At 48.6% G+C, this 57,671-nt stretch carries 28 protein-coding genes (1 of these 28 only partly in view); 3 read left to right on the top strand and 25 right to left on the bottom strand.

All coding sequences use genetic code 11. The features are described 5' to 3' along the window. From bamB to K3G25_RS17145, 13 genes are all read right to left on the bottom strand, one after another. Nucleotides 1-2,947: the start of a bacillomycin D non-ribosomal peptide synthetase BamB gene (bamB, locus tag K3G25_RS17205; protein ID WP_232489434.1), read on the bottom strand. It extends 13,145 nt beyond the left edge of the window; the window shows 2,947 of its 16,092 coding nt (coding positions 1-2,947); it begins with the start codon at nt 2,945-2,947; the stop codon falls past the left edge of the window. Between the two features lie 44 nt (nt 2,948-2,991). Then, complete coding sequence (bamA, locus tag K3G25_RS17200; RefSeq protein WP_232489433.1) at nt 2,992-14,940, bottom strand: bacillomycin D hybrid PKS/NRPS BamA; 11,949 nt, start codon at nt 14,938-14,940, stop codon at nt 2,992-2,994. A gap of 19 nt (nt 14,941-14,959) precedes the next feature. After that, the gene (bamD, locus tag K3G25_RS17195; RefSeq protein WP_100261820.1) at nt 14,960-16,162 is read right to left on the bottom strand and encodes a bacillomycin D biosynthesis malonyl-CoA transacylase BamD; all 1,203 of its coding nucleotides are present in this window, start codon (nt 16,160-16,162) and stop codon (nt 14,960-14,962) included. Nucleotides 16,163-16,721: 559 nt separating this feature from the next. Then, nucleotides 16,722-17,507 (bottom strand): 3-hydroxybutyrate dehydrogenase, encoded by a 786-nt coding sequence (locus tag K3G25_RS17190; RefSeq protein ID WP_014418050.1) that lies wholly within the window; start codon nt 17,505-17,507, stop codon nt 16,722-16,724. 12 nt (nt 17,508-17,519) lie between these two features. Further along, nucleotides 17,520-18,182 (bottom strand): CoA transferase subunit B, encoded by a 663-nt coding sequence (locus K3G25_RS17185; RefSeq protein ID WP_007410136.1) that lies wholly within the window; start codon nt 18,180-18,182, stop codon nt 17,520-17,522. Nucleotides 18,183-18,199: 17 nt separating this feature from the next. Continuing rightward, nucleotides 18,200-18,901 (bottom strand): CoA transferase subunit A, encoded by a 702-nt coding sequence (locus K3G25_RS17180; RefSeq protein WP_014418052.1) that lies wholly within the window; start codon nt 18,899-18,901, stop codon nt 18,200-18,202. A gap of 24 nt (nt 18,902-18,925) precedes the next feature. Further along, nucleotides 18,926-20,371 (bottom strand): GntP family permease, encoded by a 1,446-nt coding sequence (locus K3G25_RS17175; protein WP_021493389.1) that lies wholly within the window; start codon nt 20,369-20,371, stop codon nt 18,926-18,928. Between the two features lie 302 nt (nt 20,372-20,673). Next, the gene (locus tag K3G25_RS17170; RefSeq protein ID WP_022553266.1) at nt 20,674-21,870 is read right to left on the bottom strand and encodes a cytochrome P450; all 1,197 of its coding nucleotides are present in this window, start codon (nt 21,868-21,870) and stop codon (nt 20,674-20,676) included. Nucleotide 21,871: 1 nt separating this feature from the next. After that, a complete protein-coding gene (bioB, locus tag K3G25_RS17165; protein WP_007410132.1) occupies nt 21,872-22,891 on the bottom strand; it encodes a biotin synthase BioB in 1,020 nt (339 codons plus the stop codon). 2 nt (nt 22,892-22,893) lie between these two features. Beyond that, nucleotides 22,894-23,595, bottom strand: a complete 702-nt coding sequence (gene bioD, locus K3G25_RS17160) for a dethiobiotin synthase (RefSeq protein WP_022553264.1) — start codon at nt 23,593-23,595, stop codon at nt 22,894-22,896. Continuing rightward, nucleotides 23,592-24,752, bottom strand: a complete 1,161-nt coding sequence (bioF, locus tag K3G25_RS17155) for an 8-amino-7-oxononanoate synthase (protein ID WP_095060161.1) — start codon at nt 24,750-24,752, stop codon at nt 23,592-23,594. The genes bioD and bioF overlap by 4 nt, the downstream gene beginning before the upstream one ends. Next, nucleotides 24,742-26,088: an adenosylmethionine--8-amino-7-oxononanoate transaminase gene (gene bioA / locus K3G25_RS17150; protein ID WP_017417911.1), complete on the bottom strand. Its 1,347-nt coding sequence runs from the start codon at nt 26,086-26,088 to the stop codon at nt 24,742-24,744. Before bioA ends, bioF begins: the two co-directional genes overlap by 11 nt. Beyond that, a complete protein-coding gene (locus K3G25_RS17145) occupies nt 26,088-26,855 on the bottom strand; it encodes a 6-carboxyhexanoate--CoA ligase (protein WP_014418059.1) in 768 nt (255 codons plus the stop codon). Before K3G25_RS17145 ends, bioA begins: the two co-directional genes overlap by 1 nt. A gap of 277 nt (nt 26,856-27,132) precedes the next feature. On the opposite strand from K3G25_RS17145, the gene K3G25_RS17140 reads away from it, so the two are divergent. The 3 genes from K3G25_RS17140 (at nt 27,133) to K3G25_RS17130 (ending at nt 29,105) form a co-directional block, all read left to right on the top strand. Then, nucleotides 27,133-27,540: a GtrA family protein gene (locus tag K3G25_RS17140; protein ID WP_014418060.1), complete on the top strand. Its 408-nt coding sequence runs from the start codon at nt 27,133-27,135 to the stop codon at nt 27,538-27,540. 6 nt (nt 27,541-27,546) lie between these two features. Continuing rightward, the gene (gene galU / locus K3G25_RS17135; protein ID WP_014418061.1) at nt 27,547-28,440 is read left to right on the top strand and encodes a UTP--glucose-1-phosphate uridylyltransferase GalU; all 894 of its coding nucleotides are present in this window, start codon (nt 27,547-27,549) and stop codon (nt 28,438-28,440) included. Between the two features lie 74 nt (nt 28,441-28,514). Continuing rightward, entirely contained in the window at nt 28,515-29,105 is a 591-nt protein-coding gene (locus K3G25_RS17130; protein ID WP_007410125.1) for an undecaprenyl phosphate transporter UptA, read from the top strand. 54 nt (nt 29,106-29,159) lie between these two features. Here K3G25_RS17130 and K3G25_RS17125 read toward each other — a convergent pair whose 3' ends face one another. From K3G25_RS17125 to K3G25_RS17070, 12 genes are all read right to left on the bottom strand, one after another. Further along, nucleotides 29,160-30,689 carry an acyl-CoA carboxylase subunit beta gene (locus tag K3G25_RS17125; protein ID WP_014418062.1) on the bottom strand — a complete coding sequence of 510 codons (1,530 nt, stop codon included), beginning with the start codon at nt 30,687-30,689 and terminating at the stop codon, nt 29,160-29,162. 17 nt (nt 30,690-30,706) lie between these two features. Beyond that, a complete protein-coding gene (locus tag K3G25_RS17120; protein ID WP_021493383.1) occupies nt 30,707-31,486 on the bottom strand; it encodes an enoyl-CoA hydratase in 780 nt (259 codons plus the stop codon). A gap of 13 nt (nt 31,487-31,499) precedes the next feature. Beyond that, nucleotides 31,500-32,399 (bottom strand): hydroxymethylglutaryl-CoA lyase, encoded by a 900-nt coding sequence (locus K3G25_RS17115; protein WP_061862265.1) that lies wholly within the window; start codon nt 32,397-32,399, stop codon nt 31,500-31,502. Nucleotides 32,400-32,414: 15 nt separating this feature from the next. After that, nucleotides 32,415-32,627, bottom strand: a complete 213-nt coding sequence (locus tag K3G25_RS17110; protein WP_007410121.1) for an acetyl-CoA carboxylase biotin carboxyl carrier protein subunit — start codon at nt 32,625-32,627, stop codon at nt 32,415-32,417. Further along, entirely contained in the window at nt 32,624-33,973 is a 1,350-nt protein-coding gene (locus tag K3G25_RS17105) for an acetyl-CoA carboxylase biotin carboxylase subunit (protein ID WP_095060165.1), read from the bottom strand. The genes K3G25_RS17110 and K3G25_RS17105 overlap by 4 nt, the downstream gene beginning before the upstream one ends. A gap of 21 nt (nt 33,974-33,994) precedes the next feature. Further along, complete coding sequence (locus K3G25_RS17100; RefSeq protein ID WP_029973823.1) at nt 33,995-35,635, bottom strand: AMP-binding protein; 1,641 nt, start codon at nt 35,633-35,635, stop codon at nt 33,995-33,997. 44 nt (nt 35,636-35,679) lie between these two features. Beyond that, nucleotides 35,680-36,822 (bottom strand): acyl-CoA dehydrogenase family protein, encoded by a 1,143-nt coding sequence (locus K3G25_RS17095; protein WP_017417916.1) that lies wholly within the window; start codon nt 36,820-36,822, stop codon nt 35,680-35,682. A gap of 140 nt (nt 36,823-36,962) precedes the next feature. Beyond that, nucleotides 36,963-38,501: a glycoside hydrolase family 10-like protein gene (locus K3G25_RS17090; protein ID WP_017417917.1), complete on the bottom strand. Its 1,539-nt coding sequence runs from the start codon at nt 38,499-38,501 to the stop codon at nt 36,963-36,965. A 120-nt stretch (nt 38,502-38,621) separates the two neighbouring features. Next, nucleotides 38,622-39,002, bottom strand: a complete 381-nt coding sequence (locus tag K3G25_RS17085) for a DUF1360 domain-containing protein (protein ID WP_014418069.1) — start codon at nt 39,000-39,002, stop codon at nt 38,622-38,624. 73 nt (nt 39,003-39,075) lie between these two features. Further along, nucleotides 39,076-42,879 (bottom strand): non-ribosomal peptide synthetase, encoded by a 3,804-nt coding sequence (locus tag K3G25_RS17080; protein WP_232489432.1) that lies wholly within the window; start codon nt 42,877-42,879, stop codon nt 39,076-39,078. A gap of 18 nt (nt 42,880-42,897) precedes the next feature. Further along, nucleotides 42,898-53,673, bottom strand: a complete 10,776-nt coding sequence (locus K3G25_RS17075) for a non-ribosomal peptide synthetase (protein ID WP_232489431.1) — start codon at nt 53,671-53,673, stop codon at nt 42,898-42,900. A gap of 25 nt (nt 53,674-53,698) precedes the next feature. After that, a partial coding sequence (locus K3G25_RS17070; protein WP_232489430.1) for a non-ribosomal peptide synthetase occupies nt 53,699-57,671 on the bottom strand: 3,973 nt, incomplete at its 5' end.

Here is a 57,671-nt window from a genome sequence, read left to right as displayed (position 1 = left end):
TCAGCAAATGATGAATTGCAATCAGCAAATGATCTCCGTCCGGACATTGGAACAAACCGAGCTTCATCAATGGCCCTTTGTCTAATACCATGCTGCTTTGAATCTCATTCGCTTTATCGGCAATCGCTTGAGCCGGTTCGGTTTCCCCTTTATAATTCATCACTTCCAGATGGTATAGTTCACTTTCATCTGTTCCTGTAATTCGCGGAGCGTATCCATCCGGCGTTTTTTCAAAAATCATCCTCAAGGCATCGTGATGCGACGCGATCCGTTCCATCGTCCGGCGAAGCGGAGCCTCTTGAAAGCCTTCCGCCGAATATAACATGACGGCCTGATTGTAATGGTGTGCATGCGGCATTTTTTGCTCAAAAAACCAATGCTGTATCGGGGTCAGCTTGGTTCCGCCATTCACTTCTCCTTGATCAGCCACCCTGCTGACCGGCGCTACAAACTGACTAAGTTCAGCAATCGAGGGGTGTTTAAACAAATGCTTCATATCAACCTTGTATCCGGCTTGATACAATCTGGATGACACCTGAATTGATTTAATCGAATCTCCGCCAAAATCAAAGAAATTATCCAGAATTCCTATACGTTCTGCCCCTAATACTTCTTGCCAGATGGACGCCAGCAGTTCTTCTATTGTGTTCCGCGGGGGTATGTATTCGTTTTCCGTCCGCGTATTTTCGTCAGCAGCAGGCAAAGCTTTCAGATCAATCTTTCCATTGGAAGTGAGCGGAATGCGTTCCAAAGGGATAAAACGGGAGGGAATCATATAATTCGGCAGTTCCCGGGATAAGTCTTCTCTGAACTGCGCAGCGGTCAAAGAAGCCTCGCCGACATAATAGGCATACAATTGTTTGGCCCCGTCTGCGCCTTCCCGCGCGACGACTGCGGCTTCACGAACGTTTTCCAGATTGAACATGGCTGCCTCTACCTCGCCGATCTCAATCCGGTAGCCGCGAATTTTCACTTGATGATCAATCCGCCCTAAATATTCAATCCGTCCATCTGGCATCCATCTGGCGAGATCCCCCGTTTTATACATCTTTTGACCAGGGACATGCAGATGCTCCACAAATTTTTCCTCCGTCAATTCAGGCCGATTGAGGTAGCCGCGGGCCACTCCCGCTCCTCCGACATACAGCTCTCCCGGTACGCCGATCGGCTGGATTTGATGGTGCGCTCCTAAAATATAAGCTTGATGGTTGGCCACCGGGCTGCCGATTGTGATCTGTTCATCAGCGGACTGAACAGGGTGAAATGTAGATACCACGCTGTTTTCTGTCGGTCCGTATTCATTATTGATCCGAATGCGAGGCTGCAGAGAATGCAGCTTCTCAACTGTATCTGTTTCCAGCTGCTCACCGCCTACAACAACATGCTGAACATGGATGAAATCCTCTCTGTTCATCTGTTCGATCATCGTTTTCAGAAGACGGGGAGAAGTTGAGAAATGAGTAATTCTCTCTTGTTTTATGGCATTTTGAATGGCGAAAGTTTCTTTATTCTCTTCATTAGGCAAAAGGTGCAAAGTTGCTCCCGAGATGAGCGGGCCGAAGAAATTTAAAATGAACGCATCAAAAACATACGGGTACAAGACAAGCACGCGATCCGCCGGAGAATGCTTAAAAAACGCCTTCTTCCATTGGAGCGAGTTTACAATGCCGCCGTGTTCAACCATGACCCCTTTCGGCTTTCCTGTAGTACCCGACGTATAAATGACATAGGCTAAATGGCTGTGTTCCGCTACTGGTGATAACAATGAGCAATCGGCATGGTATGATGTTTCATCATTCAAATCGATCACCGGTCCGTCAAAGGCGAGACTGTTTTTTAAATGATGCTGAACAAGGAGAACGTCTGCATCCGCATCATGAAGCAAATATTGAAGCCGCTCTTTTGGATAGTCAGGATCCAGGGGCACATAAGCGCCCCCTGCCTTCCAAACGGCTATAATGGATACGATCATCTCTAATGAACGATCAGCGAGAATGGCGACTAACGTATCGGGTTGAACCCCGCAATTACGCAATGTTCTTGCCAAACGGTTCGCCTTCTCATTCAGTTCCCTGTACGTCAAATGGTCGTTTTTAAACTTGACGGCCGTATGCTCAGGCGTTCTTTCTGCCTGCTCTTCAAATAATTGATAGACTGTTCTGCTCCCGGAGAAATCTCTGACGGTGTCGTTAAAATCAAACAATAGCTTCTGTTTTTCCGCTTCCGGTAAGATCTCTGCCGTATGGATCGCGGCTTGAGGCTGAAACAGGATCACAGACAGCAGCTGATCCAAATGGGATACAATTTGATTGATATAGTGCTCATCGTACAGATTGCCGTTATAAAAAAGCTTCAAATGAATCCCGTTGTTCTCCAAATCAAAGTGAAACAGCGTATCGGCTGCAGTATCTTCTTTAAATTGCAAGGAATGAATTTCGTTAAGCGAAACGACGGTATGAATCAAAGGCAAATGCTCGTCATTGTATTGCACGCTCAGATGCCGGACCATTTTTCTAAACGGCAGGTTTTGATTTTTCAGAGAATCATTAACGGCTTCTTTCAGCTGCCCGAATACGGTTTTAAATGTGCTCTCGTTTGAAAGCGTATTTTTTAAGAGGACAATGTTGTTAACGGCTGACTGGCCGGCTTTTTGCTTCGATACCGTCGGAATGCCAAGAATCAGGCTCGTTTGATCCGTATATTTATACAACAAGCATTCAATACCCGCCAATAAAATCAGATAGGCGGCCATATCGGAATGATTCGCCATTGTCATGATTCTTTGAGATACTTCCGGAGATAAGGAACGGCAGATGCATTTTTCCTGGTAGCCGGTACGGGCCAACGACGCTTTATCCGCTGCTTTAAAGTAAGGGAATGCGCTTAGGCCGTCTTCTTCATCAAACAGGTTTTCCCAGTACGTTTCTTGAGTTTTAAATACCGACATTGGAGCACCTCATTTTATATATTTTAAAGAAATAATGCTTTTCCCTAAAAGTTCAATTGAATAGAATCAAGCGCGTTCTCTTCTTCCTCATTGCTGCCGCTCAATCCGATATGTTCGATTAGAATGCTTGGCTGTTCCAAAATCGCCGATAGGATGTGTAAGTAGTCGTTTGATAAAACCTCGATTCTGCTTTTCTTAAACAGTTTTTTCGAATATTCAAACAGTCCTTGATAGTTGTCGCGGTCTGCCTGAATCGACAAGGTCAAATCGAATTTGGCAACCGGATGATGAAATGGATACGGCTTGAGTTGAAGGGAATCGAAAGTCAATTCAGCATGATCAAGATTTTGCAGCACAAACATCGTATCGAATAAAGGATTACGGCTTGAATCTTTTGGAAGATGCAGATGCTGAATTAATTCTTCCAATGGATAGTCTTGATTTTTATAGGCGTTCAGCATGTTTTCTTTTACTTCGTTTAAGTAGGCATCAAATGTTTTACGGCCCGCCGGGTGATTGCGAATGACTAACGTATTGACGAACATTCCCACGACCGGCTCTACATCCAAATGAGTCCGCCCGGCAGATGGCGTTCCTACGATAATATCTTCTTGTCCGCTGTATTTGGATAAAAGAATCGTATAGGCTGCCAATAAAATCATATACAGTGTTGCTCCTGTGTCTTCTTCCATTTGGCTTAAACGCTGTTTCAAGTGTTCGGGTATAAGAAATTCAAATGATTCGCCTTCGTAATCGCGTATGGCAGGCCGCTCATAATCCGCAGGCATATCCAGTACAGGAATATCACCGTGAAACTGATCCAGCCAATACGCTTCCTGGCTCTTGATGTTCCGTTTCTGAATGTCCGATTGCTGCCAAACTGCAAAGTCTTTATATTGAATAGAGAGCGGGTCCGGTTCGTTCCCCTCGTAGATTCGGCTTAAATCTTTCATCAGAATATTGACGGACACGCCGTCAGAAATGATATGATGCATATCAACCACAAGCACGTGCCGCGCAGGTTCAATTTCAATCAGTCCGGCCCGCATCAGCGGCGGTTTGGCTAAGTCAAACGCTTTGATGAAATCAAGCACACGGTCTTCCGCTTCTTCTTCGCTTGCTTGAATTCGTTCTATCGTAAAGTCGACGTTCTGATGAATACGCTGTGCCGGCTCGCCTTCATATAAATCAAAGCTGGTCCGCAACGCTTCATGACGCGCGATTAATTTTCGGAAAGCGGCGTTTAACCGTTCGGGATCGATCGTCCCTTCCACATTCATGGCACCCGTCATATTGTAAGTCAGCTCGCCGCCTTCTGTGTGACTTAACAAATACATCCGCCTCTGAGCTGAAGAAACCGGATAATATGGCATTTCCTTTGCAGCCGGAATCGGTACATATCGATTTTTGTCCATGTGTAACGCCTTGTCAGCCAATTGTTCAATGGTAGGAAACTTGAATATGTCTTTGAGAGACAGATTCACATCCAGCTCTTTGTGAATTCTGGCGGCTAAGGCAGCCGCTCGGATGGAGTTGCCTCCGAGATCAAAGAAATTATGTTTGATCCCCGCATGGCTTATTCCGAGCACTTCCTTCCATAAATCTGTCAGTTTGGACTCCGTCTCATTACCCGGCGGAACATATTCAGCTGTCTGCTGCAGACTCGCTTCTGGTGCAGGCAGTGCCTTACGGTTTATTTTCCCGTTGGATGTTAACGGCATATGCTCCAGATGGACAAAATAGGACGGAACCATGTAGTCCGGAAGCTGCGATGACAATTGTTCCCTAAGCTGCGCAGCCGCTATAGGCTTGTCGCTTACGTAATACGCGCATAATTGTTTTAAGCCGTCTTCTTCTTCTTTCACTGTAACCGCGGCTTTTTGCACCGCTTCCGCGTTATGCATTGCTGCTTCAATTTCACCAAGCTCGATTCGGTGTCCCCTGATTTTGACTTGTTCATCAACGCGCCCAATATATACAAGATTTCCGTCCTTCAATCGCTTAGCCAAATCCCCTGATTTGTACATCTTCGCTCCCGGGACATACGGGTTTTCAACAAATTTCTCTGCCGTTAAATCCGGGCGGTTCCAATACCCTCTGGCAACACCCGGTCCGCTGATATATATTTCGCCGATTACCCCGAACGGAACCAGGTTTCTGCTTGCATCGGCCACATAAATATCCGTGTTGGCAGCCGGAGTGCCGATCGGTACAAATTCCCGCTTGTCCCGTTCTGCGTCGAAGTGATAAATCATACATCCGACGACAGCTTCCGTCGGTCCGTATTCATTGAAAATGTCCAGCCGGCCTTTAAACTGCTCGCTGACACTTTTGGCCAGACGGGTGCTTAAATTTTCTCCGCCGACAATCATTTTCCGTATTGCGGTGCCGCCAGCGATATTCATCTCTTTGATGACGTGCAGGTGTGCCGGGGTCAATTTGATCATGTCTATTCTTGAGTCCCGCATAATCTCAGAAAGCACAGCGCTTTTGTCTTCGCCGTCAAAGACAATGATGGTATTTCCCGTAACCAGCGGTGTAAATATCGAGGTCACAGTCAGATCGAAAGAGATGGAAGAGTATAATGGGAAGTTGGTTTTCTCACCTCTTACATAAACCTCTTTCGCCCACCAAATATAATCAGCCAGTCCCTGATGCTCAATGAGTACACCTTTTGGATTTCCCGTGGAACCTGACGTATAGATCATGTAGGCCAAATCATGCGCATCGCTGTCCGATTCAAGATTCGAGTGATCCTCATGGTATGAGTTTTCCTCATCCAAAAGCACAATGTCACCATCATACGGTAATTGATCCAGCAGGCTGCGCTGTGTCAACACAACCTCCGCCCTTGAATCTCTCAGCATATATTGAATCCGATCTTCCGGATATTCAGGATCAATGGGCACGTATGCGCCGCCTGCTTTCAGAACAGCCAAAATTCCGACAATCAGATCGATCCGATGCGGGCAGATGATGGCAACGAATTGATCCGCTTGTACGCCTTTTGTCCGTAACGTCCGCGCCAATCGGTTCGCCCGTTCATTGAGCTGTCTGTACGTATACCGCTCATTGCCAAAAATAACGGCTTCATGATCGGGACTCTGTTCCGCCTGCATTTCAAACCACCGATATACCGTTTCCTTATGCGGATACGGCGTCTTTGTGCCATTACACTCCGTCAGCAGTTGATGCCGTTCGGTTTCAGACAGCATAGGAACGGAAGACAATGTCATCTCCGGCTGCTCAGCAAGACTGTTTAAAATGGCGGTATAGTGTCTGGTGATCTGTTCAATGGTGTCTTTTGTGAATCGTCCCGGTTTATAATCAAAATGCATCTCTATCTGTTGACCGGCATCTTCGATCGTAAGCATCAAATCATATAAAGAGACCCCTGGATTTCGTTCTTTCACTTTAAATGTACATTCATTGTGCCGGATTTCATGAAATTCAATGTTTTGAAACACAAACATCGTGTTAAACAGAGACTTTCCGGTTGTTTCCCGCTGCACATTTAATTTCTCCACAAGCCGGTCGAATGGATAGTCTTGGTTTTCGAAAGCGTCAAGCGTCTGCTGCTTTACTTCTTCCAGATAATCCGTAAACGTTCTATTGGCGTGCGGCTTCGTCCGGATTCCGATGGTTTGTATGAAAATACCGATGATCTTTTCGATATCGGGATGATTTCTTCCTGAAGCAGGCGTGCCTACGACAATGTCTTCTTGTCCCGTATATTTATGAAGCAGCACATTATAGGCGGCCAGAAGCACCGTATAGAGAGTCGTTTCCGCCTTTTGTGCCAAGTCTTGAAGCGAACGGATGACATCCTGCTGTAAGGAGCATGTCACACGCTGTCCCTCAGAAGACCGTTCTGCCGCTTTTGAACCGTCTGTCGGCAGGTCAAGGATGGGAATTTCGTCTTGAAATTGTTCCAGCCAATATGTCTCCTGCCGCTTCATGGCATCGTCATTCAGCCGTTGGTTTTGCCATTCTGCGAAATCTTTATATTCAAATTCAATGTCCGGTAATGGTTTCTGATGATATAAAGCCAGCAATTCATTTGTCAGGATGTTGACGGAATAACCGTCCGAAATGATATGATGCATATCGATGAGCAGTTCGGCCTGCTCGTTTTCAATCTTGATCAGCTCCGCACGAACTAACGGAGCTTGGTCCAGGCGGAACGGTTTTACAAACCCTTCTGAATAGGCATCAAATTCGTCCCGGCTCATTGTCCGGACATGAACGTTAAAATCAACTTCGTTTTCAAGTTTCTGAACGATATCGCCATCTATAATGTCGAAATACGTGCGAAACGCTTCGTGCCGCTGCATCACTTGTTGAAGAGATGAGATCAGGGCTTGCTCATCGTACTTCCCTGTTATTGAGATGTGGCCGAACATATTTTGCGCCAGCTGATCCGGTTCCAGTTGGTGCAGGAAATATACTCTTTGCTGCGCCGGCGATGTCGGGTAATACGCTTTTTTCTCGGCAGCCTTCATCGGGAGGTGCACGACTTTCGTTTCGTTCTGAATGAAACGTGCTAATTCCTTAACAGTCTGGTGATTGAAAAATTGTCCGATGGAAACCTTTTGATGAAATGTCTTCTGAATTTTGGAAAGCATAAGCGTCGCCTGGAGTGAGTTTCCTCCCAGAGCCAGGAAGCGATCTGATCTACCAACCCGTTCAAGGCCGAAAAGTTCCTCCCAAATCCGCGTCAGCTGCTGCTCCGTTTCATTTACCGGCGCCTCATAGACTTCAGTAAAATTTGCCGTATTGCTTCCTATTGAAGAGACCCGCTTCTGGTGTTCGGCGTAAAGTGCTTGTAAATCATGCTGTTCTTCATCGGAAAACATCATCATGGCGTCAAGAGGGATTGAATCTCCCTCAACCATTTTTTGCAGCAATTTTGTAAAACCCGCTCCCCACTTTTTCATGATTTCCGGACTGATGACGTTCGTATTAAAGTCGAAATCAAGAACATATTCTTGATGCGCATCTGTTATGTTAAGAAATAAATCGTACAGGGTGCATTTTACCGGGTATGCAACGGGCTCCGCTTCCGCTTTTCCGAAATGCAGCTTTCGAAAAGGCCTGTCTAAATTAAAGATAATACGCATATCCGGCACTTGATCGTGCGGAAGCTCTCTGGCCACCAGTGTCATCGGGACGGCTTGGTGCTGCATTGCAAGGTTCACGCTTTCTTTCATACTGCCAAGATAACCGGATAAAGTGCCTTCTGAAGAAGACGTGTTCTTCACCGGAATCATATTGACGCAATTTCCAATCAGATCATGCTGTTTCATATGCGATTGACCTGCTGCGGGGACCCCGATCACAAGGCCTGACTGTTTGGTAAGCCGGTGCAGAAAAAGATGAAATGCGCCCAGCATCGTCACAAATACGCTATTTTTCATCTGAATGCTTAATGACCTTAAAGCCTCGCTCAATGGCCGTCCAAGCCTGACGGTACACCGGTCTCCCTCATACCCGTTCGGATAACGGACAGAAGCTGTGCTTGGCAGAATTGGCTGCTGTATCGGTTCAGAGAAATGACGCCGCCAATAACGGACCCCTTCTTCATAATGGCCGCTGTCAATCTGTTCCTGCTGCCAGTCTAAGTATTGGCGAAACGAAACATCTGCCTCTTTCGGCGAAATCGGTTTTCCTTGTACTATTGCCGCGTAGTTGCTCTCCAGTTCTTGAACAAAAACGGCGATTGACCATCCATCGGCAATGATATGATGGAACGTGAGCACAATCAGATGTTCATTGTGAGCCGATGTAAGCACATGGATTCTAAACAAAGGCTTTTGTTCATGGAAATGAAACGGCTGCTTGGCATCTTCTGTCAGCCATTTTTGGATTTCCGGCCCCCGATGTTCATGCGGGAGGCCGGTAAAATCAATGACAGGTATATCTATATTCATCCGTTCCTGCACTTGCTGTACCTCGTCATCGGGATGAATCACCGTACGTAAAGCTTCATGACGGTCAACGATATGCCGGACGGCTTGTTTTAATGATGTATACTGCAGTTCGCCCTTCACTTTCAGCATAATGGACTGGTTTAAAGCGGCGGAAGCTTCATTCCCGTAATGGGATGCCATAACCAACTGCTTTTGTTCAGGTGAAAGCTCGCGCGTCCCGGACTTTTTACGGCCTCCGCCATCAGGGGAATCCGGACCTTCCGGGATAAATCCGCCTCGGCGAAGATCCTCCACCGTGTCTTTCACCGCTTGAATAATATTTTCGATATCATCCGCGGTATGCGCGGCAGACAAGAAGCAGTTGCGTCCTTCCCACACATAGACCCCTTTATAGTTGAGGTGGTAAAAGAACAAGTCATTATCAAGCGATGAGACAAACCGGAATAAAGAACCGAATCGAACCATGCGGATAGGCACTTGCGCTTGTTCGAAGCAGCGATTCAGCTCATCGACCAGGTAGGCTGTTTTTTGATTAAGCTGCTCATACAGATGTTCTCCCTCGGTTTGCAAATGGCGAAGGACGGCTAATGACATCCTCATGGTAAGCGGGTGAGTATTGAAGGTGCCGGCCACAAACGTGCGCTTCGCCTCGTCTTGCGGGTAGGAATCGTCCCCATACTGCCAGGTACCCCCGTCGATCGCATTCATGAACTCAGCTTTTCCGGCAACTACCCCTAACGGCTGTCCGCCGCCGATGATTTTTCCGTAGGTCACTAAATCAGCCTGAATGCCGAACCATTCCTGTGCGCCGCCGAGACCGATCCGAAATCCGGTAATAATTTCATCCATAATCAGAGCTGTTCCGGATTGCTGCGTGATCGCCCGCAATTCTTTCAAAAATGCCCGCGGCTGCAAATCCGGTCTGCGGCTTTGTACCGGTTCCACCAGTACGGCTGCCAATTCATCACCAAGACTGCGGATCACATCCAGCGAATCGGGATTGTTGTAATGTAAAATAATCAAATCATCCATAAAGCTCTGCAGTATACCCGGAGCCAGCGGATTCGCAGACGCAGCCCCGCCTTTGGTGCCGGCAACCCCTAATACGCCGTCAAACGTGCCGTGATAAGATCCTGAGAACGCCACGACTTTCTTTCTTCCTGTCGCCGCCCGCGCCAAACGCAGGGCAACCATGACGGCCTCTGTTCCGGAATTATAGAAAGCGACCCTTTCCACTCCGGTACATGTGCGGATCCGGTCGGCAACTTCACCAGCGACATCTGACATCGGGCCGAGCGGGGGCAATGATGAACGGGTAGAATCATCGATAACCTGTGTAATAAAGGAAGGATGATGCCCGAAAAGGTTAACCCCGAATCCCATGGTGATATCGATATATTCATTTCCGTCAATATCCCACATTTTAGAACCGTCAGAACGTTCGGCGATAATCGGGTATACGATTTCCTTCCAATACGAACGGAAGCTGGACAAATTGCGGTTGTTTGCATGAGCAAATCGGGTATTGTCCGTATATTGTTTGGAACCTTTCGTTTTATCTGCGTATTTCTTGATGAAATCTTCTAAGTATTGTTTTTGCCGTGCGGTATAGTGTCCCTGATCATTCAGGTTCTGAGGCTGGAAAGGAACATAGGGTTTCGCTTCTTGAGCCGCTTTCTGTTCTGCAGTGACGGTCGGAGGCCCCTGCTTGACAGAAGGAATTGATTTCTCTTGCGCTTTAGCGTATTCTTTCTCACCGGAATGATGTCCGTTGTTTCTCAACAAATTAAAGCTATTTAATTGAGCTTGCAAGGTATCCTGAATTAATTGATTCTGAGAAGCGATTATTTTTTCGAGCGTATGCTCTTGATGACCATCTCTGCGATCCGATTCAGGCTGTGCTTCTGAAATGACCTGTATTTCCTGCGCCGGAACATTCTCTTGAGGCGGAGCGGATGCAAAGGACGATGGAACGGTATCAGCCAAGTAATCTATGACACTTTGAAGGTTGGTCAACGTATCAAAAAAACGATCCATCGGGATGTCTACCCCAAATTCGTCCGCGATGGCTTTTTTGACCTGTGACAGCATGATAGAATCCATTCCGAGCCCGATAAAATGAGCATTCAGATCGAGTTCCTCCGCTCTGATCCCCGAAGCATTGCTGATTACAGTTTTCAAGAAGGATTCAATGTGCGCTTTCGATTGATTGATATTCAATGCTGCTCCTCCTTTCTTTTCGCCCTCGTTTAAGCGCAATTGGTCAGCTTCAGCCCAGCATCGGCTCCGTTCAAACGGATACAGGGGCAATGGCGTCTTTTGTACAGTTTCACCGGAATAAAGCGCGCGCCAATCGATAACGGCTCCTTGCACAAATAATTCGGCTGCGCGATGCAGCCATGTGATCCGTTCATCTTGCGTACGTAAACGCTGCTTAATCAGAGCGGCTGCTTGTTGATTCAGCTCTTCTTTATGAGCAGGCAGCATTTCCTTCATATTCTTGTAACCGATGTATACACCGGGAAGGTTTCTGTCTCCCTGAATCAGGCGGGTCAGCTTATCCGATAGTTCTTGTTTACCGGATACAATCATGGCAATGCTATGATCCAAATGAGCCCTGCCCGTACTGGCTGTATAACAAATGGACTTTAATGAAGCTTGGCTGTCATCCGATACATATTGCCGGTACTGCTGTGCGAGTTCATAGAGTGATTTTTCAGTATGAGCGGATAAAACAAATAGGTGCGGCCCATGTTCATCCTCGGGCGCATACTCACTTTGAGAAATATATTCTTCCAGTACCACATGAGCGTTCGTTCCGCTAAAGCCAAATGAGCTGACTCCGCCTCGCAGCGGCTCATCACCCGATGTGAACTCCGAAACTTCCTGATTTACATAAAATGGTGATGAGTGAAAATGAATGAGCGGATTAGGTTCATTAAAGTGCGCTAACGGCGGATTTTTCTTGTGATTCAGCATGAGGACAGATTTGATCAGCCCGACGATGCCTGCCGCTTCAAACAAATGACCGATGTTCGATTTAACAGAACCAATCGCACAAAATTGTTTTTTTGCCGTATACTTTTCAAACGCTTTACAAAGCCCGTTAAATTCAACCGGATCGCCGAGCTTCGTTCCGGTGCCATGCGCTTCGATGAAAGATAGTGTTTCAGGAGCAATGCCCGCGTCTTTCCAAGCCGTCTCAATGACCTCAGTCTGAGCTGCCGGATTCGGTGCTGTAATCCCGGCGGTTGTTCCGTCTTGATTCATCGCGCTTCCCTTGATTACGCCGTAAATATGGTCTCCGTCGCGAACAGCCTCCTGCAAAGGTTTTAGCAGGACTGCGGCGGCGCCTTCACCTGTGCCCGTTCCGTCTGAATCTTTACTAAACGTTTTCGTGTACCCGTCCGAAGATTCCATATCAAGTCCGATACAGATCGGCAAGAGCGATGTCCGGATACCGCCGGCAAGAGCCATTTCACAATCGCCGGACATTAAAGATTTACATGCCATATGAACGGCGGCAAGCGATGAGGAGCATGCCGTATCCACTGTGACCGCCGGCCCTTTTAAATTTAAGAAATAAGCGATTCGGCTGGCTAGCACGGAAGGGAGATTGCCCACGATATATTGATGAAGTTCCTCCGGATAATTCGCAGAAAGGAGACGTTCATAATCGTAGCCCACCTTCGAGTACCCTGCATATACTCCGACACGGCTCCCGTTCATGCTGCCGCCGGCATAGCCCGCATCTTCAATCGCATGCCATGCAGACTGCAAAAAGAGTCTTTGGTTAGGGTCCATAAACTGAGCCGTTTTAGGAGCTAAACCGAAGAACGAATAATCAAAGCGGTCGATTTCATCTAAATAGCCGCCCTTCACAAACTGACTCTCATTGAACTCGCTTTGAATGGACTTTAAATAATCCGCCGCATCTTTCAGCCGGGATTCGGGATATTCTCGAATGCTGTGCTCACCTTTTTCAAGCAGATTCCAAAAATCACTTTTCGTTGACGCTCCCGGGACATTGAGCGACATCCCGATAATGGCGATATCTTTCGGTGTCACATGGCTTGGTTTCGCTGCCGCCTCCTGCTTGATTTCAGCACGGCTTTCAGACAGATATACCGCTAAATCAGTGATAGAAGGATACGTAAAGAGATCTGAAACGGAAAGCTCGCGTCCGAATTTCTGTTCTATGCGCTCGGCAATCTGCGATAACTGTAATGAATTTGCTCCCATATCAAAATAACTGTCAGCGAGGTGAACCTTTTTTCCATCGAGCACTTCGGAAAAGATAGACAGCAATTCCGTTTCTATCTCATGAATGGGTGTCTGTCCGGATGTTTCCGTGCTGCTCTCCAAACATTCATTGATGGCGGCGGACTCTGTTGAAAAATTCCCTGCCTCATACTGTCTGGCAAGTTCGTAGCGTTTAACCTTTCCGCTGGTTGTTTTAGGGAGTTTTCGGATCGGAAGGACTTCTTTTATGCTCCAGCCGCCCCGCTTGTACAAATGTTTTTTTATCTCTTTGACAAGCGGTGCAAATTTTTCAGGTGATTTTTTGTAAACAACAAAGAGCACGATTTCTCCGCTTTGTGTCTTTTGATCATATACACCGCAGGCGGCAACCCTTCCTAAGTCAACCTCTTCCATTTCAATCGCGACCCGTTCAATATCGTGCGGGTAGATATTTTTTCCGTTCACGAAAATAATGTCCTTTTCTCTTCCGGTTACGACTAAGTTACCACTTTCACTAATGAATCCGAGGTCTCCCGTTTTTACCCAGCCGTCAGAAGTCAGCGCTTTTTCCGTACTCTCGGGGTTGTTGTAATACCCTTGCGTCACATTGTCTCCTTTGATCTGGATATGGCCGATGATTCCGTCTTCTACTCTTTCATTTGTTTCATCGGAGATCCGAAGCTGACAATAGTCAATAGGTTGTCCCACCTCGACGAATGAAGCGCAATGTTGGTCCTCTTTGCTGACTTTTACAGCTCTTTCACCAAGATTTAAATAGTCACGATGCAAATAAACGGGAACGAATTCTTTACCTATTTTAGAGAACGCTGCGCCAACCGAAGCTTCCGCTAAACCGTAAACATTCAAAATGGCGGATCTTTTCAGATTGAATGCTGCGCATCTTTTCAAAAATTCGTCACACAGCTCCGGCAATATCGGTTCTGCACCGTTTGCGATGACCTTGATGTGGGATAAATCCCAGTCTGGTTCGTTTTTCAGAAATTTAAGGAAGTAGTTGTACCCGAAATTAGGAGATGATAGAATACTGGCTTTATGTTCATGAGCTTTTTTCATCCAAAGAATAGGTCTGCGAATAAATAACTCTGTAGGCATTAGATTTTGATTGATTCCGGTTATGAAGGGAACAAGGTGGCAGGCGATGAGCCCCATATCATGCGTTAAAGGCATCCATGATAAGAAAGAGTCTTTCGAATGAACGTGTAGGGCATTCCCAATGGCGCACGTGTTATGTATTAAGTTGTGATGCGTTAACATGACTCCTTTTGGATCTCCTGTCGATCCGGAAGAAAATTGGATAAAGGCGAGTTCATCCGCATCAGGTTCATAAAACGAAGCGGGGTAATCGTAGGTTTGATCTTGAATGACGTCAGATTTTTCGTTTAATTGATGATGGAAATCCTGTAAATCGTGTTCTGCAGCGTATTTCTTTATTTTGTCCAATACTTTTTCAGAGGCAATCAGAAACGGATGATTTAATATATTCCAAATGCGCCAGACCTTCAGCTTATGGTCATCATCTTCTCCGATACTGACCGGCACCGGGATCATTCCTCCTAATATACAGGCCCAAAAAGCAACGACAAATGATTTGTTTTCTTGGATTTGAAATACAATTTCCTGCTTCGGCTTAATGCCGAGATGCTGTAAATAGCCAAGATACCCTTGCGCCTCTTCAAACAATTGGCGATAAGAGACAACCGTCTCGTTTTTATCGGATTCGATAAAACGGATCCCGCGATCAGAGATATTGCTTCTTTCCCGAATGACATCTACTAAGGTTTGGAATTGACTGGTATACATAGGTCCCCTCCTGGGCGCTTTATTTTAAAATCCGCAATTCTTCCCAAGCCGGAAGCTGTTTAGCTTCACAAATTAATTTGCATAAATGGATCGAATGTTCGAGTTCTTGTTCTGAAAGCACGTCTTCATGCCTTTTCATTCTCTCTTTCAGCTCTTGGATTTGCGTAAATAATGGCGTCGTCATATTGGAATAAGCCGCTGAATCCTTGTTGTAATTTCGCGCAATGACGGATTGAATCATCAATTTATTCAGTTGTTTTTTGCGTAAATGGACAATATGTTTCTTTCTTTCCGCTGAATTGGAAAGCGGGGGAACATCGGATGTCTGTCCTAAGGGATAAGGTACAATGTGATTCGTTGTTTTTCTCAGCAGACCGGCTAGGACATTGTTCGGACCCATTTCGATGACTTCCGTCACTCCGTGTAAAAGCAAGTAATGCATCGATTCTGTCCATCTTACCGGCATCGTCATGTGTTGCTTGAGGTGTTCGCTGATCGAATTTCCGCTGCTGTAAGGGCGCGCGGTGACATTTGAAATGATCGGCCATGCGGCATCCCGGAAGGAATACCGGTGTAATACAGTCTGGAATTGTTCGGAGGCTGATCGTATCATCGAACTGTGAAAAGGCGCACTGACATTCAAATAAGTGTATGCCGCACCCTTTTCCTCCGCCATCTTGATGACACGTTCCACAGCTTGCCGGTGTCCGGAAATCACATGCTGCTGTTCTGAATTCATGCAGGCTACTCCTGCCGGAAAGTCTTCCGTCGACACTTTCGAACATATTTCTTGCAACGTTTGAAGAGAGAGGTGAGTCACGGCGGCCATCGCCCCCTGCTGCTTGGGATCCGCATTTTGCATAAGAATTCCCCGCTCCCTTACAAGTGTAACGGCATCCTGAAAAGAAAGGGCGCCGGCACAGACAAGCGCTGAATATTCGCCTAAGCTATGGCCTGCCAGGAAGCGGGGCTTCACCCCTATTTCCTGCATATACACTTGAAAAGCAATCACACTGACCGTTAAAATAGCGGGCTGCGCGTTCATTGTCTTTGTCAATTCATTCATATCTCCGTTAAAACACAGTTTTTTTACATCCAAGGAGATCGCATCGCTCGCTTCTTCAAACAATCTCTTTGCGAGCATAAAATCATTCCAAAATTGTTTGCCCATTCCTACAAATTGAGACCCTTGTCCAGGAAATAAAAAGGCAAGATTGTTCATGAGATTCCTCCGATCATATTGAACAGGGAATACAATATCCTACAAAATATCCCTTTATCTAACATCCTAGCATGATTATAACAAATGTGTATAGAATACTTTCGGAGGAGTTATTGTTCGATTTTACAAACGAATTAGATATATTTATTCATAAAATAAAACATGGAGGTTTCACCGAAAATCAGTCTTAAAGAGAGATGATGAAAGCCGGCGTGGAGCCTGTTACCGGCTCTTCTTCACTTAGAACGCGCTCTTTATGTTTCATATGTTTTAGGGCTATCGGCATAATTGTGTCAGAAATTACATATTTTCTGTTTATTGTAAAAAATCATTTGTATATCTGTGAAGGATTGTAAACTGATTGCGCTTGATTATAAATGTGGCGCAAGAGATGGATCTGAATGAGGAAAATCTGCAAGGGCGAAATACGCCGGAGAACATGTGAATGACCCAGCCCGGATAGCGATTGACGCAGTAAATCGGCCTATTGAGTGAACAAGGTTTTCAGGCATAAAAAAACAGCCGTTCAGAGCGGCTGTTTTTTTAAAAAGTATAAGAACTATTGAGCGGTATACCCGCCGTCCATGACTACGGCCTGACCTGTGACCCCTTTTGCTTTGTCGCTGGCCAAAAATACGGCGTAATCAGCGATTTCCTTCACTGACAGCAGCCGTTTTTGGGGAACGAGCGGAAAGATGACGTCCTCAAGCACCCGTTCGTACGGTACATTCCTTGTTGCGGAAATGTCCTTTAACTGATTGCGGACAAGCTGAGTGTCCACATATCCCGGACAAAGCGCATTGACGGTAATGCCGTCAGCCGCGCCTTCAAGTGCGCCGACTTTCGTTAAACCGATGACGCCGTGCTTGGCGCTGTTATATGCCGCTTTCCCGTGAAAACCGATCAATCCGTTGACAGACGCCATATTAATGATTCGACCGAATTGCTGTTTTTTCATAATGGGGAATGCATGCTTCATTGCGATAAATGGCGCAGTCAGCATGAGACGAATGAGCCGTTCAAACTGTTCGGTGGGAAATTCCTCGATGGGCGCGACATGCTGAATGCCCGCATTATTCACAAGGATATCGAGACGTCCGAATTGTTTCTCGACCGTCTGCAGCATGTCAGCCACTTGTTTTTCATTTGTTACATCGCATGTGATGCTGACTGCTTCACAGCCTTCATCTTTCAGTCTTGCCGCCGCTTCTTTCCCCGCTTGTTCGTTTACATCAGAGATGATGACGGCTGCTCCTTCACGGGCGAATTCTTTTGCGATTTCAAGCCCGATTCCTCCGGCTGCTCCTGTTACAACGGCTGTTTTTTCAATAAGCAATGAATGCATGACGGCACCTCCTCATTTTGGTCTGACCCCGTTTTTTAACGACTGGCTGACAGTAAAATGACCTTCTGTTTTCTCAAAGACCTCCTCCATTGTTACACCTTCCTGCAGTTCGGTGAGCGTCATACGGCCATCATGAAAATCGAAAACAGCCAAATCTGTGATCAGCCGATCGACCACCTGCCTGCCGGTTAAAGGAAGCGTACATTCCGTTCTCACTTTAGATTCCCCATATTTATTAACGTGCTCCATGATGACAATAATCCGTTTTGCTCCGTGGACCAAGTCCATGGCGCCGCCCATTCCTTTGATCATTTTTCCGGGGATCATCCAGTTCGCCAAATCTCCCCGTTCGGAAACTTCCATCCCGCCGAGGATCGCTACATCAATGTGGCCGCCGCGAATCATGGCAAAGGATTCGGCACTGTCAAAATACGAGGCTCCCTTTACCTCGGTAATGGTTTCTTTTCCCGCATTGATCAGATCGGGGTCCTCCGTTCCTTCCGCCGGATAAGGCCCGATCCCGAGCAAGCCGTTTTCAGACTGAAGCAGGACGTTATAATCATTCGGTATCTCATTGGCTACAAGCGTCGGCATACCTATCCCCAAGTTCACATTCATTCCGTCCTTTATTTCCTTTACAGCCCGTTTGATCATTCGTTTTCTGCTATCTCTCATTCTGTCAGCCTCCTTTATCATGCTTGCCGGACGGTGCGGCGTTCAATCCGTTTTTCATGAATCCCGCCGGGCAGCACGTGCTGCACAAAAATACCCGGCGTATGAATTTGATCCGGATCAAGCTCTCCGGCATCGACGATTTCTTCAGCCTCTGCAATCGTCACTTTGCCTGCCATTGCAGCGAGCGGATTGAAATTTCTTGCCGTCTTTCTGAACATCAGGTTGCCCAGAGGATCGGCTTTCCAGGCCTTTACGATGGCGGCGTTCCCTGTAATCCCTTTCTCCAGAAGATAGGTGCGCCCGTCAAATGTCTTATGTTCTTTTCCCTCGGCTACTGATGTTCCGACGCCTGCAGGTGTATAAAACGCCGGAATGCCCGCCCCTCCCGCGCGAATTCTTTCTGCGAGCGTTCCTTGGGGCACCAATTCGACTTCCAGCTCTCCGCTTAAAAACTGCCGTTCAAAGGTTTTGTTTTCTCCCACATAGGATGCGACCATTTTTTTGATCTGCCGGTTTGCAAGCAAGAGGCCTAACCCCCAATCATCAACACCGCAGTTATTACTGACAACGGTCAAGTTTTTTACGCCGCTGTCCCTGATCGCGAGAATTAATTGTTCCGGAATGCCGCACAGGCCGAAGCCTCCTGCGATGAGGGTGTCTCCGTCCTTGATCAGTGCAGCAGCATCTTGATAAGAGTCCATCACTTTTCCTTTTCCCATATTCGTTTCCCCTTTCTGTTTTGGCTACACAAGGCCCGTCAGACTGTAAATGGCGATGATGACAAACACAGCGGCTGTTTTAATGACGGTAATGGCAAAGATATCCCTGTAAGATTGGCGGTGGGTCAACCCGGTGACCGCGAGCAGCGTAATGACGGCGCCATTATGCGGAAGAGTGTCCATCCCGCCGGAGGCCATCGAAATTACCCGGTGCATGACCTCCGGCGGGATGTGGAATGTATTGATTGCTTCTGTATACGCTGCTGACATCGTGCTTAAAGCGATGCCCATTCCTCCTGATGCCGATCCTGTAATCCCGGCAAGCGCAGTGGTCGTCACCGCTCCGTTGACGAGCGGATCAGTAAACGTCTGCGATATGCCGCTGCTGACCATTTTAAAGCCGGGAAGCGCCGCAATGATGCCGCCAAATCCGTATTCGGCTCCTGTATTCATCGACGCCAGCAAGGCGCCCCCGATGCCCTCATTCAGTCCTTCTTTCAAATTGAAGAGGACTTTTTTCCAATCGAACAAAATCGTTGTCATGATTCCGATGAACAGTGCGAGTTCTACTGACCAGATCGCAGTGACAGAGGAAAGGTCAATCTTCCCGAACGCTTCTAAACCGAGCGGCGCAAAATCAAATCCGTCAGGGTACCAATGCGGGAGCCACATCGTGAAGCATTTGTTCATGACTCCCACAAGGATAAGCGGAACAAAGGCGAGCACTTGCCGCGCGGGGCTGGATTCTGCCTCCCGAGGTAAAACAGGCGTATGTTTTTCATTAGCCAGACCTGAGGATTCCTCTGCAGCGGAAACTTCAGATTGAAATCCAGCATAGCCTTCTCCGGCATTGGCCGCTTTTTTGCGCCGGGATTCTAAATAAATCATTCCGGCCGTAAGCACAAATGCTGCACCAATCAGTCCGAGCCAGGGAGCGGCATAAATGTTTGTTTTAAAAAATGCTGTCGGAATGACATTTTGAATTTGCGGTGTGCCGGGAAGCGCATCCATTGTAAATGTAAAGGCGCCCAATGCAATCGTACCGGGTATCAGACGCTTGGGAATATCAGCTTTCATAAATAGGTTTTTAGCAAACGGATAAATGGCAAACACCGCTACGAAGAGACTGACGCCGCTGTACGTTAAAATCGCACCCATTAAGACGATGGCGAGAATGGCTCTTTTTGCTCCTACAAGCTTGACGATTGTTTTTGCAATCGACTCAGCGAGCCCTGATATTTCAACAACCTTGCCAAAAACGGCTCCTAAAAGAAATACGGGAAAATACAGCTTAATAAATCCTACCATCTTCTCCATAAATATATTCGAGAAGAAAGGAAGTACGAAGCTTGGATCTGTCAGGAGCACAGCAAACAGCGCGCAAATCGGAGCGAATAAAATGACTGAAAAGCCCCGGTAAGCCGCAAACATCAGCATGCCTAATGCCAATAAAATAATAACAATGTCCACAAATCCCCCTCTTTTCTGCTCAAAATTAGTAAGCGCTTACAAAAAATCAAGAAAATAAAGCAAAAACATGCCGGTTTTGCACTGTTTTTGAGGCTGAAAAAATATGCATCATGGTGAATGTTCCGTTTTGGCGAAAGAAAAGGAGACCCTTGCTGCATTATATTGATTGGCTGAGCAGTGAGTTTTTTAGGGATAGTGAGATGGATCAGAGAGGATTTTTGCTTTATAAATATGTATTCTTTTTTCTTTCATTTATTTCCTGCAAGAGGAACCGATAAAATCCGGCCCTCCTGCATGGTCATTCAGCCAATGACAACCGGAAGCTCTTTGAGCGACCTAAAACCAATGAGCTTACGGTATTCAAGGCGGTGTGCGGCCAGCCGAAGCTTAGGCATCCGCTCAAACAGTGTGAGAATTGCAATTTGTGCTTCGATACGCGCTAATGAGGAGCCTATACAAAAATGGGCGTTCTTTCCGAATGCAAGATGCGGATTCGGCTTTCTTTGGATATCCATTTTGTGAGGTTGATCGAATATGCTTGGATCGCGATTGGCTGCTCCTAAAAGGATATATACCTGCTCTCCTTTTTTTATGGTCTTCCCATTTATTTCACAGTCTTCTGAAGCGGTGCGTGCCGTCAGCTGCGCGGGGCTGTCGTAGCGCAAACATTCCTCAACTGCAGTTTCAATAAGCGAGGGGTTTTCTCTCAGTGCGCTAAGCTGTTCAGGGTGTTTCAATAAAGTAAACACACCGTTGCACATGAGGTTTACCGTCGTCTCGTGTCCGGCTATGACAAGTAAGATACATGTCGCGAGCACTTCCTCTTTTGAAAGCTGTTCCTCCATAATAAACCTGCTGATCAAGTCTTGCTGAGGGTGAGCTTTCCGCTTGTGAATCAAATCTCTGAAGTATGACGTCAGCCTGCCTGCGGTGTCGCTGGCTCTGACTAACGTCTTTCTTGATCGGGTAAGGTCAATGGCCTGAATGACGTCTGCCGTCCATTGTCTGAATTGATATCTCTCCTCTTTCGGCACTCCGAGTATCTCCGCAATGATAAGGCTTGCCAATGGAAAGGCAAACTCTGAAACAAGGTCAGCGTTTTTTTTGATTTGGACTTGATCCAACAAGTCATGAACCGTTTCTTTTATACAAGGGCGAAGTGATTCCGCCGTCTTTGCGGTAAATTCTTTACCGATAAGCATCCGCATCCGCTTATGGTCTGATTGATTTTTAAATAACAGCATATCGTGCTGGATATGCGATAGATTTTGATATTTCGTTGAAGCTTCCGGAAGAGGAATGCGGTTTTTAAATCGGGTGTCTTTCAGAATCGCTGCCGCCTCTTTGTACCCGGTGACATACCAGCCCGGATATTTTAATACGGTCCCTTTATAAACAGGATCAATGGATCGCAGTTTGTCATAAAACGGGTAAGGGTCATTCCAAAAATCCGAATCCGCATGGAGAGACGGATGTGCAATCGATAGGCCCGCCGTCATCTTATACCTCCGTATTGCAGGCGGATTGCAGGCCGGCTTTCATTTCTTCAACGGATTCGACTTCAAAACCTAAATCATGGAGCATTTGATGATCCTCTGTTTCTTGCTGCCCTGCTGTCGTTAAGTAATCTCCGACGAAAATCGAATTTGCGGCATAAAGTCCCAGCGGCTGCAGCGAACGAAGGTTGACTTCCCGGCCTCCTGAGATACGGATTTCTTTTGACGGATTGATAAAACGGAATAAGGCGAGCACTTTCAGGCAATACACCGGATGTAATTCGCTTACCCCTTCTAACGGAGTTCCGTCAATCGCATGCAGAAAATTAACCGGGATGCTGTCGGCGTCAAGCGCTTTTAAGCTGTTCGCCATATCAATGACGTCCTGTTTCGTCTCTTTCATGCCGACGATGACACCAGAACAAGGTGACATCCCCGATTGTTTCGCCGTTTCCACTGTGTTGACCCTGTCGTCATACGTGTGGGAGGTCGTAATGTTTGAGTGATTCCTTTGTGATGTATTGATGTTATGATTGTACCGGTCTACTCCTGCCTGTTTCAGCCGCTCTGCCTGTTCCGGCTTCAGCAGACCGAGGCATGCGCAGATTTTTAAACCGTACGTTTCTTTAATTTCTTTAACAGCATCAACAACTTGATCTACTTCTCTGTTCGACGGTCCCCGCCCGCTGGCGACGATGCAGTATGTCCCTATATTCAGGTCGTGGGCGCGTTTTGCCCCCTTCAGCAATATATGCTTATCCACCATCCGATAAGACTCGATCGGCGCTTTTGATATTGAAGATTGTGAACAGTACCCGCAATTTTCCGGACACAGGCCTGATTTTGCATTCATAATCATATTCAGCTTTACTTTTTTTCCGTAAAATCGTTTTCTGATATGAAAAGCGGCATGCATCAGCAATAAAAGATCCTCATCAGGACAATTTAAAATGGCCAGCGCTTCTTGATTCGTTACTTCCGCCCCGTCCAGCACTCTCTCTGCAAGATCCATCCATTGATTCATGTTTATCTCCCCATTTGTGTCAGATTCATGAAAGAGGAAACATCTATATGTTTCTCAATCATGTGTTGAATGTTTTCCGGTGAAACGTGATCCAGCTTCGGTGTGATTCCCAAAATCGGAACTTTGCATAATGTTTCAATCATGCTCGGGTTTGTCTTTTCGTCCAGCCCCGGCCGGCTCTTTACGCCGTTGATAATAATGCCGAGAACCTCTATCCCCATGTTTTTCGCATATTCAACGGTTAAATATGTGTGGTTGATGGTTCCGAGATCAGGCCTGGTGACAATCACTGCCGGCAATTCCAAGGCTTTTATCAGATCACTGACTAAGTAATTTTCACCAAGCGGGACGGAAATGCCGCCTGCCCCCTCGACGATGAAACACTCATGACGATTTTTGATCTTACTCCAGTGGGCCATGACTTCATCCATGCTCACGGATTTCCCCTCAAGCATGGCGGCCGTGTACGGCGCAAGCGGCTCTTTCCATTCAAATGGCGTAATTTCTTCATGAGACAGTGCGGTTTGTGACATGTCTTTCAACAGCGAGGTGTCACTTTCCGGATGAGTCCGCGGCACGCCGCTTAAAAACGGCTTAAACACTCCGATATCCGCCTGTTTCTGCCGGAATGCCGCGGCAAGTCCACAAGAAACGATGGTTTTTCCGACGCCGGTATCTGTTCCTGTGACAAAAAAACTTCTCATTTGTTTATATTCAGCTCTTTTCTAATGGAATCAAATGCTTCTGTCAGCTCGTCTATGTCCTGTAAGCTGCGATCCGCCGTAACGGTCAGCCTGATTCTGCTTTCGCCTTCCGGAACGGCGGGCGGGCGGATGGCCGGGGCGCAGATTCCCTTTTTCTCCAGCAGCGCAGCGGCTGAAACCGCTGTTTTTGCATCACCGATGATGACGGGGATAATCGGTGTATCTCCGCCTCTTACGGTAAAGCCGATATCGGCCAGACGCGTTTTTATTGTTTTGACAGACGTCTGCAGCTCACGGCGCGTATCGTGCATATCTGATATGATGTCAAATGCCGTATGCGAAGCCGCACAAATTGACGGCGGGAGGGCCGTCTGAAAAATAAACGTCCGCGCCTGATTCAGCAAAAAATCAATGAAAATGTTTGATCCCGCGGCAAAACCGCCTTCCGTTCCTACAGCTTTGCTTAATGTGCCGATGACAACATCAGGACAAACACCGAAATAGTCACTGGTTCCCCCGCCGTTTTCCCCGAGTACACCGGTTGCATGCGCGTCATCTGCTATCACAAATGCCTGGTACTGCTTTGCAAGCGCCATTATGCGGTCAAGAGGCGCAATTGTGCCGTCCATGCTGAAGACGCCGTCTGTGACGATAAAGCGGCGGTTCCGAGCCTGGACGGAGGCAAGTTTTTTCTCAAGATCAGCCATATCAATATGGCGGTACACGATGGTTTCCGCTTTTGATAAACGGCAGCCGTCAACAATGCTCGCATGGTTCAGTTGATCGCTTAAAATGACATCGCCTTTTTGAGGCAGTGAGGCAAGCACGCCGATATTCGCCAAGTAACCGCTTGAAAACAATAAAGCCGCTTCCGTCTGTTTAAAGTCCGCGATTGTTTGTTCAAGTTTTTCGTGCCACACAGTATTTCCTGTCGTTAACCGTGAGCCCCCGCTTCCCGCTCCGAACCGGCTCAGCGCCGTTTGCGCGGCTGTGATCAGCCGCTCATCTTTTGACAGGCCTAAATAGTCATTGGACGCCCAGGTCTGCCGCTTTTGCCCCTTGGTTTTGAGAGCGGATTCCTGTGTTCGCAGCGTCCGATACAGCCCGTCTCTTTTCACCGCATCGAGCCTTTTGAGGAGCCATCCGTCAAAATCCACGGCCGGTCACCTCGGCTATCGCTTCTTTCATAATGGAGATCATGGCTTGTAACTGATCGGTTGTGCTGGCAAGCGGCGGCAGAAAGGCGATGACGTCTCCGAGCGGCCGTGTCAGCATACCAAGCTCTCTCATTTTCAAGGACACCTTGTATCCCATCCGCTTTTCAGGCGGATAAGGCTGTTTTGTCCCCTTATCCTGCACAAGCTCTATGCCGCACATGAAACCGAGCTGGCGGACATCGCCGACATGGGGAAGCTGCTTCAGATCATGAAGAAATTCCGCTGCCGTTTTTGATTTTTCGGCGACTCGTTCAACGATGCGTTCTGATTCGAATAATCGCAGATTTTCAATTGCCGCGGCACAGCCAAGCTGATTTCCTGTATAGGAATGGCCGTGGAAAAATGTTTTCATTTTGTCGTAGTCATCGTAGAAGGCTTCATAAATGGCTTCTGTGGCAAACGTCACAGCGATCGGCAAATAGCCTCCCGTAATGCCTTTCCCTGCCGCCATCAAGTCCGGCTGGACATTTTCATGCTCACAGGCAAACATTTTTCCGGTGCGGCCGAACCCCGTCGCCACTTCGTCAACGATCATTAACACATCATATGCCGTACACAGCTTTCGTACGCCTGCCAGAAAGCCTTCAGGCATGACGATCATCCCGGATGCGCCTTGCACCATCGATTCAATCGTAAGTGCGGCAATCTCTTCGTGGTGCTTTGCAAGCAGCTGTTCGAGCGCGTGAAGGCATTCATCCCGGCACTGTACGGGGGCGCCGCTTTCAGATCTGTATACATACGGAATCGGGGCTTTGTAGCTTTCAAACATCAGCGGGCCGTACACATGGTGGAAGAGTTCAATGGAGCCGACGCTGACGGCTCCGATCGTATCGCCGTGATAGCCGTTCTGCATAGAAATAAACGTCTGTTTCTCGGGTCTCCCTATGTTTTTCCAGTATTGAAAGGCCATTTTCAGAGCGATTTCCATTGCTTCCGCTCCGCTGTCGGAGTAAAAAACGCGTGTCAGCTTTTCCGGTGTGATGCCTGTCAGCATCTCGGCAAGTTCTGTTGCGGGAACGTTCGTCATACCCAGCAAAGTCGAATGAGCGATTTTTTCAAGCTGTTTTTGAATCGCTTCATCCATTTCTTTTTTGCGGTGGCCGTGTACATTGAGCCATACTGAAGAAAAGCCGTCATAATATTCTTTGCCGCTGATGTCTTTCAGCATGATCCCGTTTCCGCTTTCAATGATTAACGGATCTTCATCGTAATCTTTCATTTGTGTGAAAGGCAGCCAAAGATGCTGTTTGCTTTTTTCAATCATTGATTGTTTCATCATTTCTCCTCCCGCTGAATGAATACAGGCTGCTTCTCCAAAAAATGGATACAGCTCTCTGTATCTATGGAGCCATCTGTAAAGAAAATCCGGCAGCCGCTTTCATCTCCGGCATTTTTCATCTTGGCAATCCGCTGATATCCCAGCTTCTTTGCGGCAACGTAGCCTGTTATGTAATCAGGATCATCCGACCAGCACAATTCAGCAATAATCCCCGGATATGCGCAAACTTTTGCCGCGATGGCATGTGCTTCTTTTATTCGTGAATTTTCCGGCATGTTGTGAGTAAAAGCCCATTTTTGAAAATCATGTGACGGCCAATCCACTCGAGATACCCGCACACCTCTATTTCCTCTGCCGTCAATGCGTTTTCCTGCCCGGATATCAAACAGGACCGCTCCTCTTGCGTCTGCATATTCCGCAATGTTTTCGTACGCTTTCTCTATCATGTGCGGGGGAATTCCCGCCTTTTGCAGAAGCTTGCGGGCGATCGCTTGTCCTTTTTCCGGCGTGTCTGTTTGATGGAAAGCAACCGGCAAAGGGCGGATCGTTTCGATCGGTTCATTAACGCTTTCAAGCTGAATTTGCATAAAATCAGGTATCCCTCTTGAGTGCGAGAAGCCTTTATGTAATAAGCCATCTACCGCTTCCTGTAAACCGCCGTAAGTGATGAGCCGTTCTCCGCCGGAAATGTGTTTTCCGCCCTGCTCATGGGGGGCGTTTCGGGAAGCTCTCATTCTGACGCTGTAATAGGTTTCTTCCCGCATATATTCCCCTCCTTTCTCTTACTTTGAAAATTAATGTTAACCAAAATAATTAAAGGTTAACACTTATACAGAATATTAGTGCCCCTCACGGAATATGTCAACCTAAACTATCAAACTGTTAACTTAATGAGTTTTGCAAAGCCTCATTACGTTTTCATGTTTTGTTCATATTTTAGTAATTGTTTATTCAACACTGTCCGTTAAAGTAATCCATATCAACAAATAGGACAGCGATCCGCATCTTACTTATGAAGGGAGGTCAAAGCCGGATGCCGTTATGCTGAAAGAAAAAGTAAAGACAGCAGGCCGTTTTTGCACTGTAGGCGTCGGAAATACGCTGATTGATTTTGGTGTCTTCTTTCTTCTCGCCGCTTGTCATGTCCCCTATCTTCCGGCGCAGATCTGCTCCTATTCGGCAGGGATCATCAACAGCTATGTATGGAACCGGAAGTGGACGTTTCGTGTAAAACGCAAGGCTGACGGGAAAGAGATCATGCGATTTCTCATGATTAATCTTGCCGCGTCGGGAATCACCTTTTTGCTGCTTTACGCGTTTCAAAAAGGCGGCTGTTCGCTATTGGTGAGTAAGTTCGCCGCCACTATCGGCGGAATGATGATGAATTTTATCGGAAACCGAATCTGGGTATTTGGAGATTCGCTGAAAAACATACAGGATCAGGAGTGAAGATGAATGAGAAAAAAAGTGAGAAAAGCGGTCATTCCCGCAGCAGGTTTAGGAACGAGATTTCTGCCGGCGACAAAGGCGCAGCCGAAAGAAATGCTGCCGATTGTCGACAAACCGGCCATCCAATATATTGTCGAAGAGGCCGCAGCGTCAGGAATTGAAGATATACTGATTATTACAGGGAGAAACAAACGTTCGATTGAAGATCATTTTGACCGGTCGGCGGAATTGGAATTCAATCTGCGGGAAAAAGGCAAGACGGAGACGCTGAAGGAGATGCAGCAGATCGCCGATTTGGCCAATATTCATTACATCCGTCAGAAAGAACCGCTCGGATTAGGACATGCGGTGCTGTGTGCGGAGCATTTTATCGGAGATGAGCCTTTTGCCGTTCTCTTAGGTGATGATATTATGGTATCTGACACTCCCGCTCTTTCACAGCTCATAGACGTCTATAACCAACACGGCACAGAAACGATCGGCGTACAGCCCGTCGATCCTGCTGATGTCAGCAAATATGGTATTATACAGACGGGGCGGCAGAGCGGTCATGTATACCAGGTTGAGGATCTGATTGAGAAACCGGCTGTTGAAAAGGCGCCCTCTCATATTGCCGTGATGGGCCGCTACATATTAACCCCTGCTATTTTTAAAACGCTGAAGACGATCGGAAGAGGCGCGGGCAACGAAATCCAATTGACAGACGCGCTGCGCGAAGTGTGCCGCACCCGAAGCATTTATGCGCGGGAGCTTGAAGGAAGCCGGTTTGATATAGGAGATAAGTTCGGCTGTTTTATGGCCGGCACGGAGATCGGGCTTCTGCGGGAAGAAATGAGACCGAAACTTTTAGCTTATTTAGAAGAGGTGTTAAAAAGAGAATCTGAAGAAATCGTGCGCTAAAAAATAATTTGTAACCATTTTGCTTGTCAATCAGTCATATAATTGGGTAAAAAGATAAAGAGGTTGTGAACAGTGTGGGCAATTTTATTAGTGAAATATTATCCTGGCTGACAAGTATGGGCTATTTAGGGATTGCGCTCGGATTAATGATCGAAATCATTCCGAGTGAAATCGTTCTGGCTTACGGAGGCTATATGGTGTCAGAAGGTACGATCAGCTTTATCGGCGCCATTGTCGCCGGTGTGATCGGGGGAACGATCGCGCAGTGCTTTATTTACTGGATCGCCCGTTATGGGGGACGGCCGTTTTTGGACAAGTACGGCAAGTACTTACTTCTGAAAAAGCATCATGTTGATGTTGCGGAAAACTGGTTTCGCCGTTACGGCGCCGGCGTTGTGTTTTCGGCGCGGTTTATCCCGGTCGTCAGACATGCGATTTCCATCCCGGCCGGCCTTGCGAAAATGCCTCTTTCCAAGTTTGTCATATTGACGACGCTTGCCATTATTCCGTGGTCTGTCATTTTCGTTTATCTCGGGTATCAGCTCGGGGGACAGTGGAAAGACGTAGACAGCTATGCCGGAATGTATACAACTCCGATCATTATATTGGCGCTCGTATTTATTGTTGTTTATTTTGTTGTAAAGAAAATGAGATCAAGACTGTGAAAAAAGACTGCATAAGAACGGCTGTGAGCCGGATCTGTGCAGTCTTTTTTTTATTTATACCGGGTATACGGGGTGTTTCCGGTGTGTGAATGTCAGTTGTTTGGACATGTAAGCAGTGAGGCGTTTATTGAGTTCATCCCGCAAGGAATCAGCAGGAACAATGCCGTCAATCACCATTTCAGAGGCAAGCCGGTAAAGGTTAATGTCTTCCTTATATTCATCACGCTTTTCTTGAATAAAAGCCGGTCTTTCTTCAGGGGCTAGCTCGCTGATTTTCTTTGCGTAGACCGCATTCACCGCTGCTTCAGGACCCATTACGGCAATTTGCGCAGTCGGAAGCGCTAAACAGCAGTCCGGTTCAAAAGCAGGCCCCGCCATCGCGTATAATCCGGCACCGTAGGCTTTTCTGACGATAACGGAAAGCTTCGGAACAGTCGCTTCCGCCATTGCGGAGATCATTTTTGCGCCATGCCTGATGATGCCCGCCTGCTCAACCTTCGTTCCGATCATGAATCCGGGAATGTCTGCTAAAAACAGAAGCGGAATATGGAATGCGTCGCACAAAGCGATAAATTTTGCGGCTTTATCCGCCGAATCGAGAAATAAAACCCCGCCTTTGACACGCGGCTGATTGGCGATAATGCCGACCGGCTGTCCGTGAATCCGCGCAAGCCCCGTTATTAATTCCTGCGCAAATAACGGTTTAATCTCAAAAAATGAGTCTTCATCAATGACACGTTCAATTAAATCCATCATGTTGAACGGTGCGTTTTGATGTGCCGGGATGACATCTGAGAGCGGTTTTTCAAAAGCTTTCGGGTTCTTAGATTTGTTGACGGGCGCTTTTTCAGTATAATTTGCCGGAAAGTAGCTGAGATATGTCTGCGCCATCATGATTGCTTCCTGTTCCGTCGGGGCGAGGAGATCACCGCAGCCTGATACGGAACAATGCATACGGGCGCCGCCCATTTCTTCAAGCGATACTTTCTCGCCGATCACCATTTCCGCCATGCGCGGGGAACCTAAGTACATGGATGCATTGCCTTCGACCATAATGACAATGTCGCAAAAGGCCGGAATATAAGCGCCGCCCGCAGCGGAAGGGCCGAACAATAAACAGATTTGCGGAATGCGGCCCGACAGCTTTACTTGATTATAAAAGATGCGGCCGGCTCCCCTTCTGCCCGGGAACATGTCGACCTGATCCGTAATTCTCGCACCTGCGGAATCGACTAAGTACAAGAGCGGACACTGAAGCTTTTCCGCCGTCTCCTGAATGCGGATGATTTTTTCCACCGTTTTCGCGCCCCACGAGCCCGCCTTTACGGTTGAGTCGTTTGCCATCACACAAACGGTTCTGCCGCCGATGGTTCCGATCCCGGTAACGACCCCGTCAGCCGGCAGTCCGTCTGACATGCACTCGGCGAAAAAAGCGTCTTCAACGGATATGCCGTCATCGAATAAAAGCTTCAGCCTGTCTCTTACAAAAAGTTTTCCCTTCTTTTCGTTGCTTGCGTGATATTTCGCGGCTCCTCCCTTTTCAATCGTTTTGCTGCGTGTCTGCCGTTCTTTTTCGTAATCCATCCGAGTCCCTCCATGTTTTATTTTCCTTTGTATTCAGGGGGTCTTTTTTCTTTAAAAGCGCGCAGGCCCTCTTCTCTGTCAAGTGTGGGGATGACTTGTTCATATGCTTTTCGTTCGATTTCGAGCCCTGTATTGAGATCTGTCTCCAGACCCTTGTTTATCGCGGATTTTGCTTGTCTGACGGCGATCGGCCCATTAGCGGCGATGCGGCCGGCCAGTGCTTTTGCTTTTTCCATAAGTTCATCGGCTTCACAAACATGCTCGATCAGCTTCATGTCTTTTCCCTCTTCGGCAGAAAGCCTTCGGCCGGTATAGATCAATTCTTTTGCCGCGCCGGGGCCGATAAGCCGGGGCAGTCTCTGCGTTCCGCCCGCTCCGGGAATGATCGCAAGCCCTGTTTCAGGAAGGCCGAGGCCCGCCCGGCTGACGGCGATTCTGATATCGCAGGCAAGAGCGAGTTCAAGGCCTCCTCCGACAGCGGTGCCGTTCAGCGCTGCAATGACCGGCTGCGGGAGAGCTTCAATGGATGCGGCCGTTTCACCGATACGCCTGACGCTTTGTTTGACTTGTTCATGGTCCATCCCCGCTCTTTCTTTTAAATCAGCACCGGCGCAAAATGTGTTCCCGGTGCCGGTGAGAATGACACAACGAATGGATGGCGAGTTTTTGATGTCTTCAATCACACGCTGTAAATGATCAATCATTTCTGAAGACAGCGAGTTGGCCGCATGCGGGCGGTTCAGCGTGATCAGACCGATTGTTTCTTGACAGACGGAATACAAGACGCAATCTCCCATGGCTTCTCCTTTCTCATTTCGTTCTGAATGCCTGCAGGTTTCTGCTTGGCAGGTCTTTGCCTATTTTATCCGCGATCCAGCCGGCGGCATAAAGAAGTTTATTCATGTCCGTCCCGGTATCAATCCCCATTTGTTCGAGCATATAAATGACGTCTTCTGTGGCAGCGTTGCCTGCTGATCCAGGGGCGTACGGGCAGCCGCCAAGCCCGCCTGAGGAAGTATCAAAGGATGTGATGCCCATATCAAGAGCGGGAATGATATTCGCTAGAGCCGTTCCTCTTGTATCATGAAAATGGAGTGCGATTTTTGAGGCGGGAATTCTCGGCAAAAGGGCTTCAAGCACGGCTATGACCTGCAAGGGGTTTGCCGCGCCGATCGTGTCGCCGAGCGATATTTCATCAACACCCATTTCGAGCAGGGTGTCTGACAGGCGGATGACTTGTTCGACCGGCACGTTCTGTTCGTACGGACAGCCGAACACAGTGGACAGATAAGCTCTCGTCGCCATTTTTTCAGCTTTTGCTTCAGTAATAACCCGCCTGAGCTCTTGAACGGTCCGGTCAATCGGTTTGTTTACGTTTTTTTGGTTATGGGTTTCGCTTGCAGATAAAAATACACATGCCTGATCGATTCCGCCTTCTGCCGCATGCTCCAGTCCGATGAGGTTCGGAACGAGAGCCGCGTAGACCGTATGTTCAGATCTGGCAATGCCTTTTGCGACGTCCAGGCTGTCACGAAGAGCCGGAATCCATCTCGGATGCACGAATGATGTCACTTCGATATAGGAAAGGCCTGTTTTTGACAGCATATTGATCCACTCAATCTTATCTTCTGTATCCACCCACGCCGATTCATTCTGCAAGCCGTCACGCGGTCCTACTTCATTGATGCGGACATGTTTCGGACAGTTCATGCTGCACCTCCCGTTTTATTGAAGTTCAATCAGGACCTCTCCTTCATCAGTGAAATCACCTTCTGATTTTTTCACTTCTTTCACCGTACCCGCTGCATCAGCGATAATCGGAATTTCCATTTTCATAGATTCCAAGATGGCCACTTCCTGTCCTTCTTCAATGACATCACCCGGCTTCACATGAATTTTCCACAGGTTTCCCGCCATCTGAATTTTTATGACGCTCATTTTGACGCCCCCTCGTTCATTGTTTGTAAAAAGCCGGTTGTCGCCTCACCCTTTTCAAACACTTCTGAATGGGCAATTTTTGTCAGCAGCGGAATGTTGGTTTTAATCCCTTCTACATGATATTCGCCAAGGGCGGTTTTCAGTTGTTCAATGGCTTGTTTTCTCGTATTCGCCGTGACGATCATTTTGGCAATCATCGGATCGTAAAACGGAGAAATGACGCTTCCCTTTTCGACGGCGCATTCGTGTCGCACTGACGGGTGTCTTAAAACGGAAAAAGACGAGATGGTACCGGGTGACGGGTAAAAGGTGACCGGATCTTCCGCATAGATCCGCACTTCTATCGCATGACCGCGGTGGTTGATATCTTTCTGCGAGAAAGTCAGCGCCTGCCCAGCGGCAATTTTCAGCTGTTCTTCCACAAGATCCAGTTCTGTAATTTCTTCTGTCACCGGATGCTCCACCTGCAGTCTTGTGTTCATCTCTAAAAAATAGATTTGTTTCTTTTGGTCGACGAGAAATTCTATTGTGCCTGCATTTTGGTAGCCGATCGATTTTGCGGCTTTAACGGCGGTTTCACCGAGTCTTTGTCTTAATTCATCGTCAACAAACGGTGACGGCGCTTCTTCTATCACTTTTTGGTGGCGCCTTTGGACTGAACAGTCACGTTCAAACAGATGAACGGTGTTGCCGAAAGAATCTGCGAGTATCTGAATTTCAATATGACGGGCATTTTCAATGACCTTTTCCATGTACATTGCGCCGTCTCCGAAAAAGGACGCGGCCCGCTTTTGATTGCCTTCGAACGCTTTGGCCAGCTCTTCTTCTGAATGTACGATCTGCATGCCGATTCCGCCGCCACCTGCGGACGCTTTCAGCATGACCGGAAAACCGATGGCACGGGCTTCGGCTAAGGCGGAGTGAACATCGGGCAATGGCTCTGAAACACCGGGAACGATCGGGACCTTTGCTTTTTGCATCGTTTTTCGGGCTTCTATCTTGCTGCCCATCTTGGCGATGATATCACCGGGCGGACCGATAAATGTGATTTGTTCCTTCCGGCAGCGTTCGGCGAACAGGCTGTTTTCTGACAGCAGCCCGTAGCCCGGATGAATGGCGTCCGCTCCGGCGGATTTAGCGGCTTCTATGATTCTGTCGATATGTAAATAGCTTTCATTTACTCTCGATTTACCGATCGGATAGGCCTCATCAGCAGCTTTTACATGCAGCGCGTCCCGGTCGGCTTCTGAATACACAGCTGCCGAGGGGATGCCGAGACGTTTGCAGGTGCGGATAATTCTTAAGGCGATTTCTCCTCTGTTGGCAATCAGGACTTTTTTAAACAAATGTGAAGCACTCCTTTTTCATTAAGTTAACTTGAGCTCTTCAATCGTTTTTTCCCGCAGCTTGAATTTCTGAATTTTTCCGGAGGCTGTCATTGGATATTCATCTGTAAACAAAACATACCTGGGGACTTTATAGCGGGCGATATGTTCTTTGCAAAAGGCTCTGATGTCTTCTGCGGAAGCGGTTTGTCCGTCTTTGAGCCTGATCCACGCCGCGGCCTCTTCTCCGTATTTCGGATCAGGCACGCCGACGACCTGAACGTCTGCTACCGCGGGATGCCGATATAACATTTCCTCAATCTCGCGCGGATAGATATTTTCGCCGCCCCTGATCAGCATGTCTTTCAGACGGCCCGTGATTTTGCAGTATCCGTCCTCGTCCATGACCGCTAAATCACCGGTATGCAGCCAGCCGTCTTTGTCTATCGCTTCTTCGGTCGCTTCTTGATTTTTATAATAGCCTTTCATGACATGATATCCGCGGGTGCAGAGCTCTCCTTGTTCGCCCCGGGCGGCTTCTTGGGATGTTCCGGGCCGAACGATTCTGACTTCGATATGGGGAAGCGCGCGCCCCGCTGTTTCCACTCTTCTTTCAAATGAATCATCCGTTCTTGTCTGCGTAATAACAGGTGATGCTTCGGTCTGTCCGTAGGCAATGGTAATGTCGGTCATCCCCATTTTGCCGATCACTTCTCTCATGACTTCCGCCGGGCATGGCGAGCCTGCCATAATCCCGGTTCGGACGTGGGAAAGATCATATTCAGAAAAACGGCTGTCATTTAGGAGGGCGATAAACATCGTCGGTACACCGTGCAGAGCCGTGCAGGCTTCTTTCTCCACCGTTTTCAGAACGGCCGGCGGAGAAAACTGTTCGATCGGAATCATCGCCGCACCCGCGGAAACACATGCCAGCACGCCGAGCACACACCCAAAGCAGTGGAAAAACGGCACGGGAATACATAAACGGTCACATGAAGTAAGCTTCATGCATTCTGCGATATTGGCCGCGTTATTTACGATATTAAAATGTGAGAGCATGACGCCTTTCGGAAATCCGGTCGTACCTGATGTATATTGCATATGAATGCAATCACCCTTTTCCAGGCTGTCCATCCTTCCGTCAAGCTCTGCATCCGTTACAGACTCGGCATCCTTCAGCAAAGAATCCCAACGGTGCATCCCGGTCGGGCTTTTATCACCGATATATAACACCGTCCGTAAAAATGGATAACGTTTCGAACGCAGCCTGCCGCGCTCACAAGTTTTCAGCTCCGGAATCAGCTTATTCACCATCTCAACATAAGATGTCTGCCGGTAGGAATCCATGATTATCAGGGACGAGACATCTGAATGTGCCAGCAGGTAATCGAGCTCTGCGATTTGAAAATTGGTATTAATGGTGACCAGAACGGCGCCGATTTTCGCCGTTGCAAATTGCGCCGCGAGCCATTCCGGAATGTTGGATGCCCATATGGCCACATGATCTCCTTTTTCAACTCCCAGCTTCATCAGCCCTTTTGCGGTTTGCCGGCATAACCGGTCAAACTCGGCATACGTATAACGAAGGCTGCGCTCAGGGTAAACAACCGCTTCATGATCCGGAAAAAGCTTCGCGGTCCGCTCAAGCAGCTTTCCGGCTGTTAAATGGATAAGTTCAGCCATATGACCTGCCCCCTTCCATCCCTGTCTTGGTAAACGTTTTCATTTCACTTCAAAAGCTGTCTTGCGATGACCATTCTTTGAATTTCTGACGTTCCTTCGCCAATCTCCATCAGCTTTGCGTCACGAAGCATACGTTCGACACCGCATTCCTTCATATAACCGGAACCGCCATGAATTTGGATGGCCTGAAGGCACGTTCTGACGGCCATTTCTGAAGCATAAAGCTTGGCGAATGCCGCTTCTTTCGTAAATGGCAGGTTTTGATCCTTCAGCCATGCCGCTTTAAGCACCATCTGTCTGGCAAGGTCAATTTCCATCGCCATATCGGCCAGCTTAAATTGAATGGCTTGAAATGACGATATCGGACTGCCGAACTGCTTGCGTTCCTTCGCATATGACAGCGACGCCTCCAGCGCGCCTTGAGCGATACCGACAGCCAGTGCCGCAATCGAGATCCGCCCGCCGTCTAATGTATATAAAAATTGTTTAAAACCTTTTTCAGGATCACCGAGCAGGTTATCGGCAGGCACCCTGACATCCTCAAGCACAAGCTCGGCCGTATCCGACCCTCTCACACCCATCTTGTCGTACGGATTTGTGATCGTAAATCCCGGTGTGTCTGTGGGGACGATGAGAGCTGAAATGATCGGTTTTCCGGCGGAGTTTTTTCCCGTAACGGCGGTGACAATGACCGTGCGGGCGTAATTTGCGTTTGTGATCCAGCATTTCTCTCCGTTTATCACATAGTCATCGCCCTTTTTCTCGGCTCTTGTCTGGGTGCCGCCGGCATCTGAACCGGCATTCGGCTCTGTCAGCCCGAATGATCCGAGCGCTTTTCCCGAAGCAAGCGGAATAAGATGTTCTTGCTTTTGCTGTTCAGTACCGAAATAGTATAATGGGCTTGCGCCGAGTGACACGGCTGCCGCGTAGCTCAGCCCCGTGCTGCCGCAGGCTTTTCCGATTTCTTCGACCGCTGCTGCATATGAAATGGTATCACCGCCCGCCCCGCCGTATTCTTCCGGAAACGGAATTCCGAGCAGCCCGAGTTCGCCTATTTTTTTAAATGTGTCTATCGGGAAGACGGCTGATTGATCAACCTCATGGGCTTTCGGGGCAATTTCATTTTTGGCGAAATCTCTGACCATTTCGCGCACCATCTGCTGTTCTTTTGTCAGTTGAAAATTCATTAACCTTCCTCCTTCTGCTGCTTTCTACATTTTATTAATGGGGGTCTTTATTCATTCCATCCAAATGAAGTCTGAACATTCGGACTCATCCGCCGCAAAAAAACTGACAGCGCCGCAACTGTCAGTTTTATTAATAATGGCTATTTAATCGTCCGTTTTGCGGAGGGACGGCTCTCATGGTGTAGCCTGTCAACGGAAGTAACGATATAGGTGCAGGCTTCTTCCGCCCGAATATCAGTATCTGAAAATGTCTGCGTCCGTGACGATGTTTTTCTGACTGTATCCACTAAATAAGGCTGCTTTCCCTTTTCTGCGCGGTAAATGGCGTAATAAGCCGTTTTTTTACCGTTGGATTTCGCATCTTCAATATAGAGTGTATGGCCTGAATCGTTCTTCTCCGCCCGTTTGACAGCCGGTTTTTTTAAAGCGGAATGTCCGAGCCAAGGCATCTCGGGAATTAATGCGGGCCGGCTGTACATGTCTTTGATCAAACGGTTTTTCACATCGAGCGGATTACGGTTTAAATCCTTTAAACTGAAATGCATGCTGCCTTTTATCCATGCTGATCCCCTGTTAAGAGCAATCTGTCTTCCGTATTCCCCCGGGTCGGCCCAGGCCGGATCAGCATTGTTGTTGATTTTATAAGCTGCCTGCCCGATATATAAATGCACCGGCCGATTGTTCACTTCTTTTCCCCACCAATCCGCTAAGACGTCATATGCCGCCGCTTTAAATCCGATGCTCCAGTAAATTTGCGGTGCGATGTAATCAATGTATCCTTTTTGGATCCATTCTCTCGTATCAGCATATAAATCATCGTAGTTCCGCACCCCGGCGGCCGTTTCGGAGCCTGTCGGGTCATCTGCGGCATTTCTCCATACGCCGAACGGGCTGATTCCGAATTTGACATAAGGTTTTTCTCGTTTGATGGTTTGGTTGATTTCTTTTACAAGCCGGTTGACGTTATCCCTGCGCCAGTCATCAACTGATGCAAAGTGAGCTTTTCCGTACCGTTCGTATTCCGCCTGATCGGGGAATTCCTGTCCGGCAATTTTATAAGGATAAAAATAATCATCCATATGAACCGCATCAATGTCATAACGGCTGACCACCTCTTTGATTCCATCCGTTATAAATTGTCTTACTTCCGGAATGCCCGGATTATAGTACAGCTGTTTTCCGTATGCAGCGACCCAGTCCGGATGGGAACGCGCGGGATGATCATCTGAAAGCGCATTCAAATTTGTATGATTCATCGTGATCCGGTAAGGATTGAACCAAGCGTGAAATTCAAGATTCCGTTTATGTGTCTCTTCAACTAAAAAAGCAAGCGGATCGTAGCCGGGATTTTTGCCTTGTGTTCCTGTCAGATACTCTGACCAAGGCCCGTAATCTGATGGATAAAAAGCATCAGCCGCAGGCTTAATTTGGACGATAACGGCGTTCATTCCCATCTCCTGAACGTCATCCAGCAGCTTGCTGTATTCTCTTTTTTGCTCTTCCGGTGACAGCCCTTTTTTAGAGGGCCAGTCGATATTGGTGACAGACGCGATCCAGACGGCTCTCATTTCTCTCTCCGGCTGAGTGCCGCTTGCTTGTGCGGATGCTGAGAATGTAAAGATGCCGGCTGTCAGTACAACGGCCAAAAACCATATCATGCTAAAACGGCAGCTTTTCATGTTTTTCCCCCTCTCTGCTTTACGGTATTCCGAAGCATTCCGGGCGGTGAATCAGAAAGCCTGCTTTGCTCCTCTCAGCCTAAAAGGGAAAGAAAAAAGTCCTAAAGCGAATAAAACGCTTCAGGACTTTTTATGTTTCATGGCGGCGAGCACGTCAATGATCTTCGTTCCGACGCCGACACAAGTTTCAAGAATGGCCTGCGCTCCGGCGATGGACAAAATGAAAATAACCGGATGTGCATAGCGGGGCCAGACCAAGTAGCAGATGCCGATCAATATCGCGCACCAGACGCCCGCACACCAATAACATTGCAGCATATAACCGAATGCGGAGGAAGGGACTTTTTTTTGGACGGCGCGCCCGTTTTGATCGACGGTTTTTTCTTGCTTTATAAAGGGTTTTCTTATGAATTCCGTAATCTTATCAAATACGATCAAATGGGTCAGCCGGTAGCTGGCAAGAATAATCATTACATACGTAAGCCAAGATAGGTTCGTCATGTCAAAGCCTCCAAAAAACTGAGTTTGATTCCCCTATCTTGCCCTTTGTCTTCTTCAGCCATTCTGCCGGATGTTACAGATTCCGCGCCAAGCGTCTTCCGCTGTTTGCAATGATGTCCAGTATGACCTCAGCATTTTGCTGTGCAAAGGCGGGTTCAAACATATCTTTATGGGCGCCCCCGCCTTGATATTCCTGATAGAGTCCCGTTGTGGCGCCTTCCCATTTCATCGGCTCGGTCTTATCACTGTGCTCTTCCTTTATGCCGGCCTCGATAAAATGGAGGTTTGCAGCGATTTGGCCGTCATTTATCAGTTCCGCCCAGTACGTTTGATAGCGCTCTGTCTTTTTGATGACTGCTTCTCTGACGGCTTCCGGGACGTTGTCGGCTGTTGCGTTTGTTGGCTGCGGCGGCAGTGCGTCAAGCTTTCTGTACGCGTCTGCGATAATGACGTCACTGATTTCTAAGCCGCGCTTTTCCATCGCTTTTGCCGCCTCGAATGCCGTATTGCCGCCTGCCGAATATCCGAAGAGGATATAAGGGCCTTCCGGCTGGATTTCCAGCATTTTATCAATGTATTGTTCCATTCTGCTGTCTTCTTCAATAAAGTTAAAACCGTACACAGCAGCCCGTCCATTTAATGCCGCCGCAAGATCTTTAAAGAAAATGCCGAAACCTGAGATAGGCGGAAAACAGAAAAGATTGCGGCCTTTCGGCTGGTTCAGTCTGCTGATATGCTGCTCTGCAGCTTCTGACAGTGTGTTTGAATACAGCTTTTCAGCCAATTGTTCAATTGTCGGATATTCAAATATCATTTCAATCGGCACATCCATCTGCTGCCTGGTCTTCAGCTGATGAATCACTTGCAATGCTTTCAAAGAATGGCCGCCCAGCTCAAAGAAGTCATCCTGTATGCCCAGCTCCCCGCAGCCGAGGATCGGCGTCCAAATGTCGATCAGCTCACGCTCCACCCAGTTTCGCGGCGGAACGGCTTTTGATGACGTTTTTTTCCGTTCTGGCGCAGGCAGCCCGCGGCGGTCCACTTTGCCGTTTGCGGTAAGCGGCATACGGTCAAGCTTAATCACATACTGAGGAATCATATAGTCGGGAAGCGACCTGGCCAATAGAGATCGAATGGTTTTTTCTTCAACATGCGCGCCCGTATAATACGCACAAAGGATTGCTTCTTGTCCTTCTTTTGCTACGATGACTGCCGATTCCCTGATTCCATCTATTTCAGTCAAGCGCGCTTCAATTTCGGCCGGCTCGATCCGCTTCCCGCGAATCTTGAATTGACGGTCAATACGGCTGATGTATCCGATGCTTCCATCAGGCAGCCAGTGTGCCAAGTCGCCTGTTTTGTAGATCTTTTCTTCAGGATGAACCGGATGGCTGACAAACGCTTCACTTGTTAAGTCAGGCCTGTTTAAATAGCCTTTGGCAACCCCGTCACCGCCGACACAAAGCTCACCGGGCACGCCGATCGGCGCAAGTCCGCCATTTTTATCAATGATATATGCGGTTGAATTGCTGATCGGTTTTCCGATTGGGATCGGCTGAGAAAAATCGTGCCTGATTTCGTAAAAGGTAGAAAATGTCGTATTTTCCGTCGGTCCGTATATGTTATAAAGGCTGAGATTCGGACAGCGGTGTCTGACCTTATTGATGAGCGCCGGGGACAATGCTTCTCCGCCGACATATAAGGTGTGCAATCCGGAAAACATCTCCGGATCTGCCTGGGCAAACTGGTTAAAGAGCGCCGTCGTCAAAAACAAAATCGTAATCCGGTTGGAAGAAAGATAATTGCCGAACCTCTCAGGGGCAAGCATTGTCGAGCGGTCAACCACATGAAGACAGGCCCCGTTCAAAAGCGCTCCGAAGATTTCAAACGTCACTGCGTCGAAACCGATGGACCCTGTCAGAATGAGACGGTCCGTCATGCCGGCCGACGTGTAATTGCTGTTTGACACGAGCGATACGACGTTTCGGTTGGAAATCATCACGCCCTTCGGTTTTCCTGTTGAACCGGATGTATACATAATATAGGCAAGGTCATCAGGTGCTGTATCGGTATTCAGTTTTCCTGCATCAGCGGTTTGTTTCTCTGCGGCAGCCGGGATAGAGATGATGTGAGAAAAGTCAAAGTCAGTCTCAATCCCTTTTTGCACCGTTAACAGCTGTGCTCCGCTCTCAGTGAGCATATCGGCGATCCTGTCGGTTGGCAGTTCTGCATCAAGAGGAAGGTACGTCCCTCCCGCTTTCAATACAGCGAGAACAGCGATGATAAATTCCGGTGAGCGTTCGGCCAGAATCCCGGCAATTCCCTTTGGCGCCAAACCGTTTTCCAGCAGGGTGCGGGCGAATGCAGTTGACCGTTCATCGAGCTCCCGGTACGTCATCGTCAGCCCGCCGGCGTGAAGCGCCTGATGGTCCGGGGTTTTCTTCACCTGTCGGCTGAACAGGCTGATGATGCTTTCGTCTCTTTCATAAGTTGTTTTCGTGTCATTAAATTCGCCGATTATTCTTGATTTTTCCTTTTGTCCGAGCATCGGAAGCCGATCAGCGGGAACATCGGGATTGAAGGCGGCGCCGCGCAGAGCTTCTTCCAAGTGTCCTTTTACGCTCTCTATCCATACTTCGTCATAAACGTTCGCATTGTAGCTGAATTTGATGAGCAGCTCATCGCCGGGCGCTATGATGAGGTTAAAATCGTAGCCCGATTGTTCCGACACGTTGACATTCCCGATCCGGAACGGTGCATCCGATTCCTTTTCCGCGTCTTTCATCTGCTGCTGGATCGGATAATTTTCAAACACGATGATATGGTCGATTAAATCCTGTTTCAGCTCAGTCTGAGATTGGATGTCAGCAAGCGGATGATAGCTGAACGCCTCTGAATCAAGCATTTCTTTCTGGCAGCGGCCCAGCAGTTCTCTAAAGCTTTCATCACCCGTTTTAATGCGTACCGGCACGGTATTGATAAACAGCCCGATCATGCTTTCCACGCCGTCAATGACGGAAGGCCGCCCTGATACGACGGCGCCGAATACGGCATCGTCCGTCCGGTTGTAGCGCTGCAGCATCAGGCCCCATACAGTCTGCATAAGAACCGCGAGCGTAGCGCCCTCTTCTTTGGCGATGGTTTTCAGCCTGTCTGTCAGATTTTGATCTAAAGAAAACAGCAGCTCTTTCTTACGGTAGCCTTTTTCCTGAGGACGGGCCGATATTTTCGGGAGTCCTGAGGGTGTCTCGCAGCCTTCTAAATATCCTTTCCAATACTCAGAAGCCGCGTCTTTGTCCTGATCAGTCAGCCATGTAATATAAGTGCTGTAAGGCTTTGCGGGCGCCAGTGTGACGGGTGAGCCTGATTCAATCGCCCGGTACATATGCATGAATTCCTGAAGGACGATGCCGAGGCACCAGCCGTCCATAAGGATGTGATGGTGGCTCCAGACGCATACATATTCCTCGTCTGCCGTTTTAAACAAAGAAACACGCATCAGCATATCCTTTTGCAAGTCAAAGCCTTTTAAGCGGTCACGTTCCTTAAATCGCTGTAAATAGGCGCTCTGTCCCGCTTCGTCCAAATGTGTAAGATCTTCGCGGTGCAGCCGGAATTCCCGCTCACGCAGCACAACTTGGCGGGGGCCGTTCAGCTGAGCGACATGAGGTAAAAAAACCGTTCTGAAAATATCGTGGCGGCTGATGACAGACTGTACGCTTTGCTCAAACAATTCCGGACGAAGCCGGCCTTTTATGGTGAAGACGGATTGCTCGATATATGCAGCCCCCTCCTTTTGCAGAAAGGAATGAAAAAGCATTCCTTCCTGCATTCGGCTGAGGGGATAAATATTTTGGATATTTTTCGTTTTGTCCATGTGTTCCTCCCGCTCGGTTTAGTGGAAGCTGAGTAAGTCGGCAATATCCTGCAATGCTTCCTCAGTCAGCTCCCGATCATCAAAGTCACTGACGGTCTTCTCCGTATCGGTTTTGCTGAGGCAGTGTTCCGACAGTTTCAGGAGATAATACCGGCAGCTTTCGGACAGCCGTTCGATCGTATCTTGCCGGAAGCGCTCCGTTTCATAGGAAATGCTGACGGTCATCCGGCCTTTTGCCGCAATCGCGCTGATTTCAAGTGACTGCTCCCGTTTCCATGTATCTGTCACATCATCTCCGCCTCCCAAAGGAGAAAACTGAAACGCGTCAGGCTGTTCCGTTTCTGCCGGATTCCCGCCGGGCGCATCGAATTGTCCGAGATAATTAAAGCTGATCTCCGGTGCTTTCCCGAAAGTCATCCCGGCAAGCTTCGGCGGTGTTAAATATTTGAGGACGCCGTATCCGTTCCCTTTATCCGGAATGCGCCGCAATGTGTCTTTGACGGTTTTCAATGTGCGAATTTCATATTCTTCATGAGGTTCATAAACTCCGCTCCGGAAAAGCACCGGGTAAATGGAAGTGAACCACCCCACCGTCCTGCTGATGTCCGTACCTGCCTGCTCCGATTGGCGTCCGTGTCCTTCAAGGGCGATTTTCAAAGCGTGCCGCGGCGACCACTTTTGAACGGCAAGCACGGCGGAAGCCAAAAGCACATCTTGCGTATCCGTATTGTAGGCGCTGTGCACATCTTTCAACAGGGCGTCCGTTTCACTTTCTGTCAGAGTGAAGGATACCGTGTTCCGTTTTTTTGCAGGAGTTTGAGATAAATCTGCCTGCTCGTAAGGAAGACTTTCTGTTTCATAGTGTTCAATCTCCCGCCAATACTCCGCCTGCTGAAGAAGCTGTCTGCTTTCGGCATAATCGGCCAGCTGCTCCGTATATGTTTTGAATGACATGGTTTTCGGAGGGAGTTTGATTTCCTGTCCAGAGACGGCCTGCTCATAAGCAGAAGCCAAGTCTTCCAATAAAATCCGCCATGATATCCCGTCGACAGCGAGATGATGGACCGTCAGAAACAAGTAATCTTCTGCTTCGGAGCGGAACAGCCCCGCCTGTACAAGCGGGCCGTTCTCCAAATCCATGTTTCTCTGAAGCTCTGCGACGCGGCGTTTTACAAAACGGTCCTTCTCATGCTCATCGCCTTCCGTTTCTAAAATGGTCAGGCTGTAAAGCTGCTCATCTGCGAGGTCAGCCGGTCTGTTGAAGAGGAGAAGACCTTTCTCTTCGTCTTTTTTGCAGACAAGGCGCAAGGCATCATGATGAACGGTAATGGCTTTTAACGTTTTCCTCAGGGCCTCTTCATCTATTGAATTTGTTCTCGTCAGCATGACGGACTGGTTAAAATGGTTTGCTTCCTTCATGTCTTGTGTGAAGAACCATTTGTGAACCGGCGACCACTTCACTTCTCCTTCTGCAGGAGCTTGGCTGACCGGCTGCCGCTCTGTACGGACATAAGGCGCCAGCTCTCTAATTGTCGGCCGGCTGAAAATATCTTTTACGGCGATCTGTTTTCCTGCCTGATGTAATCGGGCTGATACTTGCAGGGCTTTGATGGAATCGCCGCCCAGTTCAAAAAATGATTGATCCGCGGCAATATTTTCAGTCCCGAGCACTTCGCTCCAAATCGCGGAAAGCTCTTTTTCCATGTCGCTTTCAGGCTCGGTAAATGCCCGTCCGGTGTGCGCTTTTTTCCGCGGCTCAGGAAGCGCGCGGCGGTCAAGCTTCCCGTTCGGTGTGACAGGCAGGGCTTCAAGTGTTTCAAAGAACGCCGGCACCATATAAGCGGGCATTTCATTTCTGAGCGCCTGCTGCACGGTTTCACTTTCTGTTCCTTCTTCTGTCACGATATAAGCGCATAGTTCCGTTTGGCCTGCTGATGCGGGCAGAGCGGTGACGGCTGCTTCTTTGACACCTTTTATGCCTGTTAAGGCGGATTCAATTTCTTTCAGTTCCACCCGGTAGCCTCTGATTTTGACTTGCTCGTCCATTCGGCCGATATATTGCAGCGTGCCGTCCGGCAGCCATTTTGCCAGGTCGCCCGTGCGGTACATGCGCCGGTTCTTCCGGAACGGGTCTTGGACAAAGGCTTGAGCCGTTTGCTTAGGAAGATTGCGGTATCCTCTTGCAAGGCCGGAACCCGAAATGCAAAGTTCTCCCGTTACACCGATCGGCTGCGGGTGATCCCCGTTTAAAATATAAACGTGTGAATGCTCAATCGGACGGCCGATCGTAATGTTCTCACTTTGTTCTATATGTCTTGCCGCTGTAGTGGCGACGCTGTTTTCCGTCGGGCCGTACTCATTGGCAAGCTCAGTGTGTGGACAAACTGATAAACTGCGGCTGATAACGTTTTGGTCGACGGCTTCTCCCGCTAATGTGACAATCCGGAGAGACTCGGCATCACCCGGCTCCAGTACGTCAAGCAGTGTGCGATACAGCACGGGTACAATGATCATGTGAGTGATGCGGTAAGATGCAAGATAGTGTTTAATAGCAAGAATATCTCTTGCTTCATCTTCGGCTAAAACGGCCGCTTTCGCACCGGAAATCAGCGGTGTGAACATACTTGTTACAAAACCGTCAAATGAAAATGAAAAGAGCTGAAGAATCGTATCTTTCTCATTCAGATCATAAAATCCGCTCCGCCATTGAAGGGTTTGGCTGACGGAACGATGTTCGACCATAACCCCTTTCGGCCTGCCTGTCGTCCCGGATGTGTAAATGATGTAAGCCAAATCTTCCGGTGCTGATAATGACTGAACCGGTGATGCGTCTTGTTCTTGGATATCCTCCAGTGCGAGCACTTCACCTTTAAAATGATCAGGCACTTGATCTATTGCGCCGTGTACGGTAAGGAGAAGCGCTGTGCCGCTGTCTGAGATGATATATTGCTTGCGTTCCTCCGGATATTCAGGATCTATCGGGACGTAGGCGCCCCCGGCTTTCCAAACCCCGAAGACTGCCGCGACTTGTTCCGGTGATCTTGGTATCACAATGCCGACGGCGGCATCCGGTCCGATCTGCCGTTTTTGCAGAGCTCTGGCGATTTTATTCGACCATTCATCTAATTCTTTATATGTGATTAAAGTTTCCCTGCTGATAAGGGCTGCCGCATCCGGTGTTTTTCGCGCCTGGGTGATGAACAGTTCATGAACTGTTTTTTCAGGCAGCTGTTGATCCGCCATGCCGTTAAAGTCCGAAAGAATCCGGTCCCGTTCCGGAGCAGTCAGCATGCTGATCGCTTGTAAAGAAGTTTCCGGTTCACGGACAATGTGTTCAAGCATCGTCATAAAGTGGGAAGCCCAGCGCTGCATCGTTTCTTTCCGGAATAAAGACGCCGCATATTCAAACAGAAAATGAATCTGTCCCCCGCCTTCAGAAGCCTGCAAAGTGACATCAAATTTGGAAACCGGACGGGACACGTCCGCAGGCTGAATATGCAAACCGTCCAACAGCAGTTCCTCATGCTCCATATTCTGAACGACAAGCATGGCGTCAAACAGCGGATTGCGGCTTGTGTCCCGCTGTACGCCGAGCCGTTCCACAAGCTCTTCAAACGGATAGTCCTGATGCTCATACGCCTCAAGCGCCGCCTGGCGGACTTCCGCCAAGTAATCGGTAAACCGTTTGTCTCCTTTCGGCTCCGTTCTGATGGCCAGCGTGTTGACGAACATGCCGAGAATCGGTTCAAGGTCTTTGTGCGGACGCCCGGCAATCGGCGAGCCGACGATGATGTCTTCCTGCCCGCTCAGGCGCGCGAGTAACGTATTGTACGCAGCGAGAAGCACCATATACAAAGTGGAGCCGTGATCCCGGGCGATGCGGTGAAGGCCGGATGCCGTTTCGGCGTCAAGCGTGCACGATACATTGCCGCCCGCAAAGCTTCTGACAGCCGGTCGGGGCTTGTCAGCCGGGAGCTCAAGCACCGGAAGCTCGCCTTCAAGCCGCTTCAGCCAATAGGCTTCCTTCTCCTGATATCCTTCCTTCTCCTGAAACGACCGCTGCCAGACGGCATAGTCTTTATATTGAAGGCGCATCGGCGCAAGCGAACGGCCTGCGTACAGCTCGCCGAATTCTTTTATCAAGGTGTTGACGGACACACCGTCAGAAATAATATGATGCATATCCGTTAATAAAAGATGACGTTCACCCGATTCTTTCACGAGGGCCGCACGGAAGAGCGGCGCTTCCTCCAGACAAAACGGCCGGACGAATGCGTCAGCTGACTCGGCCTCATCCAGCTGAAACGGTACGCTGTCATGGATGCGCTGCACCGGTTCGCCGTCAGGCCCCGTTTCAAAGGACGTTCTGAGCGACTCGTGCCGCTCCACAAGCTCCCGGAACGTCTCCTCCAGCCGGCCGCGGTCAAGCGGGCCCGTCAGTTCCAGCACAGCCGGCATATTGTAGCCGACACCGCCGTCTTCAAGCTGCTGGAGCACATACATCCGTTTCTGCGCCGAAGACACCGGGTAGATGTCCTGTGTTTGCGCAGGCTGAATCGCTTCATACGGGCTCTCTTCCAAGTCCTGAATAACCGAAGCGAGCTCTTCCACCGTCGGCCGGGCGAAGATATCCTGCAACGGCACCTGAACACCGAACTCTTTGGCGATGCGGGAGACGAGAGCCGTCGCTTTTAACGAATGGCCGCCCCGCTCAAAAAAGTGATCCCGGATGCCGACCGGTCCGTTTTTCAGCACCTCTTCCCAAAGGGCGCAAAGCTTCATTTCCGTGACGTTCCGCGGGACGGTGTACGCCTGTCTGTCTGCCGCTCCGCCGGGAGCCGGCAGCGCGCGGCGGTCAAGTTTTCCGCTCGGCGTGACCGGCCACTCGGTCATCTTTATGAACTGAGCCGGCATCATGTAGGCCGGAAGGCGTGTCGCAAGCTCCGCCCGCACGTCATCGCTTTCCCGTCCTTCGATATAGGCGTAAAGCGCGGTTTCGCCGTGTTCGGTCCGGGCGGTGACCGCCGCCTCACGAATGCCGTCGATGCGCCGGATCGCCGCTTCGATTTCTCCCGGTTCAATCCGGTAGCCGCGGACTTTCACCTGTCCGTCTGAACGCCCGAGCCATTCAACAAGGCCGTCTTCTGTCCAGCGTGCGATATCGCCTGTCTGATACATGCGCTCTCCCGGATAAAACGGATCATCGAGAAAGCGCTCCTCCGTCAGCTCAGGCCGGTTCAGATAGCCCCGGGCCACCCCTGTCCCCGCGATGTACAGCTCTCCGATACAGCCCGGCGGCAGAAGCTGTTTCTTTTGATTTAAAATATACAGCCGCATGTTATGTCCGGAAATGCCGATCGGAACATTGTGAAATTCTTTTCCTTGCGGCAAATCAAAGTACGCCGCTTCTACTGTCGCTTCCGTCGGACCGTAGGAATTTGTCAATTCCGTTCCCGGCAGAAGGTCATAAAAACGGGAAGCCAGGTGCGGGCCCAATTGTTCGCCGCCGGCAAAAACCCTTTTTAAGCAGGTCTTTTTGATCGGCTGTTTTCTGGAATTTATATATTCCAAGAAAGCATGAAGCATGGATGGCACAAAATGGGCCGCTGTTATGCGGTTATTCTCCAATGCGTTCAGTATCATTTCAGGGTCCTTTTCGCCTCCTTGCGGAAGGAGGAAAACAGAAGCTCCCGCGATCGGCCACCAAAACAGCTCCCAAATCGAAGCGTCGAAAGAGTATGATGTTTTATGCAAAATGATGTCAGAATCACTTAATCCATAACGCGTTTGCAGCGAGTATAAAAAGTTTACGGCTGACTGATGTTCAACCTGCACGCCTTTTGGGCGTCCCGTAGAACCGGATGTATAGATGATATAAGCCAATGAATCAGGTTTTACCGGAACATTGGGGTTGGCCGCAGCTTCAGGGTTTCCTGTTTGTCCGCTTTTCAGAGAGATCATTTCTCCCTCAAAAAGATCTGCAGCCAAAAGTTCTGGTTCTGCCAGTAAGAATTTCACGCCGCTGTCTTTCAGTAAAAAGCGAATCCGCTCTTTGGGGTAATCCGGATCAATCGGCAGATATGCACCGCCTGCTTTTAAGACAGCGTAAATGCCGATCAGCATGTCAGGAGAACGCCGGCCCATAATGGCAGTTTTATCCTCCAGCCTTATCCCCCGCTTGATCAGCCGGTGCGCAAGCTCATTCGCTCTTTCGTTCAGCTCTTGATACGTAATCGAAATGTCATCAGTTAAAATTGCCGGACGGTCCGGCGTTTTTTCCGCCTGCTGTTCCAGCAGATCATGAAGAGGCTGATGAAGCGGAAACGCTGTTTTCTGCAAGGGGCTGAAATCTTGAAGCAGAGACGCTTCTTCTTTTTCTGTCAAAACAGAAATATCGTCTAATTCCAAGCCCGGATCAGCCGCGGCGTTTTCGGCAAGTGTCGTAAAAAATTCGGCCCATTTTTGAATCGTTTTTCTCTTAAACAAATCGGTGCTGTATTCAAACTGGCAGTACAATTCACCGGCGTTTTCAGAGATGTACAGCGATAAGTCAAATTTAGAAATCGGCAGGCTGACGTCTGCCGGCTGCAGTTCAAGTCCGGATGCCCTAAGCTTCTGCTGTTCCATATTTTGCAGCGCAAATGTTGTGTCAAACAGCGGATTTCGGGACATGTCCCGCGGCACACCGAGCTTATCGACGAGCTCTTCTAACGGGTAATCCTGATGTTCGTAAGCCTCAAGCGCTGTTTGGCGAATTTCCTTTAAATATTCTTTGAATGTCATGCTTCCGTCGGGACGCGTCCTGAAAGCAAGCATATTGACAAACATGCCCAGAACGGCGTCAAGGTCGGCATGAGGCCTTCCTGCAATCGGAGACCCGACGATCATATCTTCCTGTCCGCTTAAACGGGCTAACAGAACCGTGTACACACCAAGCAGCGTCATATACAGTGTGCATTTGTTTTCTTTCGCCAGCTTTTTCAACTGTGCTGTATGTTTTTCGCTGATGACAAATGACACCCGGTCACCGGAAAAGCTCCGCACCGGGGGACGCGGCTTATCAGCCGGCAATTCAAGCACGGGAATCTCCCCGGCTAGCCGGTTCAGCCAGTACTCCTCTTGTTTCCGATATGCGGCGCCCGCCATAAATGATTGCTGCCAGACGGCATAATCTTTGTATTGAATCCGTAACGGCGGCAGACTTCTCTCAGCATACAGCTCACTGAATTCACGTATCAAAAGATTGACGGATACGCCGTCTGAAATAATATGATGCATGTCAGCTAAAAGCAGATGCCGGTCTTTTTCTATTTGGACAAATCCCGCCCGGAAAAGGGGCGCTTTGCCGAGATCGAACGGCCGGATAAACGCTTCGGCTGATTGTTCTTTTGTAAATGCAAACGGCACTTCGTCATGAATTCTCTGCACGGGCAGGCCGTTTTTTTCTTCAAAGGACGTTCTGAGCGGTTCATGCCGCCAGATCAATTCCTTGAACACGGCTTCCATCCTGTCTCGGTCAAACGGCCCCTTCACCTCTAAAACGGCTGGAATGTTATAGCTGACACCGCCATTTTCAAGCTGGTGAAGGACGTACATCCGTTTTTGGGCGGATGAGACAGGATATGTTTCTTTCGTTTCTGTCTTTTCTATGGATGCGAACGGGTTCTCTTCTGCTTCACTGATGATTTTGGCGAGTTCTTCTACAGTCGGATGGCTGAAGACATCGCTCAGCGGGATTTGCACACTGCACTCTTTAGCTATTTTTGCAACGAGTGCCGTCGCCTTTAATGAATGGCCGCCAAGCTCGAAAAAGTGATCGTGAACGCCGATCGGGCCGGTTTGAAGCACTTCTTCCCATATACGGGTAAGCTTCAGCTCGGTCACATTCCGAGGAGCTGTATATCGACGGCCCGCTGCGTACGCCGAAGCTTCTGGAAGAGCCCGCTGATCGACTTTTCCGTTCGCAGTGAGCGGAATCGAGTCAACGAAAGCCCATTTGACCGGAATCATATAATCAGGCAGCTCTTTAGCCAAATCTCTTCGCAGCTGAGAAGGATCAGTCGCTTGTGAGACGCTGCAGTAAGCGCATAATTCATTTTCGCCCGACTCATTCGTTTGAATCAGAACGGCAGCTTCTTTCACGGCATGATGATTTGCCAGGACGGTTTCAATTTCCTTCGGTTCAATCCGGTACCCTCTGATCTTCACTTGATCATCTGTCCGGCCGATGTATTCAATTTGGCCGTCCGCACGCAGTCTTGCCAAATCTCCGGTCCGGTACATGACGGCGTCCGTTCTGAACGGATCGGGCAAAAATTTCTCTTCGGTCAGCGCCGGATTGTTCACATAGCCTCTTCCTGTATTCGCTCCGGAAATATACAATTCTCCCGCAATTCCGAGAGGCTGAAGCTGCCTATTTTTGCTGAGAATATACATCTTGTTATGATGGATCGGTTTCCCGATCGGCGGTTGTTCAGGTATGTCATCTCCCGCAGAAATCGTATACGTTGAAACCACATGAGTTTCTGACGGGCCGTAATGATTATGCAGATGCATACCGTATAAACGGAGCGTCTGCCTGAACAAACGCGAAACGGTCAGCTGCTCCCCAGCCGTAATGACATGCTTCACACAGCGGGGAAAAGACTGTGCATAACCTTCTTCATTGAAAAGCATCTTGACAAACGCAGTCGGGAAAAACACCACTTCCGTGTTGTGCTGATCAATAAACGAAAACAGCTGAGAAACATCCCGTTTGATTGATTCCGGCACGATACAGAGGGTGCCGCCGCTCAAGAGTACTGAAAATAACTCCTGATAGCAGACGTCAAACGCCAAAGATGCGTACTGCAGCACATTTGTGCAAAAATCAATGTCTGTGTTCGTCAATTGGTGAGAAAGCAGGTTGGCCATATTTTTATGTTCGAGCAGCACGCCCTTCGGTTTCCCTGTCGTACCGGATGTATAAATCATATAAAGGAGGTCGTCCGCCGTATTAATGGATTGCACATTGCTTCCGTCCGCTTCCGTCCCGGCCTCTTCTATGTATGTAACTTGCAGCGTTTGTTCCGCGGGGACTGACTGATGCCGCTCTGTTACAACATGGACGCAGCCGCTGTTTTCAATGACATATCGGATACGCTCCTTTGGACTGCCCGGATCTATCGGGACAAAGGCGCCGCCCGCTTTTAAAATACCGAGAACAGCCGCCGCTAAAGAAGTGGAACGGCCGAGCATGACGCCTACCGGCTCCTCCCGCTTTAAACCGCGTTTTTTCAGCAGGCGTGCCAGCTTATTAGCCGATTCGTTCAGCTCTTTGTACGTCACTGACTCACCTTCATACCGAATCGCGATTTGATCCGGCGTTTTTGCGGCCTGCCGTTCAAACATTGCATGAACCGTGTCATATTCAGGCTTTTCGGTCTCTTCAGAAATCGGCGCAAGCAGCTGCACTTTTTCCCCTGGAGTGATGATTTCAAGCTTGTCCGGCGTGATGTCCGGTTTGTCGAGAACTTGGGAGACGATGTGTGCCAAATGGCCTTTGATATTTTCGATAAATTGGCGGTCATACACGCTTGAATCGAATCTCATTTTCAAGTGAATCTCGTCACCCGGCGCCACCATCAGGTAAAAACTGTAATTGGTTTCGTCTTCCATGCTGAAATCATGGATGTGAAAAAGGTCTTTCGTGTCCCCCTTGCTGTTCAGCACATCAAGCTCCTGTTCAACCGGATAATTCTCAAAGACGAGAATGTGGTCAATTAAGCCTTGTTTTACCTGTGAATTCGCCTGTATGTCATAAAGCGGATGATAGCTGTAAGCCTGTCCTTTCAAAGCGTCCTTTTGCACGTTTTTGATCAGCTTTTGAAACGGGATGTCCGCCCCGCTGATCCGGACAGGCACGGTATTAATGAACAGGCCGATCATTCGCTCGATGCCTTCGATTTCAGACGGCCTTCCGGAAATGACAGAACCAAAAACCGCATCTTCTGTCTGGTTATACGCCTGAAGCAAAATGCCCCAGAGCGTGTGGAAAATGGTGCTCAGCGTGACCTCTTCTTTCACGGCCAGCTCTTTCAGCTTAGCCGTGTCCTCTTTTGAAAAGGAAAACGTCACTTCCTCTTGTCTGCTTTTACCGGCTTTTTTCTGCTTCGGCAGTACAGTCTGCTGCTCAAAGCCTTCAAGGTATCGCTCCCAGTACGAAGCGGCTTTTTCTTTATCTTGCTCCATCAGCCACTTGATGTAGGTCCCGTACGGCACAGCGGGCTCAAGCGTTAACGGTGTCCGGCGGAGCCGCGAGGCGTATATCTGGAAGAACTCTTTCAGCACGATTCCGAGACACCAGCCATCCATAATGATGTGATGGAAACTCCATATGCACGTATATTCACATTCACCGGTTTGAAGCAGCGTCACCCGCATCAGCATGTCTTTTTGCAGATGAAACCCTTTCTTACGGTCTCTTCGTTTGGCTTCTTCGATATACTTGATTTGATCAGCCTTATTTAAATTAGTGAGATTTTCCTCAATAATGCTGACGTTCCGCTCTTTTAATACGACCTGCTGCGGCACGGACACGTTCTGACTGATAAAGATCGTTCTGAAAATATCATGTCTTTCAAAAAGGGCATGAACGCTCTCTTCAAACACGCGGGTGTCAACCTTCCCCGTTATTGAAAAGGAGGCCTGCTCGGCGTAAGCCTGTGATTCCTTTTGCAGGAGGGAATGAAAAAGCATTCCTTCCTGCATATAAGACAGCGGATAAATATCCTGAATTGCATTCTTTTTTGTCATGTTATAATCTCCCCGTCGCCTTTTTCTACAGTTCCTCGACAAAACTCGCTATGCTGTCCAAATCATCAGATGTTAACGTTTTGCTGCTAAAATCACTAACGGTTTTTTCTGCTTCCTCTTTCCCTGTGCAGTGCGCCATAATATCACGCAAATATTGCTGTAAGGTTTGCAGCAGCTGTTCCATCGTTTCTTTGGAGAAGCGGCTCGGCGGATAGCTCAAACTGAAGTGAAGTTTATGTTGTGCGGCCATCGCGCTCATTTCCACCGCTTGTTCCCGCTGCCACGTCGGCGTGATGTCGTGCCCGCTTGCCAGACCGGACAGGCTGAACGTGTGCTGATCTTCTGTATCGTTGAATTGCCCTAAATAGTTAAAGCTGATTTCAGGCGCTTGTCTGAAGCGGATTGTTTTTTGTTCAGGCGGTGTCATGTATTTTAAAATGCCGTAGCCTATTCCTTTATCCGGTATTCTTCCGAGTGTGTCTTTGACCGTTTTTACCGCCGTCCCAAGTTCTGAGCCTGCTGTATTCAAGTCAATGAGCACCGGATACATGGAGGTAAACCAGCCTACGGTGCGGCTGATGTCGAGCTCCGGCATGATGTGCTCTCTCCCGTGCCCTTCCATCGCGATGCGCAGTCTGCCGCCCCCTGTCCAGTCCCGTAAAGCCAAAGCTGCGGCAGTCAGAAGAATATCTTGCGTATCGGTATGGTAGGCCCGGTTGACCTGCTGAAGCAAAACGGACGTTTCTTCTTCTGTAAGCGTAAAGCTTACCGTTTGCCGAATGCTGTCGGCTCCCGTCTGATGCTGCGGTTTTTCATAAGGAAGTTCGGCGGCTGTTTCTTCTTCAATAAAACGCCAATATTCTTCTTCACGCATCAGCTTGCTGCTTTTTGCGTATTCCGAAAGCCTTTCAGCGTATTGCTTAAACGAATCGGTCTTTGGCGGAAGCTGGACCGGCTGACCTTTTACAGCTTGAGTGTAAGCGGCAGATAAATCCTCCAGCAGAATACGCCATGACACTCCGTCAACCGCCAGGTGATGTACGGTGATGAATAAATAATCCCCGGACCGGGTTTTGAACCAGCCGGCTTTTAATAACGGCCCTTTTTCAATATCCATCCGCTGTTGGAGCGCAGCCACTTCAGTTTCTATTTCTCTTTCCCAAGTATCTGTCTCAGACATATCCCAAATGTCCAAGGTGTACAGTTCAGCTTTTTGAATACCGTGATTGATTTGTCTGATACTTTCGTTTTCTTCACTGACGGTGATCCGGAGTGCATCATGATGAATGACAAGGTGCTCCAAGGCTTCTTTGAGCGGCTGTTTTTGCAATGCGTCAGAGCTGAACATCATGACGGACTGATTGAAATGATTTCTGTTTTCCATCCGCTGTGATAAAAACCAGTGCTGAACGGGTGTCCAAGGTATGTCTCCTTCCACCGGCCGCTGATCGATGACTCTTTCCGCTTTCCGGATAAGAGGCGCGAGTTCCTTAATGGACGGATGCCGGAATAAGTCACTTGCCGTCATTTTCCACCCATAGCGTCCGAGCCGTGCGGAAACTTGCAGCGCTTTGATTGAATCGCCGCCCAACTCAAAAAATGAGTCTTCAATCCCGACTTGTTTTGTGCCGAGCACTTCCTGCCAAATCACGGAAAGCTGTTCTTCAAGCTCATTGCGGGGAGCTGTGTACGCGGTTTGAAGCGCGAGCTCCGGTTCGGGCAGATTTTTCCGATCCAATTTACCGTTCGGCGTAAGCGGCAGCTTCTCAAGTTCCATCATATAGGCCGGAACCATGTAATTCGGCAGTTGCTTAGACAGTGAAGAACGCACTTTTTCTGTATCCATGTCCGCCTGCAGACTCATATATGCGATCAGTTCTTTATTGCCGGACTGCCCGGTTCTGACTGACACGGCAGCTTCTTTCACACCGTCCAGGCTCCTCAGTGCGGCTTCAATCTCTCCCAGCTCGACCCGATAACCGCGGATTTTCACTTGATCATCCATCCGCCCGGCATATTCGATCGTTCCGTCCGGCAGCCAGCGGGCTAAATCTCCGGTGCGGTACATCCGTTCTCCGGGAACAAAAGGATTAGGGACAAATTTTTCTTCCGTCAGCTCAGGGCGGCCGAAATATCCTCTTGCCACACCGTCTCCGCCTGTGCACAATTCGCCGATGACGCCGATCGGCTGCGGTGTTCCCCTGCTGTTTATGATATATGCGGTTGAATTTCCGACAGGGCGCCCGATCGGGATTGAATGATCGTATGATTGTTCAATCAAAAAGCAAGTCGAGAACGTCGTGTTTTCAGTCGGTCCGTATCCATTCCATACTGAGAGATGCGGCAGCGCATTCCGAACCCGGTTTACATGGCTCGGGGACAGTGCTTCCCCGCCGATAATCAATCGGGATAATCCGGAAAACACGTCTTTATTTTGTTCTGATAAATGGTTGAACAGAGACGATGTCAGCCACAGTGTCGTAATGCCGTTTTGCTGTATAAATGTTTCCAGAACACCAGAGTCGAGATAGGTTTCCTGGTCACTTACATATAAAGAAGCGCCGTTTAAAAGCGGACCGAATACCTCAAATGTCGTAACGTCAAATCCTAATGATGAAGTAAACAACAGTCTGTCTTCCGGCGTAAAATCAATATAATTGCTGTTTTTCACAAGGCGGATCACGCTTCGCTGTTCAATCATGACGCCTTTTGGCGCACCTGTTGACCCGGACGTATAAATCATGTAGGCCAACGATTCAGGTCCGCCGAGCGGTTCGGGATTTTCCGAACTCAAGCCGGCCTTTGTTTGAATATCCTCTATGAATAAACGTTTTCCTGAAAGCGGCAGACCGTCAAGTTTATCAGATTGGAGAAGAATATCAGCTTTACAGTCTTTAAGCATCCATTCAGCCCGTTCCCGCGGCACATCGTCACCGATAGGCAAGTAGGCGCCCCCCGCTTTTAATATTCCGAGGATTCCGGAAGCAAGCTCTGTTGTGCGGCCGGTTAATAAGGCGACAACGCTTTCCGGACCGACGCCATTTGATCGGAGAGCCGCCGCTATTCTGTTAGCCCGTTCGTTCAGCTCACGGTATGTCAAGATTTGTCCATCATATACAACTGCCCGGGCATCGGGGGTTTCTTTTGCCTGCCGCTCAAATAAACGGCTGATGGTTTCGTGTCTTGGGTAATCGCTTTTCGTCTGATTAAACTGATAAATGACGCGATTTGTTTCAGCATCATCCAGTACGTGAATGTCACCAAGCGGTATCGCTTGGTTTTCAATTACTTTTGTAAGAATACGGGTAAAATAAGAAAGCCATTTTTCAATTGTCTGTTTTTGATAGATATCTGTATTGAATTCAAAATCAAAGCTGATGGAACCGTCAGACCCTTCTGACGCGTAAAGCGTGGCATCAAACTTTGCGGTTTTATGACTTGTATCCGCAGCTTGAGTCAAATGCAGCTTATTTAACACCAGGGATTCACGCTCCATGTTTTGGAGCACAAACATAACGTCAAACAGCGGATTGCGGCTCATGTCCCGCTGCACGCCGAGCCGTTCCACAAGCTCCTCAAACGGATAGTCCTGATGCTCATACGCCTCAAGCGCCGCCTGGCGGACTTCCGCCAAATAATCGGTAAACCGTTTGTCTCCTTTCGGCTCCGTTCTGATGGCCAGCGTGTTGACGAACATGCCGAGAATCGGTTCAAGGTCTTTGTGCGGGCGCCCGGCAATCGGCGAGCCGACGATGATGTCTTCCTGCCCGCTCAATCGCGCGAGTAACGTATTGTACGCGGCGAGAAGCACCATATACAAAGTGGAGCCGTGATCCCGGGCGATGCGGTGAAGGCCGGATGCGGTTTCAGCGTCAAGCGTGCATGATACGCTGCCGCCCGCAAAGCTTCTGACAGCCGGACGGGGCTTGTCAGCCGGAAGCTCAAGCACCGGCAGCTCTCCTTCTAGCCGCTTCAGCCAATAGGCTTCCTGCTTCTGG

The sequence above is a fragment of the Bacillus sp. FCW2 genome (genome assembly GCF_021228595.1).
Lineage (GTDB): Bacteria > Bacillota > Bacilli > Bacillales > Bacillaceae > Bacillus > Bacillus velezensis.
This window is presented reverse-complemented; position numbering and strand designations above follow the sequence as displayed.

Coding starts and splice junctions, on each gene's coding strand:
- bioA (WP_017417911.1), bottom strand. CDS start 26,088: ATGAAACAATCAATGATTGAAAAAAGCAAACAGCATCTTTGGCTGCCT.
- bioD (WP_022553264.1), bottom strand. CDS start 23,595: ATGAGAAGTTTTTTTGTCACAGGAACAGATACCGGCGTCGGAAAAACC.
- galU (WP_014418061.1), top strand. CDS start 27,547: ATGAGAAAAAAAGTGAGAAAAGCGGTCATTCCCGCAGCAGGTTTAGGA.
- K3G25_RS17140 (WP_014418060.1), top strand. CDS start 27,133: ATGCTGAAAGAAAAAGTAAAGACAGCAGGCCGTTTTTGCACTGTAGGC.
- bamD (WP_100261820.1), bottom strand. CDS start 16,162: ATGAACAATCTTGCCTTTTTATTTCCTGGACAAGGGTCTCAATTTGTA.
- K3G25_RS17190 (WP_014418050.1), bottom strand. CDS start 17,507: ATGCATTCATTGCTTATTGAAAAAACAGCCGTTGTAACAGGAGCAGCC.
- bioB (WP_007410132.1), bottom strand. CDS start 22,891: ATGAATCAATGGATGGATCTTGCAGAGAGAGTGCTGGACGGGGCGGAA.
- K3G25_RS17100 (WP_029973823.1), bottom strand. CDS start 35,635: ATGGCTGAACTTATCCATTTAACAGCCGGAAAGCTGCTTGAGCGGACC.
- K3G25_RS17145 (WP_014418059.1), bottom strand. CDS start 26,855: ATGCGGGAAGAAACCTATTACAGCGTCAGAATGAGAGCTTCCCGAAAC.
- K3G25_RS17125 (WP_014418062.1), bottom strand. CDS start 30,689: ATGGATTACGAAAAAGAACGGCAGACACGCAGCAAAACGATTGAAAAG.
- K3G25_RS17090 (WP_017417917.1), bottom strand. CDS start 38,501: ATGAAAAGCTGCCGTTTTAGCATGATATGGTTTTTGGCCGTTGTACTG.
- K3G25_RS17185 (WP_007410136.1), bottom strand. CDS start 18,182: ATGAGAGATAGCAGAAAACGAATGATCAAACGGGCTGTAAAGGAAATA.
- K3G25_RS17080 (WP_232489432.1), bottom strand. CDS start 42,879: ATGGACAAAACGAAAAATATCCAAAATATTTATCCCCTCAGCCGAATG.
- K3G25_RS17170 (WP_022553266.1), bottom strand. CDS start 21,870: ATGACGGCGGGCCTATCGATTGCACATCCGTCTCTCCATGCGGATTCG.
- K3G25_RS17110 (WP_007410121.1), bottom strand. CDS start 32,627: ATGAGCGTCATAAAAATTCAGATGGCGGGAAACCTGTGGAAAATTCAT.
- bamA (WP_232489433.1), bottom strand. CDS start 14,940: ATGTATACCAGTCAATTCCAAACCTTAGTAGATGTCATTCGGGAAAGA.
- K3G25_RS17075 (WP_232489431.1), bottom strand. CDS start 53,673: ATGACAAAAAAGAATGCAATTCAGGATATTTATCCGCTGTCTTATATG.
- K3G25_RS17095 (WP_017417916.1), bottom strand. CDS start 36,822: ATGAATTTTCAACTGACAAAAGAACAGCAGATGGTGCGCGAAATGGTC.
- K3G25_RS17115 (WP_061862265.1), bottom strand. CDS start 32,399: ATGAACTGTCCGAAACATGTCCGCATCAATGAAGTAGGACCGCGTGAC.
- K3G25_RS17120 (WP_021493383.1), bottom strand. CDS start 31,486: ATGGGAGATTGCGTCTTGTATTCCGTCTGTCAAGAAACAATCGGTCTG.
- K3G25_RS17085 (WP_014418069.1), bottom strand. CDS start 39,002: ATGACGAACCTATCTTGGCTTACGTATGTAATGATTATTCTTGCCAGC.
- K3G25_RS17180 (WP_014418052.1), bottom strand. CDS start 18,901: ATGGGAAAAGGAAAAGTGATGGACTCTTATCAAGATGCTGCTGCACTG.